Source organism: Zhongshania sp., assembly GCF_029212375.1.
Lineage (GTDB): Bacteria > Pseudomonadota > Gammaproteobacteria > Pseudomonadales > Spongiibacteraceae > Spongiibacter.
Window position 1 is genome coordinate 1 of the sequence record NZ_JARGNU010000011.1, and the last position, 57,671, is coordinate 57,671.

Genomic DNA, 57,671 nt, shown 5'->3' on the forward strand with positions numbered 1-57,671 from the left:
CCCTCACCTCGGTGAAGTCCGCGTCAGCAGTTGAGGAGGCGCATTATAGAGATGCCAGCTTGGGAGTCAACACACTTCGCAAAAGAATTTGAAATACTTGTATAGCCGCTTATTAAACGAGCAAGCTGACTACTTATCACTCAAAAATCCAACATTAGCGGTCATTAAACAAACAAAGGGAAACCACGTAAGCTAGTAAATCGAACAGAGTATTTCACGAGAGTAGTCGCGAACAAGCCCGTCCACCCAATGAACAAACTTCTGATCTTGAAATTTTTTGCAAAAAAAACCACCTGAAGGTGGTTTTTTGTCGTCACAACCCTTTTATAAATTAATCAAAAGGGTGACGCAGCACAATTGTCTCTACACGATCTGGGCCAGTTGAAATAATATCAATCGGCACGCCAACAATTTCTTCTATGCGACGAATATACGCCCGCGCTTTTTCTGGCAGCTCTGCAAGCGACTTAGCACCGACAGTAGACTCCGACCAACCAGGCATGTCTTCATATATAGGCGTGATAGTGTCGTAATCTTCGCAGTCGAAGGGTGCAGCAATCGATTCACCGGCGGGATTTTTATAATCCACACACATGCGAATGGTTTCGAGGCCGTCCAACACGTCCAATTTAGTCAAGCACAAGCCGGTCACGCTATTAATACGCACAGCTTGGCGCAAGGCCACACCATCGAACCAGCCGCAGCGACGAGCACGCCCTGTTGTTGCACCAAACTCATGACCCTTCTTGGCTAGGTAAGCACCAACATCATCGAACAGCTCAGTCGGGAACGGACCACTACCAACACGCGTGGTGTAAGCCTTGGTAATACCTAACACATAGTCCAGATACAGGGGACCAAAGCCACTTCCTGTTGCCGTACCACCTGCGGTGGTGTTGGACGAGGTTACATAAGGGTAGGTGCCGTGATCGATATCTAACAGCGAGCCTTGCGCGCCCTCAAATAAGATATTAGCGCCATCTGCACGGTACTTATGTAACGCACTAGTAACATCAGTAACCATAGACCGCATTTCTTCGGCCATGCGCAAGGCATCGTCGAGGGTTTTTTGGTAATCAACCGCAGCTACTTTATAGTATTCGGTCAGCATAAAGTTATGGTATTCCATAACCTCTTTTAGCTTCACTGCAAAGCGTTCGGCATTATACAAGTCGCCCAAGCGCAAACCGCGACGCGCCACTTTGTCTTCGTAAGCGGGGCCGATACCGCGCCCAGTGGTACCTATTTTTGCTTCACCACGCGCAGCTTCACGCGCCAAATCGAGGGCAACGTGGTAAGGCAGAATCAAAGGGCAAGCAGGGCTCAAGCGCAGACGCTCACGCACTGGCACACCCTTCGCCTCTAGCTCAGCCATTTCTTTTAAAAGTGCATCCGGCGCTAAAACCACACCATTGCCGATTAGGCAAGTTACACCCTCGCGCAGGATACCTGACGGAATCAAGTGCAATACTGTTTTTTCACCACCGATAACCAAGGTATGACCAGCATTGTGGCCACCCTGAAAACGCGCGACAGCTGCCGCTTGATCAGTAAGCAAATCAACGATTTTGCCCTTGCCTTCGTCGCCCCACTGGGTGCCAAGCACCACTACATTCTTGCTCATATCCGTTTCTCTGGATAAAGGTTAGTCAACTGACCCACAGTGCGCAGGCCTAATCTCGCAATGGTGTAAGACACCACTGTCCTTCGTGTTTGCCAACCAACCGGTCACATGTCGTATCGACATCTTGACCCGGCAGGCCGCAAATCACCCGCTCACCCGCATCCCGCAGAGACTGAACAAACAGCCACTGCTGAGGATCCGGGTCATAGGGTGCAAACACTGCCGACGGCTCTTTCACCGGCGACAACAATTCTAACAATGCTTTAAGATCTATACTAAAACCGGTAGCCGGACGAGCGCGACCAAATAGCACGCCAATGTCGTCGTAACGACCACCTAAGGCCAGCGCCTGACCGTGCTCGCGCACCAGAGCAGAAAACACCACACCAGTGTGATAGTGGAGCCCGCGCAGCTCAGCCAAATCAAAGTAAAACTTGATATCAGCAATACGCAGCGCTAAAGCGCCCGTCAATTCTTCTAAGCTTGCAATAGCCGCAATCGCCTCGGGAATATCAGCGAACAATTCTCGGCCCCGACTCAGCACATCTACACCGCCGTGCAACTCATTCAATTCCAGCAGCTGTTTGGCAACATTCGCTGAGACCGGCAGCGCTGCAACAAACAGCTTTAATTCAGTCTTTGCCTTGCGCTGCAAAATATCAAAATAGCGCGCTTCTTGCTCGGCATTTAATCCTACAGCTTTAACCACTGCACGGTAGATACCAACGTGACCGGTATCTAAGGTAATGCCATCTAAACCTGCAACTCGCAAGGTTTCGAGCATTAGGCAAATAATTTCTAAATCGCTAGCCGGACTATTATCGCCGTATAGCTCGGCGCCTAACTGAATAGGCGATCGCGATGCCAGCGGCTGTTTCGGCTTGCTGTGCAAGACGCTACCGGCATAACACAGCCGGACCGGGCCTTCGCGACCCAGGCTATGGGCATCTATTCGGGCAGCCTGCGGCGTTATGTCGGCGCGCAAACCCATCATTCGACCGGTTAATTGGTCGGTCACCCGAAAGGTGAGCAAATCAATATCACTACCCAAGCCCACCAACAGTGATTCGGTGTATTCCAACATCGGTGGAATAATTAACTCGTAACCCCAGCGCTTATACAAATCTAAAAGCTGCCGGCGCAGAGCTTCAACCTGAGCCGCTTGAGCGGGCAAGAGTTCCTCTACACCATCTGGAAGTAACCAACGATCTACCGAAGTCATACGTATTTTTTGCTCTCTTTCTCTGCCATCAGACGCTAGCGCAACAAGCTTAATAAAATTAGCCCCGCCAACATACTCACTAAACCGGCAATACGCACAGATCGACTGTTCATATCCGCCATCCGGTATGCCAACAAACGCCAGCGCTCGGGGCTGAGGAAAGGCAGCAAACCTTCAATAATAAGCACCAGACTGAGAGCCACTGACAGTTCCTGCCACATGCGCTTTGCCTGCTACAAACATAAAAAATCCGCGCTGACCGAGGGGGTTTAGGCCTCGGAACAACCCGGATGTGTGAATGATACCACACTCCCCGCCACAGCGAGGAGCGAAACAAGGCTTACTGCTTACTGCCGCCCTGTTTCAGGTAACGAAAGAATTCACTCTTACTGTCAACCACCAATAGGTCGCCTTTATTGCTAAAGGAAGACTGGTAGGCGCTGAGACTGCGCAAGAAAGCGTAGAATTCTGGGTCGCGGTTATAAGCGGCCGCATAAGTGTGCGCAGCTTCGGCATCACCTTCACCGCGCAGAATTTCAGAGTCACGATAGGCGTTGGCGCCAATAACGGTGCGCTGCCGGTCTGCCGTGGCGCGAATTTTTTCCGCCAACTCGCGACCAGTAGAACGATGTTCACGCGCTTCTCGCTCACGCTCCGACTTCATTCGATCAAACACCGACTGACTCACCTGCGACGGTAGATCGATGCGCTTAACCCGCACATCGACCAACTGAATACCAAACTCAGTGGTCGTAATCTGATTCAAGTCACGGGTTAGATCTGTCATCAACAGATCCCGCTCACCCGACACCACATCGTGAAAGGTGCGTTCGCCAAACTTATTACGCAAACCGGTATTAATCCGCTGAGCCAACAAACCGTCGGCGCGCGCTTCCTCACCATTAGTCGCAGTGTAATACTTCTGGGTATCGATCACTTTCCATTTGGCGTAAAAATCGACATCTAAAGGCTTCTTCTCAATGGTCAAAAACCGCTGAGTTGGCGCATCCAAGGTGATAATACGGCGTTCAAATTTACGCACCATATGCACAAATGGCGTTTTTATGTGGAGGCCCACACTAATATCGGGATCAACAACTTCACCAAACTTCAGCAACACCCCACGCTCTGTTTCACGCACAATATAGAGCGCATTGAAGGCCAGCACGATAAACCCAAGCAGAACTACAACAATCGTAAAATTACGTCCGCCCATGTTAGCGACCCTCCCTACGCGTACCTTGAGTATCACGGCGCAACTGCTCGATCACTTTGTCGGTCAACTCCCGCACGTCCGGCTCCGACGCCGCTTGCCGCGTTACCGCCGCCTTATCCATTAATTTATCCAGTGGCAGATACATCATATTATTACCACCCTCTACATCTACCATCACCTTGGTGGCATCGCTGTACATCGCTTCTAAAGCGTCGATATACAAACGCTCGCGAGTCACCTTCGGCGCCTTGCGATACTCGTCGTAAAGGTTAACAAAGCGCTGCGCTTCACCTTCGGCTCTGGCTAACACTTGTTCTTTATAGGCTTGCGCTTCTTCGAGCTGACGCTGAGCCGCACCGCGGGCTTCAGGAATAATGCCATTAGCATAAGCCTCGGCCTCATTTTTTAAACGCTCGCGATCTTCTTTGGCGCGAGTTACGTCATCGAAGGCATCCTGCACCTGCGATGGCGCCTGCGCATCTTCAATATTGACCTTGGCAACCAAAATACCGCTCTGGTAGGTATCCAAATAACCCTGAAGGCGCTCTTGGGTGTCGATCGCTATTTGCTCACGCCCCTCAGTAATCACCTGATCCATTTTCGAGCTACCCACTACGTGGCGCAAAGAGCTCTCCAATGCATGCTCTAAGCTCAGCTCAGGGCTTTTCACTTTAAGAAGAAAGTTAGCTGGGTCCGACACGGTGTACTGCACCGACAAAGCGACATCAACGATATTCTCGTCTTCGGTCAGCATCTGTCCACGACTCGCAATACCGCGCACTTTGGTCACATTGATTTTATTTACTTCGTCCATCAACGGCGGATTCCAACGCAAACCGGGCATCACTGTTTCATGGTAAACCCCAAGGCGCAGCACCACGGCGCGCTCCTGCTGGTCAACTTGGTAAAAACCAAACAAGCCCCATACGACCAAAGCCAACACTGCAACAACACCTAAGGCGCTCGCGCTAAGGTTAAAATCGCCGCTACTGCCGCTGCCTTTTTTGCCGCCGCCAAAAATACTGTTCAGCTTGTCCTGCAGCTTTTTCAGAGCCTCGTCTAAATCTGGCGGTCCTTGGTTATTGCCACCCCAAGGATCATTGTCTTTACCGCCACCCGGTTCATTCCAGGCCATAGCCCTCTCCTATCAATTATCGTTGTGGTTCGCTATTTTTATGCCGCAGCCAACTTGTGCTGCGGAACGCCCGCGACATCACGATTTTGTCCGGCGGGCAGTCTAGCAGAATTCTTCCTTTGTGCTAACCGGACGACTAGAGTCCAGCGACGCTTCTGTAACTGACTCGCCAGCGAGTATTCGCTGCCAATCAGCCTCTGGAAGCCGCACTTTTAAGCGCTGAGAACCGTCTTCATTCATCTCTTCGACCAATACTGCGTCGAGATTAAATAAGCGTGCGCGTAAACGCCCTTGCGCTGCAGTTAAGGTAATACTGGTTTCACAAATTTCATTACCGAGCAATTCACTCAAGGCTTGGTAGAACAGATTTAAGCCTTGGTCGTCCCGCGCCGACAACCACACCCGCACTGGCAAACCAGAATCGTCACGTTCAATACGTGGCTCACCGCCAATGAGGTCAGTTTTATTGTAAACCTCAAGAATGGGGATATCCGCCGCGCCAATTTCGGCGAGCACGTTCATCACCTGTTTCATATTGTCTTGGCGCTCTGGGTCGGCGCAATCTACAACATGGATTAATAAGTCGGCGATTACAGCCTCTTCTAAAGTCGCCCGAAACGCTTCAACCAACTTATGTGGCAGGTGGCGAATAAAACCAACGGTATCCGCCAAGATAACTGGCCCAACATCGTCTACCGTAATCCGGCGCACAGTAGGATCCAAGGTCGCAAACAACTGATCGGCAGCATAGACACTGGAGGTCGTTAACACATTAAACAGTGTCGACTTCCCAGCATTGGTGTAACCCACCAATGACAGAGCCGGAATCTCAGCTCGCCGCCGCGCTCGCCGCGCCTGCTCACGCTGGCGCCGCACTTTTTGCAAGCGCGACTGAATGGCGGTAATTCGCGCCCGCAGCAAGCGGCGGTCGGTCTCTAACTGGCTCTCGCCAGGACCGCGCAAACCAATGCCGCCTTTTTGGCGCTCGAGGTGAGTCCAGCCCCGCACCAGACGCGTCGACATATGCTGCAGCTGAGCTAGCTCAACCTGCAATTTGCCTTCGTGGGTGTGGGCGCGCTGCGCAAAAATATCGAGAATCAGACCGGTACGATCAAGCACGCGACATTGTAATTCGCGTTCGATATTGCGCTCTTGGCTTGGTGACAAGGAATGATTGAAGAGCACCAGCTCGCCCTTATTGGCGATCAGTGCTTCACGAATCTCTTCGAGCTTTCCGGTGCCCACAAATAAGCGCGCATCCGGACGTTTACGAGACCCAGTAATAAATGCAACTGGGTCGCCTCCTGCGGAGGTGACCAGCTGCACAAACTCATTGGAGTCTTCGCGCTCGTCTTCACTGTGAAAATCCAGGTGCACCAGTATTGCGCGTTCACCAGAATTAGGTCTTTCAAATAGCAAGGACGAACCTCAAATCAACAAATCGCCGTTATTATGCGTCTTCTTGTTCTTCGTCGTCTTCTGGCGGATGCGCCATTGGCAAACGAACAACACGCGACGGAACCACGGTAGAAATGGCGTGTTTATAGACCATTTGACTAACCGTATTTTTTAGCAGCACCACAAACTGGTCGAAAGACTCAATTTGGCCCTGCAATTTAATGCCGTTAACCAGATAGATAGAAACCGGAATGCGCTCCTTGCGAAGAATATTCAGGTAAGGGTCTTGTAAGGTATGCCCTTTTGACATGGTGGACCTCCTGTATGCCCAAATCGGGCGTTGATAAAACGTATCAAAAAGCAGTATTAGGATCGCAAACCCAACAACAAGCTCGCAAAAAGACTGGGTAGTCTCCAGTATACCTAAGTTATCGCAATTCGGCAGTGCCAGAATGCGCTAACACGGAATTTAGTTGCAAATCAACATTGCCACCAGTCTCTAGCCATTGCAAATCTGGCCAGCCGCGCAGCCACGTTAACTGCCGCTTGGCCAATTGCCGCGTGGCAATCAAGGCCCGCTCAAAGGCCTCATCAAGAGGATAATCGCCGCGCAAATACTCCCACACCTGCCGGTAACCCACCGCGCGAATCGCGGGGAGGTCAGCATGAAGATCACCCCGCGCCATCAAGGCCGCTACTTCCTCAACAAAACCTTGGGCAAACATCTGCCGTAGGCGCTGCTCAATTCGCTGATGTAAAACACTGCGCTCCGGCGGTGCAATGGCAAACTGACACACCCGATACGGCAAAACCTGCTCAGCTTGCTGAGCCTGCCACTCGGTCATGGTGACACCACTTATGCGATAAACTTCTAGAGCTCGGGACAAACGCTGGGAGTGGTTTGGATGTATCCGCGCCGCCGAAGCTTCATCCACCTCAGCCAGCAAGGCATGAACCGCGGGCCAACCTTCGGCCTCGGCTATGGTATTAATCTCCGCCCGCACCTGCTGATCGGCGGGCGGCATATCCGCCAAACCTTCCAGTAAGGCCTTGTAGTACAACATAGTGCCGCCAACCAAAACCGGAATCCGCCCCGCCGCCGCGCTCTTGGCCATAGCCGCCAGTGCGTCTCGGCGAAAATTCGCCGCGGAATAGGCCTCACTTGGGTCGCAAATATCAATCAATTGATGAGGATAGCGTGCTAGAGTTTCAGCATCCGGCTTGGCGCTGCCAATATCCAAGCCGCGATAAACTAGGGCAGAGTCAACACTAATCAAATCACAGGGCAGCCGCTCACTCAGTGCCAAGGCTAGATCAGTTTTACCTGCGGCAGTCGGGCCCATCAAAAAAATGGCGCGTGGTAAGGCCTTAGTGCAATCGTTCACCGGATCAGCGGCCACGTAAAAACCACTTATCAAGCTCGGCAAGACCAACCTGCACCCACGTCGGCCGACCGTGATTGCACTGCCCGCTGCGCTCGGTTGCCTCCATATCCCGCAACAAACCATTCATTTCGGGCAAAGTAAGACGGCGATTGGCGCGCACCGAACCGTGGCAGGCCATGGTCGATAAAATTTCATTGATGTGAGCCTGTATGCGATCAGTACTGCCAAACTCCAACAAATCCGACAGCACGTCTCTGACCAGCTGCTCCACGGAGGTATCGGCCAGAATCGTCGGCAATTCCCGCACAATAATCGATTCGGCGGCGGCGCGCTCAATGCGCATACCCAGCTCGGCAAAGACCTCAGCATGCTGCTCAGCACAATCGGCCTCGCGCTCACTCACCGCCAAATTCATAGGCACCAGCAAGGGCTGACTGCGAATTCCCTCACCTTCACGAGCGTTTTTCATCCGCTCGTAGGTTATGCGTTCGTGGGCGGCGTGCATATCGACCAAGACCATACCCTGCTGATTTTCAGCCAAGATATAAATGCCTTTCAGCTGGGCAAGGGCATAGCCGAGGGGTGGCGCGGTACTGTCGTCTGCCGGTGCAACACTGTTTGGCCCCGCCTGCAAGCGCTGATAATTTGCCCGCTGATCTGCCACCCCCGCGTTAGAAGGAGGAGTATATGACGAGCTGTACTGGGGCTGAAATGATGTCGGCGCCGCATTAAATGCACCCGCACTTGGCCCCGCCAAAGAGGCCGACCCCGCCTCGCCCAAGGGCATAGCCGCTTGGGTTTCCGGCATCGCCATTAGCGATTCGCCGCCATCCGCTGCAATCGCAGCCTGCTGGGGCACGGTGTCTGGCCGCACATCAGCGAGTACTTTGTGCAAAGTGCGGAATATAAAGTCGTGCACCGTGCGGCCGTCGCGAAAACGCACTTCGTGCTTGGTCGGATGCACATTTACATCCACCGCCGCGGGCGCCAACTCCAGATACAATACAAAGGCGGGATGGCGACCATGAAAAAGCACATCGCGGTAAGCTTGGCGAACCGCGTGCACCACCAAGCGGTCGCGCACATAGCGGCCATTCACGTAAAAATGTTGCAGATCAGCCTGACTGCGTGAAAAACTCGGCAGCGCCACCCAGCCCCACAACCGCAGGCCCACCGCCTCGCGATCAATATACAAGGCCTGTTCCATAAAGGCCGGCCCGCACACAGACGCCAAGCGCCGCTCTTGCTCAAGCTGGTTGTCGGCAGGCTTTAAACTGTGCACTGCGCGGCCATTGTGACGCAGGGAAAAGCCAACATCGTAACGGCTCAAGGCCTGACGCTTGACCACTTCTTCAAGATGATTAAATTCGGTTTTCTCAGTACGTAAAAACTTGCGCCGCGCAGGGGTATTAAAAAACAAATCCCGTACTTCTACAGTCGTACCCCGCGGATGCCCCACTGGCGCCAGCACAGTTTCCATATCTCGGCCCTCACTGCGCGCCGACCAGCCAGACGTCGCACCCTCTTGGGCTGTGCTCAAACACAAGCGCGACACCGAGCTGATACTGGCCAAAGCCTCACCGCGAAAACCGAGACTGGCAACCGATTCCAAATCTTCCAGCACCGAAATTTTACTGGTGGCGTGACGGCTGAGCGCAAGAGGCAAATCCTCTTCGGCAATACCCTGGCCGTCATCGCGAACCCGAATTAATTTAACGCCGCCCTCTTCAATATCCAATTCAATCCGGCGGGCGCCAGCATCGAGGCTATTTTCGAGAAGCTCTTTAACTACCGACGCGGGGCGTTCAACTACTTCCCCCGCGGCAATTTGGTTGGCCAAACGGGGATCTAATAAACGAATTTTAGTCATTATGAGGCGGGAATCTGTATTTTTTGACCGACGCGGATACTACTCCCCGACAGTTGATTATGGCGCTGGAGGTCGTCAAGAGGCACATTATAGCGCTGGGCAATACCAGATAACGTGTCACCGCGTGCAATAGTATATTCACGAGCACCAGAAGCAATACGCTGACCACCAGAAACAACACGCTGGCCACTAGGAGTGTCACCGCGCTTGAGTGCGGCAAAATAGGTGTCTGGCGGCGGGCTCTCTCTAAAATAGCGGTCGATACCTTCAAAAATCGCCAAGGCCATATTGCTTTGGTAGCTACTACTTTTGAGTTTATTTGCCTCGCCGGGGTTAGAAATAAAACCGGTCTCAACTAATAGCGACGGAATATCGGGTGATTTCAGCACTGCAAACCCCGCTTGCTCTACCCGCTTACTATGCAGCCGCGAGATTTTAGACATTTCACTCAGAAGCTGGGCGCCCACACTAAGACTCGCATCGAGGCTGGCGGTCATCGACAGATCGGTTAATACCCCCGCCAATACTTGATCTTTATCTGACAGACTCACACCGCCCACCAAATCCGCGTCGTTTTCACGCTGAGCCAAAATCCGCGCCGAGGCACTGGTCGCGCCGCGTTTCGATAAAGCGTACACCGAGCTGCCATTGGCTTGAGGGTGGGTGAACGCATCAGCATGTATAGACACAAAAAAATCGGCTTGGGCCTTGCGGGCAAGATCTCGCCGCTTAGCCAAGCCCACGTAATAATCGCCGTTGCGAATCATCACTACGCGGTAACCTTTCTTGCGTTCAAAGCGCTCTTTAAGGCGCGAGGCAATCTGAAAAACAACATCTTTTTCCCTAACGCGCCCAGGACCAATCGCGCCAGGGTCTTCACCGCCGTGACCGGCATCGATGGCAATAACCACATCGCGCTGCGAGCTAGTTTCAACGCTTTTAATCACTTGGGCTTCAATAGATTCGCCCTTGTCTAAAAAGTCCACCACTAGACGGTCGTGCAAATCGCCACTCGCGGCTAATAAAAAGCTGCGCACTTGCACCTCAGCACTCAGGTCAAACACAATGCGTAGAGCGCCGCCAGGCTTGTCGGCATGACGTAAACCCGTCACTGGGCTGTTAGCAAACTGTAAACTTTTAGTGTCTGCGCCCAGCGTGGTGTTTTGAATGTCAATAACAAGGCGACTGGGATTGCTAAGGGTAATTAATTCATGACTGACCGGCCCACTAAGATCAAAAACCACGCGGCTGTGATCGGGCGCTCGCCAAAATCGAACGTCGCGAATTTCGGCCGCCTGAGCGGCAGCGGCTAAACAAAGTAGGCAAGTCAGGACAACACTGTTAATCCGTTTCATATTCGCTCAATTGCGCCAAGATTTGCTGCCCGCGTGGCGTAGCACCACTCGCGACAAGGAGGCGACCCGCTCCCTGCACCTCAATGCTAACCATTATATCTGCCAATGGCAAAACACCTGCGCCACGCTCAGGCCATTCGACCAAGCATACCGCGTCGCCATCGAAATAGTCGCGAATCCCCATATACTCCAACTCTTCCGGATCGCCAAGACGATACAAGTCGAAATGATACACACTGACCCCAGCCGCCTCATAGGGTTCAACAATGGTATAGGTAGGGCTCTTTACCGCGCCCACATGCCCAAAAGCCTGCAATACGCCTCGGCAAAACGTGGTTTTACCCGCGCCAAGCTGACCACCGAGATACACCACAGCCCCGCCCTGCAAAGCCTTGCCCAACCACATACCTGCCGCGACTGTGTCGGACTCGCCATCAAGATAACGCTGCATAGCCGTTTATTACACCTCGTAACTGATCAATTACATCGCTGGCCAACATGCCGCGCTCGCCCGCCTCAGCGGCAATATCCGCTGCCTCAGCGTGTACCGCAACACCAAGACAAATCGCACGCTGCGGGGATAAACCTTGGGCCACTAAACTGCCAATCACCCCCGACAGCACATCGCCCATGCCGCCGCTCGCCATACCAGGATTACCCCCACTGCACAGATACAGCGCGGCATCAGTCGCGACAACGGTACCAGCACCCTTCAACAGCACGCTTGCAGCAAAGCGCTCAGCCAGCATACGCGCCGCAGCGAACCGGTCAGTCTGCAGGCTAGCAGTGCTGCACGCCAGCAACCGCGCCGCCTCGCCAGGATGGGGTGTGAGTATACGTGGCCCGTCGTGAGAAAGCAGGAGCTGGGGTTCGCTGGCAATTAAATTTAAAGCGTCGGCATCAAACAGCGTTGGCTTATTGGCCGCCAACGCCGCCACTAATAACTCCTTTCCCCACGCCTGCTGCCCCAAGCCCGGCCCAACCACCACTACGCTAGCCTTGGCTAAAAGTGGCTGTAACTCATTAGCACTACTAACACCATGTGCCATTAATTCTGGCCGCGCGGCTACTAACGCCGCGATATGTTCAGGACGCGTGGCGCACGACACCAAGCCCGCACCACTGCGCGCAGCGGCGCTAGCAGCCAATAGCGCCGCCCCCGCCATGCCATAATCGCCACCCACCACCAGCACATGACCGGCCAAGCCTTTGTGCGCATTGCGGGGTCTTGGCCCCCACTGCGCCAACATCGCCGGCAAATTCAAATGACTAACCGCACCATCAAGCTGCGCCGCCGCCAGTGTAGTGTACACATCTCTGGGCACCGCTAAATCGGCAAAACTGAGTTCGCCCACACAGTCGAGGGCATCTAGGGTGAACAAGCCGCGCTTTAAACCTATAAAACTTATGGTTTGGCTGGCCCTGACCGCAAGCCCCAGTATTCGACCAGTATCACTGCACAGGCCAGAGGGCGTATCAATGGCCAGTACTGGAACGTTGGTGGTATTGATGGCTTGAATCGCCAAGCCGTATTGCTCGCGCACCACACCACGCAAGCCAATGCCGAGCATGGCATCCACCGCCACGCTATTTTCAGCAGGCAGCTCACCTCGCCACGGCGTCACCGCCACCCCCGCACGCTGCGCCCACTGCCATGCTAAGGCAGCATCACCGCTAAGCGACTCCGGCGGCGCCAGCGCCCACACCCGCACCGGCAAACCCGCCTCAGCGGCCAAAGCCGCAAGCACATAACCGTCGCCACCGTTATTGCCGCCACCACAAAACACCTCGATAGGCGAATGATCTGGCCAGCACTGCTGCACAAGATCAAAAGCGGCCTGCCCAGCGCGGCGCATCAATTCAAAGCCCGCTATGCCACTAGCAATTGCTAAACGATCTAACTCCCGAACCTGCGCAGCGGTGTACAGTAGCTGCTCTGGGGCGACGGCCTTTCTTGGCGATAATTGTGGCTGCGGCATACCATGACGTCCCGAATACGTAAAATACCTCTTTATCATAGCGCAAGCGGGCACCGGCAGTCCGACACTGCGTGCCGGCTGCCCTAGATCACGCCTAGCTTATTACCGCGGGCTGTCGACGATACTGTTAAGCGAATCCCGAATGGCCAACTCCTTTATCGCCACTTTTTTGAATAAACCAGCGGCGGCCTGTTGGGCCACGTACTCACCCAATTGATCTTGGGAAACCGCCTGTTCTGCCGCAGCTTGTTCGCTAGCAGCCGCTGTGGGATCTAGCACTGCACCGGTTTTTTGCTGAGCGTCCAGCAAATCGCCATACAATCGAATAGCGCCATTGACCGCCAAACTTTCCTTCACTGCTGGCAACAGAGCCAGCTGCACCGCCGAGCCACCCTCGGCCATCAACAGCTCGGTGGCCGCGCTCTGAGGAGAATTCAACAGTTTTTGCAGGGTATCGGCATCCATATTGGCCACAATGTTTTTCAGAACCGGCCCAGCGACAGGAATCGCGTTTTCGGCCGCGCGGTTCATCAGGGTTTCCAGTAACGCCGCTTGCGGGTTGTCATGAAAATCCCGCGCCACATCTATCACCAAGCCCAAGGGCGGCGGCAGCAGAATTCGCACGATGGGATCATCCAAGAAGCCACCTTTAACCGCCAGCTGCCTCGCCACCAAATCAATCGCTGAGCTTAATTTTTGAGCAAATTGATTAGCCAGCATTTGCTGAAACTTGGCCTGAGCAGCCATAGACATATTTTCGAACATTGACGCACAGCCAGACGTCAGGAGCATTACCAACACAAGGGCAATTACACGCAATTATTAAATACCTGATAGTGAAAACACGAAGGGTTTGCCTAATCGGCGGCACGTTCTAACACATAGATCCAACGTCCCCGTAGGACCACGAATGAAAGCCCCGCTCCTTGGCGAAGGTTCACGGTTTTCAATGAATCCAAAACCCGCGCCCCATTGACCGCGACTATTGATTCTAGTTCGCAGACGAGGCCGGCGGCATTCTAAATTCCACCGACTACCATAGTTTTACGCACCTAAAAATGCCGGCAACATACGGCGACTTCCCAAATGTGTAAAATACCTGTCTACCGTAGCGCGCAAGCAAGCACTGGCAATCTAATGACCCAAACCTCCTCCGAACTCGACCTACTAGCACAACAAATTAAAGACTGGGGCCGCGAGTTCGGTTTTGCCCATATTGGTATTAGCCCCGCCAGCAATGAGGCCCATGCCCAGCGCCTGCGGGAGTGGCTCGACAAACAATATCATGGCGACATGACTTATATGGCCGAGCGCGAGGGCCTGCGCGCCGCACCCGCCGAGCTACACACGGGGACTATAAGGGTGATTAGCGCCCGCATGGATTACCTGCCCAACGCCGAGAATATGAACACAGTACTCGGCAAGCCAGACAAGGCCTATATCTCCCGCTACGCGCTGGGCCGCGACTACCACAAGCTCATTCGCAAACGCCTGAGCCAACTCGCCGAAAAAATTAGCGGCATCGCTGGCGGGCAGCACCGCGCCTTTGTCGACAGCGCCCCCGTTTTGGAGCGGGGCTTTGCCGAGCAAGCGGGCCTGGGTTGGATTGGCAAAAACAGCATGCTGATCAATAGCAAAGCTGGGTCATGGTTTTTCTTAGGCGAAATTTATACTGATCTGCCGCTACCCATCGATCCGCCCCAAGAAACCGGACATTGCGGCAGTTGCCGCGCCTGCCTAGACGACTGTCCTACCGGCGCCATTGTGGCGCCCTACCAAGTTGATGCTAGGCGCTGCATTTCTTACTTAACAATTGAATTGAAAACCAGTATTCCGGTGGAGCTGCGACCACTGATGGGCAACAGAGTATTTGGCTGCGACGACTGCCAGCTGGTATGCCCGTGGAATAAATTTGCGCAAAACACCGCCGAAAAGGATTTTTCGCCCCGCCACCAGCTGGACAATAGCGACTTAATTGAACTGTTTTTATGGGATGAGAAAACCTTCTTAAAAAACACCGAAGGCTCCGCCATTCGCCGTATTGGTTACCAGCGCTGGCTGCGTAACCTAGCGGTAGGCTTAGGAAACGCTCCTGCTAGCAAGGCTGCAATTAACGCCCTTGAGCAACAGAGATCAAATGCCGAGAGCATCGCGCTTGAGCATATCGATTGGGCATTGGAACAATTAAAGGAAAAAGCAGCGCCATAATCAGCGCTGCTATTTCATCAGACGGCGGAGCTTTCTTAGCGCCTTCCGCCTCCCATCAAGCGTTTAGCGGCTCTTAAAAAGGCCGCGAATAATTCAACATCACACTCTCACGCCCTTCGCCCTCATCATTGTAATTCAGGTTCAGCGCCACCCTCGCTTTATCCACACTCAGCGCCGCGCCCAAGCTTACATCAGCAAAGCTGTCACCGTCGTTTTGGTAGCTCGGCAGACGATAGCTGGTATAGCCAAGATTAGTATTACGAATTTCAATAGTCTCGTTCGCATCCTCTTCTTCAGAGACCGCAAAGGCTTCGGCATACAAACTAAAGTTCTCGCTCAGCGCCGCATTGGCAAGCATACCAAGACGGAATTGGCGGCTTGCACGGCTCTGCTCACCCCACTGGTAATTAGACACCGCACCACCAGATTCGGTATAGCCGTCCACCTTGCTATTTAACCAGCGCAAGCCAAGCGCCGGCGCCAAACTTACGGTTTGCGAAGACAGCATGTTATAGGCGAGCTGGCCATCTAAATGCCAGCCGTGACCATCCGCCCCGCCAGCAGCCGTCAAATTCTGACTACCAAGGCTAAATTTACGATCAATGTCGCTGTAGTCCACCACATTCAGACCAACACTGCCTTCAGCAAGCCAGCGATCCTCGCGGTAATTGACCAAGCCACTGAAACCAACACTGGTCGCCGCAATTTCACTGCCATCGGTATTTAACTCATGATCGGCCATACTGATCGCCGCCCCCAAACTCAAGCCTGGTGACACCGCGCGACTAAGACCCAAGGTTAAATGTTTAGACTCCTGATCACCGCCCGTTGGTTCATCACCTGTTGCGCCGCTGGCGCTAATAAACAGGCGATCACCGTCAGCTAACCAGCGATTTTCGCGCATTACCTGAACCAAGCTTTGCTGCTGAGTGCGCGCAATACCCAAGCCCAAGCTAGGCACCTGACCAACAACCTGAGGCGCCGTTACTACGTCAATCAAATAATCACCGGTAATTTCGCCAAGTTTTGCCGTTGGGTGCACGCCATCGTTAAATAGCAATTTGCTGGGGTCTGCCGTTGGCTGACTGATGCCGTAAACAGGATGTTCAATGCAGGCATTATTGCTTGGGCCGTCATCAAAACACATATAGCGCTGGTCAAAATTCGCCAGCGGACCGAAAGCCGCATTGCTTCCGTTGGCAAAGCCGTAGGCCTCGGCATTATTCGACACATAGGCAATCAAACCAGCAAGATCAACCGGAATAATATTGGCGCCGCTTAAATTCGCGTAGGTTTGCACCGCTTGGTTAAAACCAGCAGCGCCAGTAGACACCGCAGCGGCATAACCTGGTGTTAAGAAGTTCTGCGCCTGCGCGGCAGCGGTTTTACCGAGATCGGGCAAGTTACTGAGCATAATATAACGGCCGCCAGCATTACTCAGCGCCTTCACCGCACCCACCAAGGTTTGTGCCGATGCAATAATGGTCGCCTGACTATTCGCAGTGCCGTTGAGGAAATCGTTGCCGCCGCCGTCAATCAAGATCAAGGCATTGGGGTTAATCCGAGGAAATTCGGTTAAATAAGCCGCTCTCGCCACAGCCCCACCGGCGGGAAGTGCTAAACCAGTGCCGTTAATTGAATTGAGAATATCCGCTGTTTCATAGCCTCCAACCGCATAGCTAGTGCCGCCGCCGACCGCCGAATTAGTTGCCAAACCCAGCGCCTTACCCAAGTGCTGCGGTGCAATTTCGGCGTAGGCACCCGTTGAAAAATTACCGCTGCCGTCGCCGACGCGGTTGGTAAAACGCAAACCTAAATTACCAGAGTCCATCAGGCTGTCGCCGAAAATTAGCAATTCGTCAAAGTAGCTTTGCGCTGAAACTTGGGTACAACACAGCAGGCTTGCTGCGCAGAGTGCGGTCAGTTTTTTCATATTGGTTTCCCCTTCATTGTTTACAAGATAGTTGATATATCTGTTTTCGCTAGTGCGGCATAAAACTTCGCAAAATGCCCAACGAACAAACGTGCAACTACATTATAAAAACAACAAGAAGACCCTATGTTATCAGTGACAACAATAGGGGTTTATACCAACAAGGGCCCACAGCCAACCTAAAACTCTTAGGACATACGAATAAAATGTTCGCGGTAATATTGGAGCTCGGCAATCGAGTCGCGGATATCGTCTAAGGCCAGATGCGCGCCAGACTTCTTTAAGCCCTTCATCAACTCCGGACGCCAGCGCCGCGCCAATTCTTTCACGCTGCTAACGTCGAGATTGCGGTAATGAAAGAAGGCTTCTAGCTCGGGCATTTCTCTGGCCATAAAGCGCCGATCTTGGCAGATGCTATTGCCGCACATTGGCGAAGCACCCTTCTCGACGTGTTTATCAAGAAAGGCGAGGGTCAGGCGCTCGGCCTCTAGCGCGGTAATGCAGGTGTCTTGCACCCGTTTAACCAAGCCCGACTCGCCGTGCTGGCGCGTGTTCCATTCATCCATTGCCGCGAGCACCTCATCGGGCTGATGAATCGCCAGTACTGGACCCTCGGCCAACACATTGAGATCGCTGTCGGTGACCACGGTGGCAATTTCAATAATGTGATCATTGAGGGTGTCTAAGCCAGTCATTTCCAGATCAATCCAAATTAGATTCTGTGCTTTAGCCATGCTGATGCCTCTGCTATATAAAAATGGGTGTATTGAATGCCATCCAAACCGCGCCGCGTCTGCGCTTAAGGCTGTGCAAAACTAGAAATGATGGCGAAACACGCTGCGTCTATCACGCCACAGTGTCGATTATATCAGCTCATGGGTTAAGATGACGCTTCTCCGGCGAATGACGTGTCTATGACCAAACGCAAACTCAGCCGCCAGCAACGCTGGCGGATAGAAAAAGTTCAGGCCGAACGCACCGAGCGCGCAAGCAAACGCGACAGCCGTGCCGACCAAGCCCTAAACGAGGGCGAGCTTGGCCCAGAGCAAAGTGGCCTGATCGTTAGCCATTTTGGCCAGCAGGTCGAGGTCGAGGGTGACGGCGGCCAGCGCCAGCGCTGCCATGTGCGAGCACAGGTTGAGGGTTTAGTCACCGGCGACCGCGTTACATGGCACGAGGGCAAGCCCACCGGCGTCGTGGTCGCCTGCAACGAGCGCCGCAGCCTATTGCAACGGCCCGACAATCACGGCAAGCTCAAACCAGTCGCTGCCAATATCGATCATATCGTGATTGTAATTGCCCCCGAACCCCGCGCCCACGCCAATCTTATTGACCGCTACTTGGTGGCCTCCGAGGCCATAGGCATTCGCCCGATCTTACTACTCAATAAAACTGACTTAGTTAACGAAGAGAACAGCGACTACCTTAACTCCATGCTCGCTCGGTACGAAGAAATTGGCTATCCAGTCACTCGCGCCTCGACGGAATCTGAGCACGGACTCGACGAGCTGAAAGCCACTCTACGCGAGCATATCAGCGTGTTCGTTGGCCAATCTGGGGTGGGCAAATCCTCGCTGGTTAACAGCTTACTGCCTGGCACCGACACCCGTATTGGCGCGCTGTCTGAAGCCACAGCTAAGGGCCGGCACACCACCACGACTGCCAGACTTTACCATTTCCCCGATGGCGGCAGCCTTATCGACTCACCCGGCATCAGGGAATTTGCGCTGTGGAATATGGATCGCGAAAAAGTATTGGCGGGTTTTATCGAGTTCAGACCGTTCTTGGGTCTGTGCCGTTTTCGGGATTGCAAACACGAGCACGAACCGCGCTGCGCACTGCTTGCCGCGGAGGCCGAGGATAAAATTCGCCCCGAGCGCATGGCCAGTTATCGGCAAATTATTGACAGCCTCGGCGCGCAATAATTTACCGCCACTAGTCGCTCCTGTGAGTAAAATCGTATATACAGTGTCGTAATTTTAAGACTCGGCGTTTTGCATCACACTACCGCCGGCGGAAACGGGCCATTTAAATCACATCACACTGGCCTGTACTGCTACAATTCACCAAAAATCAGCGAACACATTACTTATTATGAAAGACTGGCCATTAGTTATAGAGGCGACCCAACTCGCCGACTCACTCCACGAGCCCAATCTGCTTATCTTAGATACCAGCAGCGCCGACAATTACGCCAAGCACCACGTGCCCGGCGCCGTTCACATTGCGCCAGCAGAGCTGCAGTGCGGCATAAAGCCGGCCGCGGGCAAGCTGCCCTCCGTCGAGCAGTTACAGGCGTTATTTTCACGAGTTGGCCTAACGCCAGGCAAGCACGTTATTGTCTATGACGATGAGGGCGGCGGCTGGGCTGGGCGACTAATCTGGACCTTAGACGTAATTGGTCACCGCAATTATTCCTATTTAAACGGCGGCTTGCAGGCCTGGCTCAGTGGCGGCCACCCCAGCGAAGAAGTGGCTAATTTGCCACCACCAAGCGAAATTGACATTATCCTCGACAGCGCCCCGATTGCCGAGATTGAGGATTTTATCAGCCTGCTCGACAACGGCCAGCTGGCAATCTGGGACGCTCGCTCTCCAGAGGAATATCGCGGCGAAAAAGTTCTGGCACAGCGCGGCGGACATATACCCGGCGCAATCAATCTCGATTGGCTAGAACTGATCGATCGCGACAATCACATGCGCCTGAAAGACCTGAAGGCAGTGCAGGCCAAGCTCGATATACTCGGCCTCAGCGCCGACAAAACCATTATCACCCACTGCCAAACCCACCACCGCTCTGGCCTCAGTTACTTAGTGATGAAGATTCTTGGCTACCCTCATATCAAGGGCTATCACGGCTCATGGGGCGAATGGGGAAATCGCGACGACACCCCAATTGAAATCGGCGACCGCCCGCAACCCAGCGCTCAGCAACCCTAAAACGCCACCCAGAAGGAAGGCTCAGTGAACATCGCGTTTATTATTTTGCAGTACCTGCTACCCCAGCACCTGCTGTCTCGGCTTGTTGGCAAATTAGCAGAAACTCAAATACCTTGGCTAAAGGATATGTTGATTAGCCGCTTTATTCGTCAGTACAAGGTCGACATGAGCGAGGCCGCTGACCCCGACTACCGCAATTACAGCAATTTCAACGCCTTTTTTACGCGAGCATTAAAAGAGGGCGCGCGGCCTATTGCGGCAGCACCCCAAGACATTGCCTGCCCCGCCGACGGCGCTATCAGCCAACTGGGCCAGATCATTGATGGGCGAATCTTCCAGGCCAAAGGCCAAGATTACAGCCTGCTGCAATTACTCGGCGGCGATCGCGAGTCTGCCGCGTTATTTGAAGGCGGCAGCTTTGCCACGGTGTATTTGTCACCGCGCGACTATCACCGCGTGCATATGCCGCTCGCGGGCACCCTGCAATCTATGAGCTATATTCCCGGCGCGCTATTTTCGGTAAATACCACCACCGCGGAAAATGTGCAGGCCTTGTTCGCCCGCAACGAGCGCGCAGTGTGCTTGTTTGAGACCGAAGCTGGGCCAATGGCGGTTATCTTAGTTGGCGCCATGATCGTGGCGGGAATTGAAACCGTTTGGGACGGGCAAATTGCACCGCCACCCAGCGGCATTAAAACCACCGACTACCGCAAAGGCGCAAGAGAGATTCATTTAGAGAAAGGCGCCGAAATGGGCCGCTTCAAACTCGGCTCCACCGCCATTGTGTTGTTTGGCAAAGACCGCGCGCAGTGGGCGGAGAAATTTGCAGCGACAACACCTACCCGATTGGGAGAGACTTTGGGCACCCTCAAGTAATTCGGAAAACGCTGAACGGGAGACAAAACTGTATTCAGGCCCTTGCACCTCCCGTAATGCGTCTCCCGAGCAAAGATCACACTCTCTCAAGCGGGAACGCGATCACCTCATCTATTCTCTCAGCACCGCAGGCAATCATTGCCAGCCGATCAAAACCAATCGCCACACCGCTGCACTCCGGCATTTTCGCCATTGCCTTGAGTAAATAGCGATCTACCGGCGGCAAGTCTTGTCCCGCTGCGGCGCGGCGGGAATGATCGTCACTAATGCGCCGCACCAGTTCGCCGGCATCGCGCAGCTCATCATAGCCATTGGCTAACTCCATCCCCGCGTAAAAAGCCTCAAAACGACGTGCTACGCGCTGACCATCGCCATTCACAGCTATTTTTGCCAGGGCCGCCTGCGTTTCGGGAAAGTCATAAACAATACTGATTTGCTTAGGATTCAATGCGGGCTCAACTACCGACGACATCAGCAGCTGTAACCACAGGTCGCGATCGCCGCTGTCAAAGCTGAGATCCAGATGCTCCATTGCACAAACTTTTAGCTGATCTAGACTAGCCGCATGGGGGTTTAATCCGCAATGCAGCTCAAACACCTGCTGATACGTCATCTGCACAACATCCGCATCGCCGACGGCCAACGCAACGACCGCCACGACCTCGTTAATCAAGGCATCAAGGCTCATGTTCGGGCGATACCACTCGAGCATAGTAAACTCTGGATTGTGACGCCGCCCCCGCTCACCGCGTCGAAACGCTTTGCAAATCTGATAAATTGGTCCACTACCGGCCGCCACCAAACGCTTCATGGCAAATTCAGGGGAAGTTTGCAAATACATCTGCCCCTCACCGGACGGTGATTGGGCAGAAACAGCTTCTATATTGGGATCAGTAACGGGCGCAGAGGCGAGCAGCGGGGTCTCAACTTCCAACACCCCGCGCGCCGCAAAAAAACCGCGAATTTGACTAAGAAGCTGGGCGCGACGGCCCAAGGCCGTAAAATCGGCAGTGGGCCGCCACTGGCTCATTTAGCTTTTAACTCGGTTCTGATATTCACCAGTGCGGGTATCGACCTTGATCACTTCGCCTTCGCTGAGGAATAAAGGCACTTTTACCACTGCGCCGGTACTCAGGTAAGCGGGCTTAGTACCGCCTTGCGCAGTATCACCCTTCACACCGGGATCGGTCTCAACGATGGGCAACTCAACAAAATTAGGCGGGGTAACCGAAAGCGGTGCGCCGTTATACAAAGTCACTGTGCACACATCTTGCTCTTTTAACCACTGAGAGGCATCGCCAACCGCTTTAGTGTCGGCTTGAACCTGTTCAAAGGATTCTGGATCCATAAAGTGGTAAAATTCGCCGTCGTTATAGAGATACTCCATACTTTGGTCAATAACGTCGGCGCCTTCCAGTGATTCGCCAGACTTAAAGGTGCGCTCCCACACTCGACCAGAATTGAGATTGCGCAGACGCACTCGGTTAAAGGCCTGACCTTTACCGGGTTTAACAAATTCATTATCTAGAATAGAACAGGGCTCGCCATCGAGCATAACTTTAAGCCCGTTACGAAATTCGTTAGTTGAATAATTGGCCATGATTCTCCTCAGCGGCTATGTTGAAAACCGTAGATTAAAAAGGCAACAATGATACCCCTTATCACCGCAATTTGGCAGACTGAAAGCTGGCAACGGCAAATGCAGCAGATGATTCGCGATCCAGAGCAGCTTTTTAGCCGCCTTGGCTTAGACATTGCCGACCGCCCCGATCTTGCCGCAGCACTCGCACAATTCCCGCTGAGAGTCACCGAAGCCTTTATTGCCAAGATGCAAACTGGTGACTGGAACGACCCGCTGTTACTGCAAGTATTGCCACAAGCGCAGGAAATGACACCCCAAGCCGGATTTATTGACGACCCCCTTGCCGAGCTAGATGCTAACCCCGTGCCTGGCTTAATCCACAAATATCACGGCCGCGTACTACTCATTACCAGCCCCGCCTGCGCCATTCACTGCCGCTACTGCTTTCGCCGCAACTTCCCCTACGGCGACAACAATCCCAGCCAACGAGATTGGCAGCAGGCGCTCGACTATATTGCCGCGCACCCCGAGATCAACGAAGTTATTCTCAGTGGCGGCGACCCCCTCGCCGCGAACGATGATTATTTACACAAATTAATCAGCCGCATTGCCGACATACCCCATGTCGGCACCCTGCGCCTGCACACACGGCTGCCACTCGTATTACCCGCGCGGGTCACCCCAGAGCTAATTTCAACACTATGCAATAATCGCCTGCACACCGTCATGGTGATTCACTGCAATCACGCCAATGAAATTGACGGTGCAACCAGCACCGCCCTTAGTACGCTGCAAAAAGCAGGAATAACACTGTTAAATCAAAGTGTTTTGCTTAAAGGGATTAATGATAATGCCGATATTCTCATTACGTTAAGCCGTCGACTGTTTGACGTTGGCGTTATGCCCTATTATTTACATGTACTGGATAAGGTCAGGGGGGCAAGCCACTTCGATGTGAGCGAACACCATGCAAAAACCCTAATGCGTGAGGTTCTGGCGGGCTTACCAGGTTATTTAGTGCCCCGCTTAGTGAGGGAAGATCCCCACGCAAGCAGCAAACGACCACTTGCGCTATTATGAATTAACGCGTAAAAACATAGACTTAATACACAAACTTAATATATGTGATTTGAGACTGCGGAAAAGATCAGGATATGATGAATAGTAGCTCAAAACTCGCTGTGACCCTACCCAAGTACAATCGCGACACCCACAGCCTGTTTGCACTAAATGCCAACGCGGTAAACACTTGGTTAAGCAGCCTACCGCTCGCAAATCTCGGCGAATCTACCCGCCAGCTGTTTCAAGCGCTGTCAGAGCTTAGTCACGTCTCGTGTAAAGCTAAAGATCGCTATGAAATCCTTGAAAAAATCCGCCCCCAAGTGCACTACGTCACCAAAGGGCTTGCCCAGCACTATTTAAACAAACCCATTATTTTGCCCGACAAAACCCAAAAAATAGTATTACTCGCCGACACCCTTAACACCCAGTTGGCGACAGGGTATTGCCAAGCATTTCAGAGTTTTGAATCTGAAAACCGGCTACTTCGCCCCAAAGAAGCAATGGCTAGCTGCCTGCACCGAGCGCTGACCGAGTACAGCTGCATCTTGCTGCGCAGCTACCAACTTTACCGCAACTGTCACAGCGGTTTTTGGCTAAACCTGCATCGTATTTACCGCTGCGCCAGTGTTATGAAACTCTTCAAAATCAAGGTGAGCGATGCCGTTCACGGCGACGGGGCAGTAGTTCAGGCCTATTTACGGTCGTTAATGATGGCTTGCAGCCGCACGCACCAACTGCCCCAACGCCATATTGAAGATATTTTCAAAGAGCTCAATTTTTGGACTGCATTCATTGACTTGCGCAGCGATCGCTTAGAGAGCTGTGTATTCCTACTCAATCCCGATGAAGACAATCAACCGGTGTACCGCGAACTGATAGCGCGCGCGCCCGCACCTGGTTGGCTGGGTATCGACACCAAGCTCATCTTGGCCCAAGGCGGCGCGCTCTCGCGCAATCCGTCAGTTCGCAAAACCGACCATGTCACCACCCTGCCAAAAACCGTCGTAGACCACCTTTCTATTGCATGGAGTGCCGCCACCGCGCGGGCCGCTGAACGTGTTCCTTGCGACGACCCCGTGCTTATTACCCTTGGTATGAATGCCACTCATTACTATGTGGCCAACCAAGTCGACTTTGAGCAGTTTAAAATAGATCGCGATCAAGCCGAGTCACGCCCCGACCCGTATCTAAAACAAGGTAAAAAACTCAATGATCCATGGAGTGGCAGCGGTGGCTTAGACACCCGCGACGTTGACAACAATACCAAAGAACACCTAGATATCGACTTTGAGCACCAACCCCACCATATCGAGACCATCAGCTATAGCCTGCCCTCAAACGGCAGCGCCAGCCCAGCGCCCGATACTAGCTATCAATATCTACGTTCACGGATTCTCGACACCAGTAGCGCAGGTTACCGGCTGGAATGGCCGGAATCCGCGCAAGCCAGAATCCGCACCGGAGAATTAATTGGTATTAAGGCCAGCGACCACGAAGGTTGGCGTATTGCGGTAGTGCGCTGGTTGCGCAGCGATGACATTCATCAAATTGGCATCGAGACCATCGCCTCTACCGCAACGCCTTATAGTGTGCGCTTAGTCAGTTCCGGACTGGCTGTTCAAGATTATCAACGCGCCATGCTACTGCCTGGCGGTCAATTGGCAAAAGGTCCGCTATTATTGCTATCGAGTGTTACTGGCTTCGCAGAAGGCCAGACAGTCGAATTAGTGCGACCTGGACATGCAATGCGGGTTAAATTAGACGAAAAAATTGAACACTCCAATGCCTTTAAATTATTTACATTCCAAGACATTTCACGCCCCGCATTTAATGATGTGCCGGACGTAGACAAAACCAATAAAGGCGACTTCAATCAGCTTTGGGAAATACTGTAAGGTACGCACACACTCTCACCGCCGCCACCTTAATGAGCCTCTATGAGTAACGACACCGCCATCAATATCCTGCTGTTTTGCCTTGCAGACAATGATGCCGAACAAATAATTACCTGCTGTCGTCGCGCAGGAAGGGTTGCTCATACCCAATCACTGGAAACCGGTGAGCAGTTGAGCAAAGCAGTTACAGGCAAAAGCTGGGACGTACTCATTTTTGACGCCGAACGTGCGCAGCTAGACATAAACCGCTGTGGTCATTTACTGCGCAAACATCAGGCGGATGTTCCGATCATTTATATGGGCGAAGGCGACCCCTTAAACCTGCCCGACGCTGCCGTAGTCGACATCATTAGTAAATACAATATTCCACAGCTGGTAAGCGCCGCATTGCGCGAACAACGCGGCTTAGTCATTCGCCGCAAATTAAAAGCCTGTGAAACGGCCCTCGGTGAAGCCGAACAGCGCAACGCGCTGCTGCTTAGCGACCACCAAGACCCGCTCGCTTACATCACCGACGGCATGGTGATTTATGCCAATCCAGCCTTTTGCGAACGTATGGGCAGGCAAGATTTAGACGGTTTCCCTATTGTTGATCTTATTACCAACAAAGATCAGGACCGCTTTAAAAATGCCCTAAAAAAGCAGCTACTCCACAAAGAACAACAGCGTCTAGAGATTTGCTTCGCCCACAGTGATGCAAGTGAGTATAAAACCCTCATTACCTGCAATAGTGCTACCTACGACGACGAAGCCTGTGTGCAGCTCACCTTGCACGATGACGAAAGCAATCATCAGGTTGGCGGCCTGGATCTCAGCACCCAAATGGCCAGTAAATACCGCTTTCAGGAAATCCTGCAAGAATTCATCGAGAGCGAGCGCAATAGCGACTCTTCCTTATTACTGCTGTCGATTGATCACTTTAGCAAGCTACGCCAAAACTCCAGCTTGATGGATGTTGAGATCTTACTGGCAGCCCTTAGTAAACACGTACGCCACATCATGCCCGCTCAGCATTACGGCCGAGTGGCCGACGATATGATTGCTGCCATCAGCCACCATGTTAGCAGTGACGCTGCGCTGGAAATGGGGTTTGAGCTATGTAAAGCGATTGAAAACGACATTTTTGAAGTCAAAAAAAAGTCCCTGCAATGTTCCGTTAGCGTTGCCATTACACCCATCAATCACCTCACCCCACCCCGTGCCGGTTTGCTTTTAGACACTAGTTTTCATGCGGTGGAGAAAATTTTTATTAGCGGTGGCAATAATGCGGCAATCACCCATTACGAGCGCCAGCAACTAGGCGACCGCGAATCGATGACCTCGGCATTCAGTTCAGCCATGGCCAACAGTCGTCTCACACTGCAGTTCCAGCCCATGATCAATCTTGGCGATGCCGACGGCGACCACTACGAAGCCTCCCTAGAGATAAAAAACTGGGTAGAGGGCGAAGTCACCGCCGGAGAATTGCTTAGAGTTATAGAGCAAGAGCCAGAAAACAATAAACTCGACCACTGGATTGTGGTGGAAGCGACCAAGCAGCTGGCAAAGGAGCGCCAAACGGGGCAAGACCTAAAGCTAATTATTAACCTTAGCGGCAATGTGTTTCACGACCCCGAATTTTGCTCATGGCTAAGCGTTGCCTTTAAAGCTGCGGGGCTACCACCCTCATCGGTCATACTGCAATTTAATGAAGAGAGCATTGCCAACGCATTGAAACCGGCACTAAATTTTGCTCAGCAGCTGCAAAAAATGGGTTCTGCGCTTAGCGTACGCAATTTCGGCCGCGCCAAGAAAGGCAATAAATTCCTATCTCACATTCAGCCCCACCTCGTAAAACCCGGTTTCAGAAAAACCGACACCCCGAGTAATGAAGAGATTAGGGCGATTGTTGAGCAAGCCAGAATACTGAAGAGCCGAGTGCTGATTCCCAATGTTGGCAGCGCGGCCACCCTCGCCATGCTGTGGCAACTGGGCCCCGACTTTATTCAGGGCAGCTATGTGAACGAGCCGATGCCAAGTATGAGCTACGAATTCGCGGCATTTAACTAGCGCACTAATGTAAAAACACTCGCAGGTCTATTGTAAAATGCGGCCCACGAGCGCGAAACATCACCCAGTCAGACGATCACTAATTCCCAATAAATAGAGGATACCGTCCAACCCCAAGGTTGAGATCGACTGCTTTGCATTCTCCCGCACAATGGGCTTAGCCCGAAACGCAATACCCAAACCAGCAATGCTCAGCATAGGAAGATCGTTAGCACCATCGCCTACTGCAATAACCTGCTCCAGATTCAAGCCTTCGCGCTGCGCAATTTCACGCAGTAACTCCGCTTTGCGCTGACCATCAACCACAACACCCTGCACCTCGCCGGTCACTCGTCCATTGCGAATCACCAGTTCATTGGCATACACATAATCGATTCCGAGCTTTTTCTGTAGGTAATGGCCAAAATAAGTGAAGCCCCCCGACAAAATCGCGGTTTTATACCCCAATTGTTTCAGAGTTGACACTAAGCGTTCGGCGCCCTCGGTAATACGCAGGTTTTCGGCAATGCCTTCCAGCACCGATTCATCCAAACCTTTAAGCAGTGCAACCCGCGCCTTAAAGCTTTCGGTAAAATCAATTTCACCACGCATCGCACGCTCGGTAATTTCAGCGACCTGCTCACCTACACCAGCAGCCTTGGCTAACTCATCGATAACTTCGGCCTCGATCAAGGTCGAATCCATGTCGAAGGCAACTAAGCGCCGAGTACGGCGGAACATATTGTCTTCTTGATAGGCAATATCAATATCTAGCTCACTGGCCAAATGCAGTAACTCGCGGCGAAAATCTGAGGCATCTAGCAAATTGCCCCGCACCGACAGCTCCACGCAGGCCTTGGACTGCTGAGCCACGCCCTCGAGAGGCACACGCCCCGACAGCCGATCGATACGGTCGATATTGAGCGCGTAGCGCGACACAATATCAGTAACGCTTGCTATGTGACGGCCGGTGATTTTGCGCGCCAACAAGGTTACGATATGGCGTTGCTTACCCTGCCCTGTTACCCATTGATTGTAACTCTCGGGGCTGACCGGTAAGAATCGTACCTGCATTTGCATTTCGTGGGTGCGAAACAGAATATCTTTGAGAATACTCGCCGCCTCGGCACTGGCTGGCACCTCTACCAATAAGCCCAACGATAAATTATCGTGTATCACCGCTTGACCAATATCGAGGATATTCACCCCGTGGTCAGCTAAAATGCCGGTAATGCTACTGGTCACGCCCGGACGATCATCTCCGGCAATATTGATCAATATGATTTCGTTCACACCACCCCCTACGATAATCGGCGTATTGTAGCGGTTGATGTGATTCCACCCAAGTGCTGCGAGCCTTGATATACTCGCAACTCAAATAAAACCTCTAATTCCGGATGGAATGTTAGCAAATGCTGAAGCTGCTTCTAAAGCTCCCCTTGTCTGCCAAGTGCGGACTGATTACCGCCCTAATCTGTGCGATTGCTGGACTCACGCTATTGCTCACCAGCATGACCGCCAGCAAACAAATACTGCTGGAAACCACCCGCATGATTGGCCAACAATGGACTAATCAGCTGGCCTCCCAAAGCCAACAAGCCTTGTTACGCAACGACAAGGTCAGCCTACAAGCAATTTTGCAGGACTATATCAACAGCCCGCTGATCGTTTACGGCAGCATTGCCAACGCGCGGGAAGAAGCCGTGGCCGAAGCCGGTCACTGGCGCGCCGAAAACCTCAATTACGAAGCGCAGGTAGCGGCAGATGGCCGCCTAGGACTGGTCAAACTGTCCTTGAGCCGCGAACTGATTGGCGACGAGATTCGCGACCTAGGCAAGACCTTGCTAATTCTTACCGGCCTGCTCGCCTGCTTTAGCTACGCTGTTATTGCCGTACCCATGCGTCGCGTCGAAGAGCTATTGGAGCTAGCACGGGCCAGACTCGCACAACCTCTGCGCGATGATGAATGCCAATATCGCGGCAGCGACAGTTTAGGCCGGCTCCTCGAAGAAATTCACAACCCCCAAATACGCCTGAGCCAACTCGGCAAAAACCGCTTTAAAGACTATTACGTGCTGCACTGCCACTGGCAGGCTTACGACTCGCTACACGCGCAAATGGCCCCCGACAGTTTCCGCGAGCATCTGCGCACCAGCTACGCGCGTGGCGAGGCCATCGCTAGGCTCTACCATGCCGACATCGTAGTCCACCGCCACAACGCCATTAGTCTGCGCTTTTTTGAGATTGCCGACACCGACCACCCCCTGTTCCGCGCGTTATGCTGCGCCGAATTATTTCAAAAACTGGACAAAATCCTGCGCAGCCGCGCTGGCATAGCCCATATTTTTGGTGAAGGCGATCACTGGGAGTGCGCGGCAATGGAGTGCGCGGCAATAGATCAACTACACCGCGCCACCGCTGAGGGCAAGGGCACATGGCTAGACACAAACAGTCGCGAACACGAACGAATTGAGGCGTGGGGGGACTTTCGCGGCAATCAAGTCATCGGCATGAAATCGCCGTATAACGACTTACTAGAGCGTCAGCAGACTCAGCTTAAAAAGCTGAGTCTTGAGTCCTTCAAGCAAGACAGCTTACGGCAGCAAGAAGAGCAAACCGACAGCCCTGATTAAACAGGGCTGACGGTTTCTATGGCGTCCACTTTCTGGAAGCCGCGTGGCAGCTTGTGACCGCGGCGACCGCGTTCACCCACATAGTGTTCAAGCTCGGCAAACTTCAGTGACAAGTGGCGCTTACCCGAAATAACTTTCAACACGTCGCGCTCGCCAAACACCGCAATTGCAGTGACGTACTCTTCGCGGCTTGCCAGTCGCGCCGAGGGAATACCGATCATTTTATTACCCTTACCGCGGGGCATAACAGGCAACTCAGCGGCGGGGAAAATCAACATCCGGCCTTCAGTTGTCACCGCCACCACATAGCTATTTTCTAGATTGGCAATCGCGATTGGCGCCAACACTTTAGCGCCATTTGGCAACGTTAAGGCGGCTTTACCGGCCTTGTTTTTGCTCTGTAACTCGGCCAATTTGGCGATAAAGCCATAGCCGGCATCCGAGGCCAATAAATAATGGCCTTCGTCACTGCCCATCATCATGCCCGTAAAGCTAACCCCCGATGGAGGGTTAATTCGCCCAGTTAGCGGTTCGCCCTGCCCCCGCGCAGAAGGCAAAGTATGCGCCGCCACGGTATAGCTGCGGCCGGTACTGTCGAGAATAATCACCGGTTGATTACTTTTGCCCCGCGCCACTAAGTTATAGCGGTCACCCGATTTGTAACTCAAGCTCACAGGGTCAATATCGTGACCTTTACCCGCACGAATCCAGCCCATTTCCGACAAAATGACCGTTACTGGCTCGGCGGCGACAATATCCTCCTCCAAAAACGCCTTGGCCTCGCTGCGTACCACCAAGGGTGAGCGCCGCTCGTCGCCAAACTCTTCGGCCACGGCCAGCAGCTCTTTGCGCACCAAGGTTTTCATGCGGCGGCTAGAGCCGAGGGTTTGCTCCAGTGAATCGCGCTCTTTGGCCAGCTCGTCTTGCTCGCCCCGAATCTTCATTTCTTCGAGTTTGGCCAATTGCCGCAACTTCAACTCTAAAACCGCTTCCGCTTGGGTATCGGTCAAATCAAAGCGCGCCATTAATACGGGCTTGGGCTGTTCCTCTTGGCGAATAATCGCAATCACTTCGTCAATATTAAGAAAGGCAATTAATAAGGCGTCGAGAATATGCAGGCGCCGCAGCACCTTGTCCAAGCGAAATTCAAGGCGTCGACGGGTCGTGTTGGTACGAATTTCCAGCCATTCGTTAAGGATTCGATCGAGGCTTTTCACCTGTGGCCGACCATCGAGGCCGATCATATTCATATTAACTCGGTAGCTGCGCTCCAGATCGGTGGTGGCGAACAAATGATTCATCACCGCCTGCGCATCCACCCGATTTGAGCGGGGAATAATCACCAAGCGCGTGGGGTTTTCGTGATCTGATTCGTCCCGCAAATCCACTACCATAGGCAGCTTCTTGGCCTGCATCTGCTGGGCGATTTGCTCCAGCACCTTGGAACCCGAGGTTTGGTGAGGCAGCGAGGTAATAACAATATCGTCACCCTCTTGCAGCCACAAGGCTCGCATCCGCAGTGAGCCGCGGCCGGTTTCGTAAATTTTGCGCAAGTCTTCCGGCGGCGTAATTATTTCCGCATCGGTCGGGAAATCTGGGCCTTTTACATGCTCGCAAAGTTCTGCCACCGAGGCATTCGGCGCATCCAACAAATGAATACAGGCACTAACGACCTCGCGCAAATTGTGCGGCGGAATATCGGTGGCCATGCCCACGGCGATACCGGTGGTGCCATTGAGCAGTATATTGGGCACCCGCGCCGGCATGGTAGAGGGCTCGTCCATGGCGCCATCAAAATTCGGCACCCAATCCACCGTGCCTTGGCCCAGTTCGCTTAGCAGCACTTCGGCGTATTTGGTCAGTTTAGACTCGGTATAACGCATCGCCGCGAAGGATTTTGGATCATCCGGCGAACCCCAGTTGCCCTGGCCGTCAATGAGTGGGTAGCGGTATGAGAAGTCCTGCGACATCAGCACCATGGCCTCGTAAACCGCGCTGTCGCCATGTGGGTGAAATTTACCGATAACGTCGCCAACGGTACGCGCCGACTTTTTGTACTTGGCGTTGGCTTTTAAACCCAGCTCGCTCATGGCGTACACAATCCGCCGCTGCACCGGCTTTAAGCCATCGGCTATATTCGGCAGCGCGCGGTCGAGAATAACGTACATGGAATAGTCCAAATAAGCCTTCTCGGTGTAGCTCTTCAAGGGCATTTGTTCGACGCCATCGGCGCCAATCACAATAGTTTCTGACATACGGAGATATTCAATCCTTATTTCTGTAATAGTCTAAAGACTAGCGGAATTACGCTGCGTTAGCGACGCAGTGCCCGCGACTACTAATAAACACTATCGCGGCTACGGGTAATTACGAAGGGTTTGTTACCACGCCCCCTCCTATACTGATCCCAAGTTGATCAAAGGAGATCTGAGATGGCCGCCCAAAAAGTAGTTAGATTAGCAGAATATCGTCAAAATACGCAGCAGATGCACATTGACGACATTAGCGCACAGGCCTTTCTGTTTCTACAGGAACAGGCTCAGGAACTCGATCTGCCCATGCGAACCCTGCTTAAAGAGCATTTATTAGGTATTGCCTGCGTGGTTAAGGCCGTAGAGGGCATTGACGAGGCCCAAAACTGGCTTGCTATGATTAGCGACGAAATCAGTTAATAGGCCAGATCAAACACTAGCAAGGGCTAATCATAGCCTTTGCGCTATAGCGGTACCGCGAAACCGTTGGCGGCAGCATATACGCCGCCAACGACCACAGTTCACCAAAATCGCTCAATTAGCACACTTCAACGACCTCTGCTTATTTCTCCGATGACTCGGGAGCGATCTCCGCGGGCCGACAGCAATACTTAAGCAACATAATCAGCCCTACAAATACTAGGCAACAACCAATAGCGGTCAGCAATTCCCTTGGCTCTGGCGAAAAAACAAACAGGTAATCTCGGCCTTTTATCAGCGCCGAAAAACTGGACACACAAAAAGGCATAAGAAATAGCCTAAAATTTTGCCAAGGGTCCGCGCTACCACCAACACTGAGTATCAAACCCAAGCCAATGATCGCACTTATACCGAGGGCGTTTACCCAAATTTTTGGTGACGCGTCAAAACAAAAATACACGTTACTCAGGTACCAAATCAAATAGCACCATAAAATAACCGTACCGCCTTTTGCGTTAACAAAATAATCTCTTAACGCTAGCCCCGTTCTCAGCAAAAAATAGCCCTCGCCTCATTCACGCACACCGACGCTATCGCCGTGCTAACTACCGACAATCTCGATTTCCAAATGTTTTTCTGCTGAAAGAGAGTTGCTGACCAGACAAATCATCTCCGCCTTTTTAAGCAAGGTCTCTGCCTTATCTTTACTGGCGACGTCTTTTAGCTGTAACTTTACCTTGGTATTAATTTTAGTGAAAAGCATAGTTCGTGCCACTTTATCTAACTCGCCTTCTGTATGGCATTGAATAGACTCCCACTCCAACTTGGCAATCTCTGCCACGGTGCGAAAGGACAATACAAAACAATTGGCAGCAGCGGCCATTAACAATTGTTCAGGCGACCACTGATCACCAGGGCCGTCAAACTGTGCTGGCGCGGCAACCACTAGCTCTGGCAAATTCTCGGCATTGCAACGCAGCGTATTCTGCGCAGTCGCATCAACCATAACGGAATAAAAATGGGGTAAATCATGCATAACGGCATCCTTATATAACCAGTTCATATACATCAAAATAAGAGAGATTTATTCAGCCTATACCGCGATGATTAATGCTCCCAAGAATGAATAAAATTTAAGCTTAAATAGGACTAATACACTTAGATCTCGGTTGATTTTAGACCCTAGGCTCACGCACACTGGAGTCAGCAAAACTACCCCAACACGAACATCATTATTTACTCGTACCCTAGGAGTACATGATGATAGACCACTCGCTGGACCTACAACCGATACCGAATATTAAAACGGTTAGTAAAATTCAGGTGAAAGACAAGCGTGTTTAAACAAGGAAAATTTTATGAAGCAATTGTCTCAGTTTGATTCCATTTTTGTCTACAACGAAAGTAACTCCACACCGCTTCATATCAGCCCCATTCTCATTTACGACCCCAGCAGTGCCCCCGATGGCATTGTTCGCTACAAAGACATTTTGGCTAAATTCAACGAGCGCATTCATAAATCACCGGTGTTTCGTCGCAAGCTTGTGCGGGTGCCGTTTAATTTAGATAGTCCGTATTGGGTAGAGGACAAAAACTTCGACCTTGAATTTCATGTTCGCCATATCGCGCTTCCCCAGCCCGGTGACTGGCGCCAGTTTTGTATTTTGCTCGCCCGCTTGCACAGCCGTCCTCTCGATTTAAATCGCCCACCATGGGAGGCCTATATTATTGAGGGCTTAGACAATATCACCGGTTTGCCCTCTGGCTGTTTTGCAATGTACCTAAAGATTCATCATAGCGCGATTGATGGCGCAACGGGCAATCAGATTATAGAAGCCCTACACGACCTCGGCCCCGACAATGTAATCATCAGCGAGCCCGACCAGTGGCGGGGCGAGGACGACCCTAGCCAATTCGCGCTATTAAAAAACGCGTATTTCAATGTTTTTAAATCGCCCAGAAAACTCAGCAAAGCCATTAAGCACGCATTTAAATCACGCAAAGAAGAGCACAAAGGCTATGGCGGAAAAGCATTCACCAGTCACAGCGTTAAAGACCGCACTCGCTTCAACAATGCCGTTACGCCCCACCGCGTTTTTGGCGGCCTGCGGATGGATTTACAAGAGCTAAAATATATTAAAAACACCGTAGGCGAGTGCACCCTAAATGACGTATTACTCAGTATCGTCGGCGGTGCAATGCGCAGCTATCTTGAATCAAAAAATGAGCTACCAACAAACTCCCTAGTCGCTGGCGTCCCCATTAGCACCCGTACCGAAACCAATGCCAACGCAGAGGGTGGCAATGAAGTTGCCGGTATGCGCTTACATTTACGCACCGATATCGCCGACCCTATAGAGCGCCTAAAATTAATTCATAGCGATGCTATGGCCAGCAAAGCGTATGCAAATGCGATTGGCGTTGAGCGAATCTCGACCATTGTAAACTCGATTCCCTCTGGACTCGCCTCACTGGGAATGCGGGTGGCGGCCAGTACCGGTTTAAGCAGCAAAGCACCCGTCTTACACACGATTGTCACCAATGTGCCCGGCCCTGCCTTTCCGATGTATATGTGCGGCGCCAAAGCCATGCTCTGGTTAGGGGCCGGTGCGCCGCTTGATGGCGCTGGATTATTCCACACCGTGAACAGCTATTTTGGCAGCGTTTCACTGACGTTTATTTGTTGCAGAGAGATGCTGCCAGACCCCGACTTTTATCATCAGTGTATCAACACCGCGTTTCGTGACTTACTCAATGCGGCCAAAACGCTAGATCACAACGCGCAATTAGCGAGCGCTAAAACTAGCCGTAGCAGAACGGCAAACAAGACAACAGCACCAAGCAAACCGAGGGCGAGGAAAGTTGTTTCCAAGACCTAACGACATCAACTGACTCACACAACTATTCAATAAGGATTCTATTTTGGCCAGCAATTATTTCAACCTCAAAGGCAAAATTTGTCTTATTACCGGCGCTTCAAGCGGGCTCGGCGTTCATTTCGCCAATGTATTGGCTAGCGAAGGTGTCACCGTTATTCTCGCCGCCCGCCGTGCCGACAAACTCGGCAACGCTGTAGAGAACATTCGCGCCAACGGCGGCAGCGCCTACGCGGTAACAATGGATGTTGCCAATAGCGACAGCGTAACTAAGGCCTTTGCCATTATCAAAGAAGAATACGGCGGCCTCGATATTCTCATCAACAATGCGGGGGTTGCCGACGAGCCAAAGAAATTTCTCGATACCAATGAGCAAGATTGGAGCTGGGTAATGGAAACCAATCTCAGCGGCGCTTGGCGAGTGGCACGCGCGGCAGCGCTACAAATGGTCGAGGCCGGCACCAAAGGCAGCATTATCAATATTGGTTCTATTTACGGGCAGCATACTGGGGTAATGAAAGTTGCCTACAATGTTTCCAAGGCAGGGGTAGTGCAATTAACAAAATCCATGGCCATGGAGCTCTGCAGAGATAACATTAGAGTTAATGCCCTGTGTCCGGGGTGGTTCTTAACGGAAATTAATGACGATTATTTTTCGTCCGAATCAGGCCAGCGCTATATCAAAGGCTTTCCTGCGCGGCGGTTGGGCAACATGGATGACCTTACCGTGCCCTTACTGCTGCTCGCCAGTAATAGCGCAGGGGCGTATATGAATGGCACAAGTATTACAGTAGACGGCGGTCTGGTGGAATCACCCATTTAAGTAGTGCGGCATTTTATACTCTGAGGTTCGCCGCGACATCGCGGTGCGCCACTAAACTTTTATTTAAACAACCAACGATTAAACACGTGGCAGGAACCCTCCATGACCAGTGCCAACCTAGCATCCCGCACCTTTGGCGAACTGATTCGTCACTATGCAACGACTCAAGCAAACCACCCTGCGCTTATATTTAAAGACCGCCACAGCAGTTATAGCGACTTGGAAAAGCAGTGCAATGCTATTGCGAACACCTTGCTTGCAGCCGGCATTAACAAAGGCGACAGAGTGGGGATATTAGCCAAAAACTCGGATCACTATTTGCAACTATTACTCGGCGCCGCACATATTGGCGCCGTAACTGTTGGTCTTAACTGGCGGCTCAACCCAAAAGAATTAAGCTATATTAGCAACGACAGCGAGATGAAGGTCTTGTTTGTTGGCTCCGATTTTACTAATACTGCTGCGGTAATCAAGCAGGCGACGCCCACGTTAAAACACATTATTGTCATAGACTCGATTCACCCAGAGTGGCCAACACTAGCCAATTGGATTGCAAACAGCTCGCGTAGCCAAGCCAATATTAGTGTCGGTGCCGATGACGCCGCCCTACAGTTGTATACCAGCGGCACTACCGGCCACCCTAAGGGCGTGGTCCTTCCCCACCGCGCTTTTTTCGATCCATGGGTCTACCAAAATCACCCAGAGATGGCGTGGAATAACATAACGCCTGACGATGTCTGCTTACTCGCCATGCCATTTTTCCATGTAGGCGGCATTGGTTTAGCCTTTATGGCACTGCGCGGCGGGGCCAGTGCGGTGATTGTTCCTGAGTTTTCGCCCACCGAATTTCTCAACGTCGTACCGGAATATGGTGTTAGCCGTACATTTTTAGTTCCCGCCGCCCTGCGCGCCATTTTACTATTACCCGAAGCAGCCACAGCAGACTGGTCATCGTTGCGGCAAATCATATACGGCGCCGCGCCAATGCCCGAAGCACTGCTACTCGACGCCCTAAGCATTATAAAATGTAACTTTGTGCAAAATTACGGCATGACAGAGCTTTCTGGAACAGTGGTACATTTGCCGCCCGAAGACCACATCCAAGGTAGCAAGCGCTTGCGATCAGCCGGTTTGCCCACCCCCAATACAGCAATAAAAATTATCGACGAGCATGGCCTTGCCGTAGCACAAGGTGAGGTTGGCGAAATATTAATCCGCAGCCCCGCTACCATGCTGGCTTATTGGAAAAACCCCGACGCCACCGCAAAAACCTTGATTAATGGTTACATCCACACCGGTGACGCAGGCTATCAAGACCAAGACGGCTATCTTTATATTTTTGACCGAGTTAAAGATATGATTATTAGCGGCGGTGAAAACATTTACCCAATTGAAGTTGAAAATGCACTTTTCAGCCACCCAGACATCACCGATGTTGCGGTCATAGGTACACCCGATGACAAATGGGGCGAGGCCGTCACCGCTGTTGTGGTATGCAAAGAGAATAGCTTAGTCACTGAACAAGAATTAATTGACTACGCCAAGGCACATATCGCCACCTACAAGTGCCCCAAGAAGATTGTGTTCAGCACGGAGCTACCTCGCAACGCCTCGGGCAAGATACTGAAGCGACAACTTCGCCAACCCTACTGGGAACAGCAAGACAGAAAGATATAAGCCCCAGCCAATCCCATCGGCAGTAGCGGCAACAGACGTCGTTATTGCCGACGCTCAACCAGAAAAATAATTAGTTAAAATACCTTAAGAAGCAGACATTAGCCGCCCATTCCAGTCTATAGTTAGGGAAATACGCTCAAACATCCTAAAATCTGCTTAAAATAAAACCCGATGTGATTTATGCCAGTGCGATTCAAACTATCTCCAGCGCTTACGCTTTTTAGTTTACTTAACATAAGCCTGCTGACGCTTACAATCGGCTGCGCTGCCAATACGCGCGAGCAGCAGCTTGCCCTCAATATTTCCGCGCCAACGGCAGCGGAAGTCACGGCGCTATTACAAGAGGACAACAATGACAATAATCAGACCATCAACATTTCCCCAGAAGAAAACATATTGGCTATTAACGCAGACATGCGCTATTTCGTCGAAGAACACGTGCCCGCCGCACTGAGCCCGCGAGCGCGTTTAAGCTATCTACTCGACAGTATGATACGTCCCTCCCAATTGGGCTTAAGCTACGATCCAGGCATTACCTTAAACGCCACTGAGACGTTTTATGCTCATCGAGGAAACTGCCTGTCCTTAAGCTCACTTTTCATTGCCCTCGCCAGAGAGGCCAACCTAAACGCCTACTACAACGAAGTCACCATCCCCCCAAGTTGGGATATGATTAGCGACAACAGCTTGGTGTTTTACAAACACATCAATGTTCTTGTCGACTTTGGCGACGATGGCCAAGAAGTCGTCGACCTAAGCGTAGACAATTACGAGTACCACTACCCCCAGCAACGCCTTAGCGAACAAGAAGCCGCAGCACAACACTACAACAATCGTGGCGCGGAGTTTTTGAATCAAGGTAAGAACGATGAAGCCATGCGCTACTTTCGGCGAGCGCTGTATTTAAACCCCAATGCGGGTCATATCTGGGGAAATCTCGGCACCTTGCTGCGCAGATATGCGCGTAACGATGACGCCGACATCGCGTTTCGTCAAGCCCTAACACTCAACCCAAACGATCAGGTCGCCATTAGCAATTTAAGTCGCCTCTATCGCGACCTTGGAAAAAACGACCAGGCAACACTGCTTGAAAAAGCATCAGAGGTATTTCGCAAGCAAAACCCATTTTGGCATTACAGCAAGGCAAAATCGGATTTTGAACAAGGTGATTTCAGCAACGCACTCAAATCAATTAATCAGGCCATTGACCTCGATAGCGATGAATACCGATTTTACCAATTTTCTGCATTGGTATTACATCGCCTAGGAGACGTTGAGCGCGCCAAAAAACAGGCCGCCAAAGCGGCAAGGTTAAAATTGAAAAGTAATTAAGGCATAAAAAAGGCGCCCTAAAGGCGCCTAAGTATAGCAATTTTAGCAATCAAAACTGATATTGAACACTTGCACTCAATGACTGCCCAACATCTTCGGAGAACGTCACCACATTATCGCGTTCGATTTTCAAGCTTTCATCAAGAATATTTTTCAACTTAAGCTTAACGATAATCGCTTCGGTAGGATAGTAAGAATACGTAGCATCCAGCGAATTAAACGGCTGCTCGTAAGCGTCTGGCTCACCGTTCCGGCCCGCAAAGTACAATCGTTCACCAAATACATTATATGACAAGGTTGCCGAATGCTGCTCATTTGGTGCGTCATAACCCAGTATTAAGTTTGCTGAATACTTCGATGCCCCAACCAAGTCGCGAGTTGGATTAGTTGGTGCGTCAGCTTTTGAACCTGCAACCAATTCAGTATCAAGCAAGGTTAAGTTGCCCTGCAAGAAGAATGGCATAAGCTTGTTAGAAACATCAGCAAGATCTTTCATAAACTCAAACTCAACCCCAGTAATCGTTGCGCTCTCTGCATTGATAATCTCAACCGCTGTATTGGTATCGCCAGCAGCAGCTTGGAATTGTTCAATGGGGTCAGTAATATCTTTATAGAATAGCGACGCCGTTAAATTATCGCCATTACTAAAAAACCATTCTGCACGCACATCATAATTTTTAAATTGTGCAGGAGTCACATCTGGGTTACCAAATACCAACGCGCCGGTAATTGGGTCGATGTAACTGGCCTTAGATATTTCTCGCAAGTCTGGTCTAACCGTTGTTTCGCTATAGCCGAATCGCAGTTGAAAGTCCTCGGCATAAAAGCCTGGCCGCATATAAGTGGCCGCCAATGATGTATAAGTATCATCGTTAGTGAACACCGCATCTTGCAGTTCTTTGGCTATCGCCTCTTGCCCGCCGGACTCAGACGTAACAACAGGTATGCCGGTAAAATCCAGTGGATCCCACGTTAAGCCAACTTGTTGGTAATCTTCATACCGGAGCCCCGCAACAACACGCCACGTTTCCTGCCAAGTAACATCAAATTTTCCGTAATAAGCGTCAACGCGATTAGCGGCAAGGTAGCTTTCTGAATTACTGCCCGCAACAGCAAGTTGGTAGCCGAGACTTTGATTCAGAATATTTTGGTCGCTATACACCGTCGCCAATGAGCCCGTTAAGGCTTCGTTAGAGGCACTGACACTACCAAGGCCAAATTGGGTTTGCTGGTACGTTCGTACCTTTTGCCAGTATTCAGCGCCACCGGATACTTCAAAAGCAAAATCACGCGTTGAAAACGGCATTTTCACTTCCCAACCGTAACTCTCCACCTGATCTTCAAGCTCGGTAAAGCGATAATCCGCCGACGAACTGTCGCGCACTACACTAGTAACTGACGGTGAACCAAATTGATGATTTGTTTGCACCGACACTTCGTTTGGAATTTCTGTCGTCGATTCGCTATCTGAATAAAACCAATCGAAACCCAAGCCATCTAGCATTGCTAATGAGTCACCGCCAAATAACGCGCGACTGGCCTCGCCTAATTTGTGTTCACCCCGAATTTGGTGAATTTCAAGCTCACGCTGCTCGTAACGAAGCTTAAACACTCGATCAGAATTGGAGCCTACAGAAAACGGCTTATCCAAATCGTATTCGTCTGTTATTGAAACGCGATCGTCGGTGTTACGCAAAAATAAACTTGTGGTTTCAATATAGTGATCTTCGTTTAAGCGCAAGCCAAAACCCAAGTTTGCAGTTAACGACACATTTTGTGTGGTTTCATTTTTGACATCCGCTTCTTCGCTTTCAGTTACCGAGCGGCTCACACTTTTTTTCTTACGCCACTGGGAATCGTAAGCGATACCGGCAAGAAACCCGAACTCAGTTTCCTCACTATCGCCTAGATAAAAGCGATTTCCCAAATTGGCTTCTGCAGAAAAATCGGGATCGCCGCTCACCTCGTAAACATCAATTTTGCGATATAGCTCAGTAGCAAGTTGACGGTTTACCGTTTCGGCATCAGTAATTGTCGCGTTTGGATTGGTTTTGCGCATTTCGGCCAAAATATCATTGCGATCAAAACTACCACCATAGGTTCGCAGCGCCTGTGTCAGTGCAGACGATAATGCGCGGGTGCCATCGTCTTTGCCTAAGGCATCATCGCCACCGCCGCTATAGCTTAAAAAATTGCCATCGGATTCAGTGTTCATGCCACTGCCAATTTCAATATTAAACACAAGATCTGTCGGAATTCCCTTAGTCCGAATATCGACACTGCCACCGCCAAAAGCCGCAGGCATATCCGCCGAGTGCACTTTTTGGACAGCAAGTGAGTCAACTATTGAAGTAGGGAAAATATCTAAGGGAATGACGCTACGCGACAAATCTGGCGAGGGCACCACCGCACCGTTAAGCAAGGTGCTGGAATAGCGCTCGCCAAGCCCGCGAACAAACACATACTTGTCATCCACCAAGGTGACACCTGGCACGCGGCGCAGCGCAGCGGCAACCGTTGAGTCACCAACACGCCCAATTGCATCTGAGCTCAAGAAGTCTATTGCAACTTCCTGCTCTAGCCGCTCCATAACAACATTCTCGGCGCTGCTTTTTAAGCGACCAACGACGACAACCTCTTCTATTGGCTTATTAAGTGCAAAGCCATCAGATCCGGCCTCCTGAGCTACAGCACCTATCGCAAGACTAAGTGCGCTGACTGTAAATGCGGGCAGCACACCTTTTTTGATTACATTCTTTTTCATGAGAAAAGACCCACGTGCATAAATTGATCGGGTTTTAACAGAAAGGGCGCCGTAAGGCGCCCTCTGATTTACGGCTTAAGCTGAACCTGTTGTGTCGCTTATTCGAACCACAGCGGCTCGCCGCGATTTGCAGGGTCAATTCCGTAAGCCCAGCCAGCAGTCCAATCGTCATCCTTCACCACCGCGCCAAAGAACGCACGACCAGCAACAGGCGATACCGTTGGCGCCGCACCGCCCACTTTCATACTCGCTACTGGCAAAGAGTAGAAGCCATCAAGTATGTCTAGATTCGCGTTGCTTGCTGCAGTTGGATCTTCGCCACTCTCCAGCGTGTGCAGGGCCTGACTTTTCAAATTAATAAACTCAAGCTGAGTTTTACCACTTGGCAAATTGTCGCCTTTAGTAAGATCCGAGCACGCTATAATGGATCCCTCAATGACTAAGTCGCCATCGTCCGCCGCTTTCAAGCCCTCAGCACTTTCGATACGTACACAGTAGTTGTAATCGTCATCGCCAGTTAATACATCGCCTTGGTAGGCAGAAGTAATCAGGGCGTTTTGAATTATAGGGAAATGCGCTTCACGAATTCGCATGCCAGCACCTGGATCGTGAGTCCCTAAGCCGGCCGCCGTACCTGCAGGGCCATCATTAGAAGACATGATACAAGTCATGTTTTTAATCGTGGCCCGAGAGTTCAAACCCCGCGCTACAAAATCATCAATGGTGGCCTGATCCTTACTACTGTAGCTACCAATACCGTCAGATTCCACGCAGTGGTTACCATCTGTTTCTGACTGAATAACAAGTGCGTAATCAAAAGTACCGCTGTAACCTTCATCGATATCGATAGAGTCGTCACGAACATACATTGCAATGTAGTGGTTAATATTTACTGCACCGCCGAACATTTCAACGCCATCGTCATAGGTAGAATAGGCTTGCAAGAAATCAACCGTCGTACCTGAACCTACGGCATCGAAAGATATACCGTTTAATTCATTACCTTCTTCAACCTGTGCGCCAGTGTGTTTAACGATGAAGTATTTCAGTGAGCCTGAGCTGTCGGCATTATTAGCACCGCCGTAATGGGTCTGGCCACCACCAGCCTTACCTTCAGCAGCTACATGACAGCCAGATGCAGTTGTCGCCAAATCATTTGTCGCTGGACTACCGGTATAGGCACACTTATTCGTTAAACCAAAACCGTTGATGATCATGCCGCCCCAGGCCTGAACTTCTTCCGCGCCAACAGTGCCATCCACTGCATCGGATACAGAGGTAATAGTAATTGGTGCAGACGCGGTGCCTTCGGCAAAAATTTGAGAGCCGCGGTTGATTACTACGTAGTCATCTGAAGACTGAAAAGCTAGGGTAGTACCTGCTTCTATTTCAATTTTTGAACCGTCGCCACCTTTTGCGATGCCCGCAGCCACAAGGTCGGCATCGCTGCTGTAGTTGCGGCCCACCACTAAACTGTCACGAAAAACGTGAACACCGCCGTTGGCCAATTTGGTAAATACCACTGGAGTAGAAGGACCAATGTCGATGGGGTTAGTCAGGCTAACAAAGTCAGGTCCATATACACAGTTAACACCGCTGTCGGCGCCCTGACGAGTAATTCCACCTGAAGTACTATAGCTCGCGCAGCCGTTGGCAGATGTGCTGCCGCCGTTGCCACCACCGGTACTGGTAGTAGTGCTGTTGTTTTGCGCATTTATATTAATGTCGCCACCACCGCCGCAACCGGCAAGTACCATGGCCGTAGCCATCGTGGTTAATGCAAAGAACTTTTTCATAAGAACTAATCTCCGGAACAGACGCTAAGGTTTTCTAGGATTGTATTAATGGAGAGTATGTTAGGGAGACTTAGTGACAGATATATGAACTGAATATTGCAGTTATGTGACAGTTTAAAAAGTTCAATCTAAAACGGAGAAAAGCTAAGGGAATGTGTGCATCTTATTAACGGTGTTCTAATAAAATAAGCCGTGACAGCTCTCTTCAGAAGTCAGCTGCAGCGGTGATACATTGGGCTTAGTCATTTAGATGGGTAACGAAGCGCTTGCCAAGTACAACAAAATCGTCACTGCAAAGCGTAGCCTAGGCAGCCGTCGCAAAGTGCAGCAACGCTGCTTATAAAAGCTTACTCAGAAAAATCTGGTGTTAGCGAATAGGGCTTTTCCGCTGCCGATTCGTACTCGTCGTATTCATTATTATTCACCGGCGCCGCCACGGGCACCGCTTTATTGCGGTCAAGCGATCTGCTACTTTGCACATTCAGCTGCTTGTCACGTTTGATCGCAGCAACCACGGTATTGCTAACTAGCTCAAAAATATCCTTGCGGTCATCGCGGTCGAACAAGTCGCCTTTTTCCGTGGACCCAATCGTAGCTACCGTCCGCCCGGTGATAAAGTCTTGGAAGGAGATACCCAGCATAATGCGCTCATCACTGCCGCTAACCGACAACTGCACTCCCAATGTGCGCTTTTTTGCTGTGTAGGGCAGGTTTTCAATTTCTTTGGAGCCAACTACCGCCATATTGTAAGCGCCAATCATATTGCCAAATTCAAGGTCCATTCCGTAAATAGCGCTATTAGTATCGCGCTCGATTACAACATAATCGTAATTGCCAAAACTGAATCCATTGGAATACACCACAGTCTCGTTACTTGCACAGGCAAATAAAAACAAAGCTGAAAATATCAGCGGCAGAATGGATTTCATTTTTCGTTCCTTGGCACCCGAATTTGTCACACATCAGTGGCCGTAGTTATCAGCCGACCAATCTCGTTAAATGTAGCCTCTCTCCACAAGCACATAGTATTCCAGCTTGCCGTGTAGCTATCTTATTAAGCGGCGATAAGTCTACTACGATCTCGTATTGTATCGTAGAGCCTCAACTAAATTGGCCACCTTTCCTTGCAGCACAGGCCGCCACCAAGCGGCGCCAGCCAAACAGGTATTTAGCTTAGAATTCAATAAGTTAACCAAACAAAACAACCCCTTAAGCACTGCATAGGTATAAATACAGCATGGAATAATTTTATTCTTCCGCCAATACTGATAAATTAGTCAATAAATATTGAATTAGATGGCCTACGCACAATAAAATTAGGATTTACAGACTATGAGCTCTCCCTACGCCAATTACGACCCAACCAAAGCCATTGTTCAAGCCGACCCCTACCCGTATTACGCCTACCTTCGCGAACACGAACCGGTTAAGTACATCCCTGAAATGAATGCCTATGCCGTTAGCCGCCACAGCGACGTGCAAGCGGTACTGCGTAATCACGAGCAATTCTCGTCAGGCCCTTTAATTCAGCTGGCCTTCGGCGATTTCAACCCTGCGCCCGACTCACCTTACTTGCTGGCGAGCGATCCACCAGACCACACTCGCTTGCGCAATTTAGTGAATAAAGCCTTTTCAAAGCGGATGCTGGACAGCAAACGCACCGAAATTGTCGCGATTGTTAAACAATTGCTCGATGAAGCCTCTGAGAACGAAGAATTTGATGTTATTGAAGAGTTCTCATCACCGCTGCCGGTCCATATCATAGGTCAAATCATGGGCATTGAAACAGAGATGCGCGCAGATTTTCGGCGCTGGTCTAATAATGTCACCGCCGGCGGCAATGCGGCGGCATTAACCGATGCCCAGCGCGCAGAAATGCGCCAAGACACCGAAGATTTCCGAGATTACTTCCTAAAGCGCATAGCCGAAGTTCGGAAAAAGCCCGAAGCCAATCTGATTTCTGACTTGGTGCAGGCCGAGGAAGCAGGCGACAAACTTACTGCTGATGAAGTACTGGCCATGTGCGTGTTGTTGCTGATTGCCGGCAATGAAACCACCACCAGCCTAATCTCTAATGCCATTATTTGCCTGCGGGATTTTCCAGAACAGGAAAAAATCGCCCGCGCCGACCGCTCTCTGGTACCCAATATGACCGAAGAGGTGCTGCGCTACCTGTCACCAATTCAGTTTTTGTTTCGCCAATCGATCTCGGAAACCCAAGTTGCCGGCGTGACGATTCCCAAAGACGCCACCGTGCTGGCCATGTATGCCAGCGCCAACCGCGATGAGTCGGTGTTCAAAAATGCCGATCAACTCGATGTGCGGCGTGAGAACCTGCGTCAGCACACCGCCTTCGGCTGGGGCATTCACATGTGTGTGGGGCGCGCACTAGGCCTGCTCGAAGGCGAACTGGCCTTAAATCATATGTTTGATCGCTTTAAAACTATTGAGATAACCCAGGAAAAAATAGAATGGTGCGACGCGTTTTATTTGCGCGGTCCCAAAAATCTAAAAATTCGCTGCCGCTAGTCAGTATTAGGCCTTAGTAGTAAATATACCGCCAAGGCCTCGCGATCTTCTGCGCTGAGTGGAAAAGCCGGCATCGGCGGTATTGGCGCGCTAAAAAAGCTGGCTAATTCATTTAATTCGTAACGCTCAGCTAAGCCCGACAGGGCTGCACCGCGATGACAGCTACTGCAATTATAGTCATTGAACAGCTGTTCACCGCGACGCCTCAAGTGATCGCGCTGTTCAGGGCTATATGCGCCTAACATCGGATCGCTCTTGCTGCTCCCCTGAGGTTGCTGCGGCAACTCAAGACGCCTGCTACTAACAGCTGTTTTACCTGCCACTACGCGGTATATCGAACCCGAATAGTCATCCGAAATATAGAGGCTGCCATCATTGGCCTCGGCAATATCCACCGGCCGACCTATTAGCCGATCACCCTGTAAAAATCCACTCAAGAAATCCTGTTCAACAATAGTACCGTCGCCCTGCCAGTGCAGCGACACCACTTTATAGCCGTCCGGCTCACTTCTATTCCACGAACCGTGCAGGGCTACTAAGGCTGTGCGCTCGAAACCACCAACCTTGCTATACCGCAAAAAGCGTAAACCCAGCGGCGCATTGTGAGCGCGAAATTCATGGCTCGGCGGTATATTTTTAGCTGTAGCTGCCGCGTTTTTTCCGCCAAAATCAGGGTCCGGCGTACTGGCGTTAACATAGGGCCAGCCGTAAAACCCTCCTTTCTCAATACGATTCAGTTCACAGGGCGGAAAATTGTCGCCCAGTAAATCACGGCCATTATCGGTCGCGTAAAGGGCGTTATTCCACGGCGCCCAGTCCAGCCCAACGCTATTGCGCAGGCCAGTGGCGTAAACCCCAAACTCGCTACCGTCCATGCGAAATCGCATAATGGTCGCCCGGGTGGGATCTTCCTCTTCGCACACATTGCAACTAGAGCCCCCGCTCAAGTACAGCCAGCCGTCATCGCCTACGCGCAGAGTTTTAGTCCAGTGATTACCCTTGTCATCCAAGTCATCAACGATGCGTTGGTAGCTGCCATTGGTTTGTCCTTGGGCGCTATCAAAGGCAATTTTGCCAACCCCGTTAGATTCGGCTATGTACAGCCAGCCCGCAGCAATGTCCAAACCATGGGGTCGCGTTAAACTGCTAAGCAGTACTCGCTGAGCGTCGGGCAAGCCATCGCCATTGCGATCGCGCTCAAGTAAGACTATGTCGCCGCTACGCGGGCGGCTAACAAGTAAATCTCCGGCGTCTGTCACGTGTAAAAAGCGAATTTTACCGAGATCACTGGCGTACAGGCTCACGCTAAAGCCCTCAGCAACCTCGAGCTGCTGCTGAATATCACTTGCATCGGGTGCCTCGCCGCCGTAGCCAAGCACCATATTGAGCACAACTTTCGAGGTAGTTGCCATGCCCGCAGAGCCAAATTGAATCATTACCAAGGGCGTCAACACGATCAGCGCAAGCAGTGCCAACAAGGTGTAGCACAGCCGTTTCAGTATTTTCATTGGGTTTTCGCCTAGATTATTTACCACCAGCAGCCCCACTGGAGCCGGCCCATTATTAAAATTAACGATCTAGCGTACACCACAGCTCGATTCTACGTGCAGACGGCGTTAAACTGGAAATTCACGGTACTTATTAGTTAGCTTGGCCAATGCGGCGCCAGCAACTAAAGATCGCAAACCTAAAATCAATAAACAGAGATGATAAGCCATGATGGATATGGGTAGTAGCAGCGGCGAAAAATGCCCGTTTGAACTAAATTTTAAGCCCGAGACCTTTAAAGCCGGCGACCTAGTCAGTTACCGCGTGTCTGGTACTATGATGGACATGCCCTTTGTTGGCGTTTTAGTTGAGGTTCACGACGATCACGTCATGCTAGCCCACTATGGCGGCGACGATGCAGTAGCAGGTAATATTATGCGCGGCACAAAAACCGACCGCCCTGTTGTTAGCGAAGAAGACGCGCTGCGCTAGTCACAAAATAGCGATAAAAACTGGCGCCTAACAATAACTGCAGGCGCCAGTATGCTACTTACTGGTTAAAGCACTGTCTTCAAAGCGAATTCCCGCCCAACCGCTGCGCATAAAGTTACGAATATTAGCGTGATCTTCCCCGCTGGGGTTCCCCAACACATCCTTGCTGTAATAATCGCCAAAGGCATTTAACGTCGCCTCTTTACTTAGCTGATTTAAAGCTGCAAACGCAAATATTTTACATGAGCCATTATTGCTGCCCGCAGCATTATGCTGCTCGCCATTTTGAAAAGCACTTGGCGTAAAATCATACTCGGCGTCAATAACAGCCATTACGTCGGCGAAATCCACTGGCCGCTCGGCCAAACGATCGATAAGTTCTTGTATTGTCATGCCACACTCCCATTTTAACGCCGAGTATTATAAAGGAATTTTGCTATTAGCATGCTTGCAGCTAAGCCGATATTCCCCTGGCGTCATTCCACTCCAGCGCTTAAAAGCGTGGCTGAAGTTAGCTGCCTCACTATAGCCCAGCTTTTCAGCCAACTGATCGAGCCCTAAGCTATCGTCAGCAAGGTATTGCTGCGCCAAATCTAAACGTAATTGCTGACTTAGCGCGCGATAACTCGCGCCCTCGCGTTGTAATAACCGGCGCAGAGTTCGCTCGGGAATAGCTAAGCGCTGCGCCACCGCGCCAATTCCTTTAAAGGCAGAGTCGGCGATAGCCCGTTGCACGCGATGCGTAAAACTGCGCTCCCCATGCTGACGACTAATGAGCTCGCGACATTGCCTAACACAGGCCGACCACGTCACCGCATTCGCCTGGGGCAGAGTAATCTGCAGTATCTCGCGCGCGAAGTTCACCCGCGTATGACGAGCATTAAATACCACAGGGCAGCCAACGAGCCGTTCAATCTCCTTGGCGTGCGCCGGTTCGGGAATAGCAACATCCAGATGCATAAGCGGTAATTTCTGAGCCGCGGCCTCCGTCGCGACCACCAGCGTGACGATAAGGTCGCGCTCAACCACAAAGTTGCGCACTGCGCCGGCGGGGTAGTTATCGCGCAACGCCAAGCTTGCCGCTGCGCCGTCGACGTTCAGCTCCAAGCCGACAAAGCTGTGAGTCAATTCGATAAATTCTTGAGCCACCTGAAACGCCTGCTGTAAATTCTCACTACAAATAAGCGCCAAACCCCAAATACCAAAAACGCCGAAGTGGTAGCGTCGGCCAACAAGGTAGGCAAGGTCAGGACGCGGGTTCGCCGCGAGCGTTGCCTTAATAAAGGCAATTTCCTGATCTGAACGTATCAGGTAGCCCGGCGTCTCCAGCTCGCGCCGACTCAAGCCCGTTATTGCACTCGCCGCTTCATGATCTAAACCCAGCTCCTCTAGGGTTTGGCACAGAATCAACAAGCCCAGTGCAGGCCGCAACCCAGTAGGGGAAATTGAACTAAAATTGTTATTTTTATCCATAGTGGCCGAAATTAACAATTTCGGCGGTCAGTAGCAACATTTCACTCCTTAATCGCTAAGCGTAGACTAATGAATGAGCCTAACGCCTCTAACGAGACTTGGCGCCGCTAATCAAGACCACATAATAAGGACGATAAACTATGGCAACAACAATATCGCGATTCTCGATTACCGATCTTACTCAGCGTTTTCGCTGGCTGTGGATGATCAATGCCTTTTTTATGCCCTGGCTGGCCCTAATTGGCATTATCCCAGCGATAAAAACCGGTAACAGCGCTTGGCTAGCCTTAGGCTTTGTTATTTTTTATGTCGCGATCCCTATACTCGACTATGTTTCCGGCCAAGACCCCAACAACCATGACGAAGCCGATGTACCCGCATTGGACGCCGACAACTATTTTCGCTGGGCTTTGTTCGTCGCGCTCGCAGGCGTCATAGTGGTTTGGTTTAGTGCTATTGCCTTCGCGTGGTATGCACAACTATCCATTTTAGGTCTAGCGGCGCTGGCCTTATCTTGCATGGGTTTAGGCGGCGCATTTTTAAATCTTGGCCACGAATTAGGCCATAAGAAAAATCGGCCAGAACGCTGGGCGGCAAGCCTAGCCTTAGGCATTGCGGCACTACCCCATTTTAGTGTTGAACATAATCGCGGCCACCACCGCGATGTCGCCACCCCCCACGACCACGCGTCGTCTCGCCTAGGTGAAAATTTTTACCGTTTTATGTTCAGAGAAATGCCTGGCACATGGCTGCGCGGCTGGCGCCTAGAAGCAGATAGGCTACATGCTAAAGGCCTGTCTTTCTGGTCGACAAAAAACGAGATACTGCCGGGCGCAATAATCACTTTGCTATTTTTTACCCTAGTAGGCGTTCTCTGTGGGCCAACGGTATTGGCGTTTGTGATCATTACCAGCTTACTTGGGCACACCAACTTAACGGCCGCTAACTATGTTGAACACTACGGTTTACTGCGCCAAAAACTCGATAACGGCCGCTATGAAACACCGCAGCCCCAGCACTCGTGGAACCAGAATTCGCTGATCTCAAACCTCATTACCTTTCAGCTACAGCGCCATTCCGACCATCACGCCCACCCCAGTCGTCGCTACCAATGTTTGCGGCACTTCGATGACGTTCCACAGCTCCCAGCCGGCTATTACGCAATGTTCCTACTCGCGTATATTCCGCCGCTGTGGTTTAAGGTGATGGATAAAAAAGTACTCAATTGGGCGGCTAACGATATCGACCGAATCAATGTATTGGCGGGTAAACGCGAGCACTACCAAACCAAAATCGCGGCTGACGCATATAGCTCAATTACATAATCACAAAAAAATGTGGCGGCCAAAGCAGCCGCCACATTCATCGTCGTATCTTAATCATCGCTAGTATTAATGCCCTTGGCTAACTCGCACCCGAGTGTTCCAAGACTGATTATTGTGACGATCATCCCTGCTATATTTATTGCCTTTATGGTCGTCGCGGCTGTATCTATCGTGCTTATCGTACTGTTTGGCGTATTTGTTGCCATGCTTGCCGCTGTGCTTCTGCTCTACGTATTTGTGATGCTTACCGTAGGATGAAGAGTAGCGATCGCGTTGATATTGATAATTCACATGGCCGTCGTGACGGCGGTCATTACCGCGATACTCTACATGGTGTCCACAATGGCGATCGTGAACATGGGCATGCTGCTGTTTGTACCTCTTATCCGATTTATGAGAGTCGTGGGCCGCATACAAAACCGCTGCACCAATCAATACCGCAACGGCTGCGTCTGCGTTGTCTGCATGGGCTTGCTTTGGAGCAAGTGCCACAGCCAAGGCTAACAATGCCGTCAGCATCATATTTCGAAGCAAGCGGGGGTTTTCTAAACTAAGAGCTGTTGTCTTTGTCATCATCAGTTCCTCCTGAATGTGCTTGTACATTATCAGGACTTAGCTGAACGAAGGCTGAAGACAATCGAGAAATGAATTGGCTGGCACAAATACCCATTTATTCGCCCCAGCCCCACCGAGCCTATTTAACTTGGAGTGAAATCAGCTGCTCTGGGAGTTGCAGCGTGTGAGTGCCTGTAAGCGCGCTTGGGTAAAGCCTGCCAGGGAAAAACTATCACCCGTTTGCTTAAAGTATTTGGCCAGCTCCACCGAGGGCATTAGCACATTCACCGAGCTTGCATGGCTCATTAACGCTAATAATTCTGGGTTAGCAAAGGAATGACCAAAAATTACCTGATGCATATTTCCCGCCATTGGCTTTATCGATACGACCTCGAGCGGAATATCCATTGGCACACCGTCAAAGTCGGCTGCCAGCGAGATTTTTTGCCCAGCAAGCGCCCAAACATTGGCACTATCGCTCGCCCAGCTAATGTATAGTTCGTCATTGCTACACGTATTACTGTGTTTCACTAAACCAAACTGATTGGACTCTGCCTGTTGGCCATTCACGGTATAGCCGGTAGATTTGGAAATCGCCTCAAAAGCCCAGTTAGTTCCGGTAGTTGCATGCGCACTAAGAGATAGTAATGTTGACGCAATTCCCGCTGTTAGCACTGTACGAATAGTCATTAATTTCACCTTTTAAGCAGCCTTGTATTTTGGGTATTAACCAGTACATTGGGCAACTTATTCGGTATTTAAACTATACGTAGTCTTCACACCTGTGATACTTATCACAAATCTAACCAATACATTCAGTTGCAAAAATTCGTTTCCCGACATTTTCAGGCAGTGAATTTTTCGTTAGAAAAAATAGAAATGAGCAAAATTCGAAAATTTACGCCGCTTTCGGCTGGCTAGCGGCGGGCAGGGTCAATCAGAATCCAGCAGTGAGGTCTCACGCCCACCAATAGCAGGCCCCATCGTTGGCTCATGTTTAGCACCGCGCAACAGAAAGATCTCAACACGCCGATTGCGCGCCCGCCCCTCTGCACTGCTATTTTCAGCAAGCGGACGGGTTGCTGCATGCGCCATTATACGAAATCGCTCGTTTGGCTGCCCACTGGCCTCAATAATGCCTCGCAATACCGTGGTCGCGCGCGCAGAGGACAAGTCCCAATTAGAGAAGTAACGGTCGGTATGAATTGGCACGTCGTCGGTATGCCCCGCAACCACAATTTGGCCGTCAATTTCATTTAATAGAGAACCCATCTTAGCCAAGACAGGTTCAAAACCCGGCGACAAATCAGCGCTACCCGACGGAAAAGAGCCACGTTCGCGAATACGGATGATGATAACCCGTTCACCATCGTCAACAACCTCCACCAAGCCTTCGGCTATTTCCACCGCGAGATGGGCTTTTACTTTCTCTAAATCGTCATTAAGGGCCTCGTCGGCCTCCACTTGCACAAAATCGCGCATTTCGCGTACCGCTTCTTGGCGTACTTGATTCTCAACAGTGGGCTTGGGTTGGCCGGGGCTAAACTCCCTAGCGATCATGCTAGTGCCTATTGGCGGCTTAAATGCGGGGATCTCACGCTGAACGCCGAAGGCATCCTTCATTGATCCCGACAACTCCTTAAACTTTTGCTTATCCATTTCGGAGAAGGAAAACAACAGCACAAAGAAAGCCAGCAGCAGTGACATTAAATCAGCAAAGGTAAGCACCCACGCTGGCGCGCCAGCGGCCTGTTTTTTTACCGGAGCCTCATCCACTTAGGCTTCCTCAGACTTAGGTTCTACTTCGCGCTTATTATCAGGTAGGTATGTTTGCAGCAGTGACTCCAGTACCCGAGGGTTAATCCCCTCTTGAATACCGTCCACGGCCTCTAAAATCAAATGCCGATTACGGCGTTCTTCAGCCGTGCGAAACGCCATTTTTTCGGCCATCGGCAGCGCGACCACATTCGCCAAAACCGCGCCATATAGGGTTGTTAACAAGGCCACGGCCATCGCGGGGCCAAGCGCCTTGGGGTCAGACATATTGGACATCATCTGAACCAAACCAACCAAGGTTCCGATCATGCCCATTGCTGGCGCCGACTCACCAAAGCCCTTAAATACCGCCTCGCCCATTTCATGGCGCTCAATGGTCTGGTTTATTTCCTTATTTAATACGCGACGAACAAACTCAGGGTCGTGACCGTCTATGGCCATCTGCACGCCCTTGTTTAGAAATTCATTACTGATTTCCAAAGACTCCAAACCCAGCAGACCTTCTTTGCGGGCCACCCCCGCCATAGACATACATTCAGCAATAAGATCTTCAGAGCTGGTTGGTTTGTGTACAAATGCCCGCGACGCCACTTTAAAGGCGCCCATCGTTTGGTCTAAGGGAAATTTCACCAAATTCGCCAGCAAGCCGCCACCCACAACAATTAACAGGCTCGGCGTATCAATAAAGCCGCTAGCACTCCCACCCAGCACAATCGCAGTGACGATAACCCCGAGTGCGCCCAACATGCCTAATAACGTTGCTATGTCCAAAGAAAACTCCGCCTATCTCTGTCACTAACTTTGCAAAACGGCTTATCGCCTGCGGCTAACACAGCCGCCATTTCACCCATGCGTACACAAGGTAACGGCAAAGGAGCTTATAACTTTATAGGTGAACATCATGAGATTCCCAATATTATGGCGCACTCGAATGACCTACGCCCTAAAACTAAGGTATTCGCTACAATATCTCGGCGCGCCTTGCGCCGCCATAGCGGATTTCAACGATGCCAAATCTCCACCCGCCTTAGTGCGCCATGTTATGATCTTCGTTAACACCAAAGTATAAGACAAGTATCTATGTTGACCACCCAACAATCCGATTTTGGCCGCGGGCCCGCTATTTGGCAAACCTTTGGCCAAGGCAGTGAACCCCTGCTATTTGCCGCCGCCAACGGCTTTCCAATTGGCAGCTACCAAACCTTTCTCAGCCATTTTAAATACGATTACCGAATCGCTGGGCTAGAAAATCGCGGTATGTGGGGCAACGCTCACCCACCCAGAAACTTTACCTGGCGCGACCATGCCGACGATCTCATTGCCTTTTTAGATCATCAAGCAGACTTTAACAGCCAACCCGTAATTGCCATGGGCCACTCTATTGGCGGCACCGTACTAGCCTTAGCCGCAGTAAAACGCCCAGACTTGTTTAAGGCCGTACTCATGTTTGACCCAGCTACTATTCCTGGCCGATTTTTGCCAATGCTGGCAAGCCTTGCCCCGACCCAAGTAATGGGTCGAACGAACTTGGTTAAACGCACTAAAAATCGCCAGCAGCTGTGGCCGAGTCGCCAAGCGTTTATCGACTACCACCGGCATAAAGCCGCCTACCGCCACTTTTCTGAGCCTGCATTTACAGAATATGCTGAAGCCGGATTAATTGAACAAACCGACGGCCAATTTAAACTGGCTTACAGCAGAGAATGGGAGGCCCATAATTTTCAACATACGTATTCGCCGTGGCAAACGCTGCGGCACATTCAAGTGCCAAGCTTGATCCTGCGTGCAGAACACTCTTATCTGCACAAGCCCAAAGAATTCGAAAGCAGGGTAAAGCGGCTACCCGCCAACGTCAGCCACCAAGTTATTCAAGGCGTTGGCCATATGGCGCTGCAAGAAGATGGCGAACAGGTTGTTAAACTCAGTCGCGACTGGCTGAGCGCAAACAAGCTGCTGGCCGCCTCATAAAATGCGCGTCACTACTCAGCTTTTATTTGGCGCGCTAATGATAAGTCTGCCCTGCTTGTCCCAAGCGGGCCTACCCCAAACGAACTCAGCCCAAGAACACCCAGCTCAAAACACTGGGGAACAGTGGCAAACGCTAAGCTTAGCGGGGCATAAAATGGGCTATCGCCATATCAACCGCGCCCAAAGTAAAAACACCCTATTCACGCGAGACACCGTAGTACTCACTGTTAGCCAACCCGGCGCACCCGACGCTACCACCACAACGGTATTGGAGTATCACGAAAGTCTTGGCGGCCAGCCGATTTCAGCCACCAAGCACCTTAATTCTGGCACCGCTAACCACCAGATGCAGGCAACCGTACACGGCAACATATTGAGCGTTAGGCAGAGTAATGCCACAAAGAATAGCCGCGAATACCCGATCCCCCAGCCGTTTTATTTGCCCGAGGGGCTGCGCCTGGCTCTGCTAAATAGAGCTGAACAAGACAAACCCATTGCCTACTACAGCTGGAACTTTAGCAGCCAGCAATTCGACCACTTTCAATTGCAAATTCAGCCTTACAACTCGCCAGACAAGCCCAGCATTCGCTGGAAAATTCAGCGCCATCAGTTTGGTGATCCCCAGCGCAATACCATATTATTTGCCGATCAATATTTTTATTTCCTAGAGGAGAGAAGCACTAGCGGGGGCGACGACGTCATCATCACTGACTGCAGCCAAGCTTGCGCCCAGGCCTACTTCGAGCCAACAACTCACGTCTATCGACAGCTCATTGCCTCGCCGTACAAAATTACCGACATCGCCCTGCGCGGTAAAATTCGCTACCGCTTACAAGGGCTACCTACCCCACCACCCAGCACTTTTGAGCAAACCGTCAACCCGCTGGCCGACGGCGCAGAAATCCTCGTATGTGATGACTGTGGAACCGAAGCCCAACCCAGCCCAGAAACCCTAGCCACTGCGCTGCAGGCAAGCTACTGGCTGCCCAGTACCGAGCCGGTTTTTCAAACGGTGATTGAGAGCGTACTTACCGATAAAACCATCACTACTGCGGCGCGGATGCGCAGGCTCAGCCGCTTTGTAACCCGGCATATGAGCAGCGAAGCCAGCTACTCTGGCTATGCCACCGCACTCGAAGCCTTTAACAGCAAACAGGGCGACTGCACCGAGCACGCCCTGCTACTGGCAACCTTGGCCCGAACAGCCGGCATTCCCAGCCGCGTGGTATTTGGCTTGGCCTATAACAACGAACGATTTTTAGGACGCAAATATGTGTTTGTTCCCCACGCGTGGGTGCAGGCATGGACAGGAAATAAATGGCAGAGTTTTGACAGTGGCTTGGGTAACTTCACCGCAGGACATATCGCGCTGGGTATTAGCAATGGCGAACAAAGTGAAGTTTTAAAATTGAATGAGCAACTACATCAAATAAAAATTATTTCGGCGGTGCAAATAAAAAGCCGCTAAATACCTTTAGCGGCTTTTAAAAGATGACATACCACTAAAAGCAGTTTTACTCGTAAGCGACAGGCATTTCTTGCAAGCTTTCATCGCCAGCCACATCAATGTCGGCAACAACAATGGTAGCGCTTGAGCGCACTGCACCAACTACGGTTACTTCTTCGATTAATTGCACAGGCTCGTCGGCAAAGACACTCAGCGGCAACGAAAATACAGCGGCCAAAGACAGCGCCAAAACTTGAATAGATTTAACACCAACACGATTAGATAACATACACACTCCGCTTTTTGCAGGCCAATATCGAGATAGAAAAATAAATGT

General features: G+C 51.3%; 49 protein-coding genes. 18 read left to right on the forward strand and 31 right to left on the reverse strand.

All coding sequences use genetic code 11. The features are described 5' to 3' along the window. Positions 1-331 precede the first annotated feature (331 nt). From P1U47_RS12020 to P1U47_RS12080, 13 genes are all read right to left on the reverse strand, one after another. Positions 332-1,624: an adenylosuccinate synthase gene (locus tag P1U47_RS12020; RefSeq protein ID WP_301029209.1), complete on the reverse strand. Its 1,293-nt coding sequence runs from the start codon at positions 1,622-1,624 to the stop codon at positions 332-334. Between the two features lie 49 nt (positions 1,625-1,673). Beyond that, positions 1,674-2,846 carry an ATP phosphoribosyltransferase regulatory subunit gene (locus tag P1U47_RS12025; RefSeq protein ID WP_301029210.1) on the reverse strand — a complete coding sequence of 391 codons (1,173 nt, stop codon included), beginning with the start codon at positions 2,844-2,846 and terminating at the stop codon, positions 1,674-1,676. A 35-nt stretch (positions 2,847-2,881) separates the two neighbouring features. Continuing rightward, positions 2,882-3,049: a DUF2065 domain-containing protein gene (locus P1U47_RS12030; protein WP_366943166.1), complete on the reverse strand. Its 168-nt coding sequence runs from the start codon at positions 3,047-3,049 to the stop codon at positions 2,882-2,884. Positions 3,050-3,186: 137 nt separating this feature from the next. Beyond that, positions 3,187-4,062 (reverse strand): protease modulator HflC, encoded by an 876-nt coding sequence (gene hflC, locus P1U47_RS12035; protein WP_301029212.1) that lies wholly within the window; start codon positions 4,060-4,062, stop codon positions 3,187-3,189. 1 nt (position 4,063) lies between these two features. Continuing rightward, positions 4,064-5,197, reverse strand: a complete 1,134-nt coding sequence (gene hflK / locus P1U47_RS12040) for an FtsH protease activity modulator HflK (RefSeq protein WP_301029214.1) — start codon at positions 5,195-5,197, stop codon at positions 4,064-4,066. 102 nt (positions 5,198-5,299) lie between these two features. Beyond that, a complete protein-coding gene (gene hflX, locus P1U47_RS12045) occupies positions 5,300-6,616 on the reverse strand; it encodes a ribosome rescue GTPase HflX (RefSeq protein ID WP_301029215.1) in 1,317 nt (438 codons plus the stop codon). A gap of 31 nt (positions 6,617-6,647) precedes the next feature. Further along, positions 6,648-6,905, reverse strand: a complete 258-nt coding sequence (gene hfq, locus P1U47_RS12050) for an RNA chaperone Hfq (protein ID WP_008250581.1) — start codon at positions 6,903-6,905, stop codon at positions 6,648-6,650. Between the two features lie 118 nt (positions 6,906-7,023). Further along, positions 7,024-7,938 carry a tRNA (adenosine(37)-N6)-dimethylallyltransferase MiaA gene (gene miaA, locus P1U47_RS12055; RefSeq protein ID WP_301029354.1) on the reverse strand — a complete coding sequence of 305 codons (915 nt, stop codon included), beginning with the start codon at positions 7,936-7,938 and terminating at the stop codon, positions 7,024-7,026. A gap of 46 nt (positions 7,939-7,984) precedes the next feature. Further along, on the reverse strand, positions 7,985-9,850 hold the full coding sequence (mutL, locus tag P1U47_RS12060) for a DNA mismatch repair endonuclease MutL (protein WP_301029216.1): 1,866 nt from the start codon (positions 9,848-9,850) through the stop codon (positions 7,985-7,987). Then, the gene (locus P1U47_RS12065) at positions 9,850-11,205 is read right to left on the reverse strand and encodes an N-acetylmuramoyl-L-alanine amidase (protein WP_301029218.1); all 1,356 of its coding nucleotides are present in this window, start codon (positions 11,203-11,205) and stop codon (positions 9,850-9,852) included. Before P1U47_RS12065 ends, mutL begins: the two co-directional genes overlap by 1 nt. Continuing rightward, the gene (tsaE, locus tag P1U47_RS12070) at positions 11,192-11,656 is read right to left on the reverse strand and encodes a tRNA (adenosine(37)-N6)-threonylcarbamoyltransferase complex ATPase subunit type 1 TsaE (protein WP_301029219.1); all 465 of its coding nucleotides are present in this window, start codon (positions 11,654-11,656) and stop codon (positions 11,192-11,194) included. The genes P1U47_RS12065 and tsaE overlap by 14 nt, the downstream gene beginning before the upstream one ends. Next, entirely contained in the window at positions 11,640-13,184 is a 1,545-nt protein-coding gene (locus P1U47_RS12075; protein ID WP_301029221.1) for an NAD(P)H-hydrate dehydratase, read from the reverse strand. Before P1U47_RS12075 ends, tsaE begins: the two co-directional genes overlap by 17 nt. A 102-nt stretch (positions 13,185-13,286) precedes the next feature. Next, the gene (locus tag P1U47_RS12080) at positions 13,287-13,949 is read right to left on the reverse strand and encodes a DUF4197 domain-containing protein (protein WP_301029223.1); all 663 of its coding nucleotides are present in this window, start codon (positions 13,947-13,949) and stop codon (positions 13,287-13,289) included. Between the two features lie 372 nt (positions 13,950-14,321). On the opposite strand from P1U47_RS12080, the gene queG reads away from it, so the two are divergent. Then, positions 14,322-15,392: a tRNA epoxyqueuosine(34) reductase QueG gene (gene queG / locus P1U47_RS12085; RefSeq protein WP_301029224.1), complete on the forward strand. Its 1,071-nt coding sequence runs from the start codon at positions 14,322-14,324 to the stop codon at positions 15,390-15,392. Between the two features lie 73 nt (positions 15,393-15,465). Here queG and P1U47_RS12090 read toward each other — a convergent pair whose 3' ends face one another. After that, positions 15,466-17,325, reverse strand: a complete 1,860-nt coding sequence (locus P1U47_RS12090) for an autotransporter domain-containing protein (protein WP_301029225.1) — start codon at positions 17,323-17,325, stop codon at positions 15,466-15,468. Positions 17,326-17,513: 188 nt separating this feature from the next. Continuing rightward, positions 17,514-18,059: an oligoribonuclease gene (orn, locus tag P1U47_RS12095; RefSeq protein ID WP_301029226.1), complete on the reverse strand. Its 546-nt coding sequence runs from the start codon at positions 18,057-18,059 to the stop codon at positions 17,514-17,516. Positions 18,060-18,239: 180 nt separating this feature from the next. Between orn and rsgA the strand changes: the two genes are divergently transcribed. The 3 genes from rsgA to asd all read left to right on the forward strand — a co-directional run bounded on the left by rsgA (position 18,240) and on the right by asd (position 21,141). After that, the gene (rsgA, locus tag P1U47_RS12100) at positions 18,240-19,250 is read left to right on the forward strand and encodes a small ribosomal subunit biogenesis GTPase RsgA (RefSeq protein ID WP_301029355.1); all 1,011 of its coding nucleotides are present in this window, start codon (positions 18,240-18,242) and stop codon (positions 19,248-19,250) included. A gap of 169 nt (positions 19,251-19,419) precedes the next feature. Then, on the forward strand, positions 19,420-20,265 hold the full coding sequence (locus P1U47_RS12105; protein ID WP_301029227.1) for a sulfurtransferase: 846 nt from the start codon (positions 19,420-19,422) through the stop codon (positions 20,263-20,265). 24 nt (positions 20,266-20,289) lie between these two features. Next, positions 20,290-21,141, forward strand: coding sequence for an archaetidylserine decarboxylase (gene asd / locus P1U47_RS12110; RefSeq protein WP_301029229.1), 852 nt, complete (start codon positions 20,290-20,292; stop codon positions 21,139-21,141). A 76-nt stretch (positions 21,142-21,217) separates the two neighbouring features. On the opposite strand, the gene epmA is transcribed toward asd, so the two are convergent. Both epmA and efp read right to left on the reverse strand, forming a co-directional pair. Then, positions 21,218-22,171, reverse strand: a complete 954-nt coding sequence (epmA, locus tag P1U47_RS12115; RefSeq protein ID WP_301029230.1) for an EF-P lysine aminoacylase EpmA — start codon at positions 22,169-22,171, stop codon at positions 21,218-21,220. Continuing rightward, positions 22,172-22,741, reverse strand: coding sequence for an elongation factor P (gene efp / locus P1U47_RS12120; RefSeq protein ID WP_301029231.1), 570 nt, complete (start codon positions 22,739-22,741; stop codon positions 22,172-22,174). A 48-nt stretch (positions 22,742-22,789) separates the two neighbouring features. Between efp and epmB the strand changes: the two genes are divergently transcribed. The 3 genes from epmB to P1U47_RS12135 all read left to right on the forward strand — a co-directional run bounded on the left by epmB (position 22,790) and on the right by P1U47_RS12135 (position 27,729). Further along, complete coding sequence (gene epmB / locus P1U47_RS12125) at positions 22,790-23,803, forward strand: EF-P beta-lysylation protein EpmB (RefSeq protein ID WP_301029232.1); 1,014 nt, start codon at positions 22,790-22,792, stop codon at positions 23,801-23,803. Between the two features lie 74 nt (positions 23,804-23,877). Next, entirely contained in the window at positions 23,878-25,680 is a 1,803-nt protein-coding gene (locus P1U47_RS12130; protein WP_301029233.1) for a hypothetical protein, read from the forward strand. A gap of 42 nt (positions 25,681-25,722) precedes the next feature. Further along, on the forward strand, positions 25,723-27,729 hold the full coding sequence (locus P1U47_RS12135; RefSeq protein WP_301029234.1) for an EAL domain-containing protein: 2,007 nt from the start codon (positions 25,723-25,725) through the stop codon (positions 27,727-27,729). Between the two features lie 60 nt (positions 27,730-27,789). Here P1U47_RS12135 and serB read toward each other — a convergent pair whose 3' ends face one another. Beyond that, complete coding sequence (serB, locus tag P1U47_RS12140) at positions 27,790-29,001, reverse strand: phosphoserine phosphatase SerB (RefSeq protein ID WP_301029235.1); 1,212 nt, start codon at positions 28,999-29,001, stop codon at positions 27,790-27,792. A 119-nt stretch (positions 29,002-29,120) separates the two neighbouring features. Here serB and P1U47_RS12145 point away from each other — a divergent pair, with 119 nt between their 5' ends. Next, positions 29,121-30,341: a hypothetical protein gene (locus P1U47_RS12145; RefSeq protein ID WP_301029236.1), complete on the forward strand. Its 1,221-nt coding sequence runs from the start codon at positions 29,121-29,123 to the stop codon at positions 30,339-30,341. Here the strand turns inward: P1U47_RS12145 and parC are convergent. Beyond that, positions 30,338-32,596, reverse strand: coding sequence for a DNA topoisomerase IV subunit A (gene parC, locus P1U47_RS12150; protein ID WP_301029237.1), 2,259 nt, complete (start codon positions 32,594-32,596; stop codon positions 30,338-30,340). The genes P1U47_RS12145 and parC overlap by 4 nt on opposite strands. A 177-nt stretch (positions 32,597-32,773) precedes the next feature. Between parC and P1U47_RS12155 the strand changes: the two genes are divergently transcribed. Further along, on the forward strand, positions 32,774-33,013 hold the full coding sequence (locus tag P1U47_RS12155) for a hypothetical protein (RefSeq protein WP_301029238.1): 240 nt from the start codon (positions 32,774-32,776) through the stop codon (positions 33,011-33,013). A 601-nt stretch (positions 33,014-33,614) separates the two neighbouring features. Here P1U47_RS12155 and P1U47_RS12160 read toward each other — a convergent pair. Then, positions 33,615-34,049, reverse strand: a complete 435-nt coding sequence (locus tag P1U47_RS12160) for an OsmC family protein (RefSeq protein WP_301029239.1) — start codon at positions 34,047-34,049, stop codon at positions 33,615-33,617. 322 nt (positions 34,050-34,371) lie between these two features. Between P1U47_RS12160 and P1U47_RS12165 the strand changes: the two genes are divergently transcribed. The 4 genes from P1U47_RS12165 (at position 34,372) to P1U47_RS12180 (ending at position 39,721) form a co-directional block, all read left to right on the forward strand. After that, positions 34,372-35,892, forward strand: a complete 1,521-nt coding sequence (locus P1U47_RS12165) for a wax ester/triacylglycerol synthase family O-acyltransferase (RefSeq protein ID WP_301029240.1) — start codon at positions 34,372-34,374, stop codon at positions 35,890-35,892. A gap of 43 nt (positions 35,893-35,935) precedes the next feature. After that, the gene (locus tag P1U47_RS12170) at positions 35,936-36,712 is read left to right on the forward strand and encodes an SDR family oxidoreductase (protein WP_301029241.1); all 777 of its coding nucleotides are present in this window, start codon (positions 35,936-35,938) and stop codon (positions 36,710-36,712) included. A 102-nt stretch (positions 36,713-36,814) separates the two neighbouring features. Then, positions 36,815-38,389, forward strand: coding sequence for a long-chain-fatty-acid--CoA ligase (locus P1U47_RS12175; RefSeq protein ID WP_301029242.1), 1,575 nt, complete (start codon positions 36,815-36,817; stop codon positions 38,387-38,389). A 180-nt stretch (positions 38,390-38,569) separates the two neighbouring features. Beyond that, entirely contained in the window at positions 38,570-39,721 is a 1,152-nt protein-coding gene (locus P1U47_RS12180; protein WP_301029243.1) for a tetratricopeptide repeat protein, read from the forward strand. 49 nt (positions 39,722-39,770) lie between these two features. On the opposite strand, the gene P1U47_RS12185 is transcribed toward P1U47_RS12180, so the two are convergent. The 3 genes from P1U47_RS12185 to P1U47_RS12195 form a co-directional block, all read right to left on the reverse strand. After that, a complete protein-coding gene (locus P1U47_RS12185; protein WP_301029244.1) occupies positions 39,771-42,485 on the reverse strand; it encodes a TonB-dependent receptor in 2,715 nt (904 codons plus the stop codon). A gap of 98 nt (positions 42,486-42,583) precedes the next feature. After that, entirely contained in the window at positions 42,584-44,281 is a 1,698-nt protein-coding gene (locus tag P1U47_RS12190) for a serine/threonine protein kinase (protein ID WP_301029245.1), read from the reverse strand. Positions 44,282-44,628: 347 nt separating this feature from the next. Further along, a complete protein-coding gene (locus P1U47_RS12195) occupies positions 44,629-45,210 on the reverse strand; it encodes a hypothetical protein (protein ID WP_301029246.1) in 582 nt (193 codons plus the stop codon). Positions 45,211-45,613: 403 nt separating this feature from the next. Here P1U47_RS12195 and P1U47_RS12200 point away from each other — a divergent pair, with 403 nt between their 5' ends. Beyond that, positions 45,614-46,810, forward strand: a complete 1,197-nt coding sequence (locus tag P1U47_RS12200; protein ID WP_301029247.1) for a cytochrome P450 — start codon at positions 45,614-45,616, stop codon at positions 46,808-46,810. Here P1U47_RS12200 and P1U47_RS12205 read toward each other — a convergent pair. Beyond that, positions 46,807-48,318: a PQQ-dependent sugar dehydrogenase gene (locus P1U47_RS12205; RefSeq protein WP_301029248.1), complete on the reverse strand. Its 1,512-nt coding sequence runs from the start codon at positions 48,316-48,318 to the stop codon at positions 46,807-46,809. The genes P1U47_RS12200 and P1U47_RS12205 overlap by 4 nt on opposite strands. Positions 48,319-48,526: 208 nt before the next feature. Between P1U47_RS12205 and P1U47_RS12210 the strand changes: the two genes are divergently transcribed. Continuing rightward, positions 48,527-48,790, forward strand: a complete 264-nt coding sequence (locus tag P1U47_RS12210; RefSeq protein WP_301029249.1) for a hypothetical protein — start codon at positions 48,527-48,529, stop codon at positions 48,788-48,790. 54 nt (positions 48,791-48,844) lie between these two features. Here P1U47_RS12210 and P1U47_RS12215 read toward each other — a convergent pair whose 3' ends face one another. Beyond that, positions 48,845-49,183 carry a HopJ type III effector protein gene (locus P1U47_RS12215; RefSeq protein ID WP_301029250.1) on the reverse strand — a complete coding sequence of 113 codons (339 nt, stop codon included), beginning with the start codon at positions 49,181-49,183 and terminating at the stop codon, positions 48,845-48,847. A gap of 27 nt (positions 49,184-49,210) precedes the next feature. Continuing rightward, positions 49,211-50,263, reverse strand: coding sequence for an AraC family transcriptional regulator (locus P1U47_RS12220; RefSeq protein WP_301029251.1), 1,053 nt, complete (start codon positions 50,261-50,263; stop codon positions 49,211-49,213). A 140-nt stretch (positions 50,264-50,403) separates the two neighbouring features. Between P1U47_RS12220 and P1U47_RS12225 the strand changes: the two genes are divergently transcribed. After that, positions 50,404-51,588, forward strand: coding sequence for an alkane 1-monooxygenase (locus P1U47_RS12225; RefSeq protein ID WP_301029253.1), 1,185 nt, complete (start codon positions 50,404-50,406; stop codon positions 51,586-51,588). Between the two features lie 66 nt (positions 51,589-51,654). On the opposite strand, the gene P1U47_RS12230 is transcribed toward P1U47_RS12225, so the two are convergent. From P1U47_RS12230 to pomA, 4 genes are all read right to left on the reverse strand, one after another. Further along, the gene (locus P1U47_RS12230; protein WP_301029255.1) at positions 51,655-52,161 is read right to left on the reverse strand and encodes a hypothetical protein; all 507 of its coding nucleotides are present in this window, start codon (positions 52,159-52,161) and stop codon (positions 51,655-51,657) included. A gap of 141 nt (positions 52,162-52,302) precedes the next feature. Next, on the reverse strand, positions 52,303-52,833 hold the full coding sequence (locus tag P1U47_RS12235) for a hypothetical protein (protein ID WP_301029256.1): 531 nt from the start codon (positions 52,831-52,833) through the stop codon (positions 52,303-52,305). Positions 52,834-53,076: 243 nt separating this feature from the next. Then, positions 53,077-53,919, reverse strand: a complete 843-nt coding sequence (locus tag P1U47_RS12240; protein WP_301029257.1) for a flagellar motor protein MotB — start codon at positions 53,917-53,919, stop codon at positions 53,077-53,079. After that, positions 53,920-54,690, reverse strand: a complete 771-nt coding sequence (gene pomA / locus P1U47_RS12245; protein WP_301029258.1) for a flagellar motor protein PomA — start codon at positions 54,688-54,690, stop codon at positions 53,920-53,922. A gap of 309 nt (positions 54,691-54,999) precedes the next feature. On the opposite strand from pomA, the gene P1U47_RS12250 reads away from it, so the two are divergent. Together P1U47_RS12250 and P1U47_RS12255 are read left to right on the forward strand one after the other, a co-directional pair. Then, positions 55,000-55,887, forward strand: coding sequence for an alpha/beta hydrolase (locus P1U47_RS12250; protein WP_301029260.1), 888 nt, complete (start codon positions 55,000-55,002; stop codon positions 55,885-55,887). A 37-nt stretch (positions 55,888-55,924) separates the two neighbouring features. Next, positions 55,925-57,355, forward strand: a complete 1,431-nt coding sequence (locus P1U47_RS12255) for a transglutaminase family protein (RefSeq protein WP_301029261.1) — start codon at positions 55,925-55,927, stop codon at positions 57,353-57,355. A gap of 46 nt (positions 57,356-57,401) precedes the next feature. On the opposite strand, the gene P1U47_RS12260 is transcribed toward P1U47_RS12255, so the two are convergent. Continuing rightward, entirely contained in the window at positions 57,402-57,623 is a 222-nt protein-coding gene (locus P1U47_RS12260) for a hypothetical protein (RefSeq protein WP_301029262.1), read from the reverse strand. Positions 57,624-57,671: the final 48 nt, after the last annotated feature.

Bases quoted from the DNA above. Each gene is read 5' to 3' on its own strand.
- P1U47_RS12025 (WP_301029210.1), bottom strand. From the start codon at position 2,846: ATGACTTCGGTAGATCGTTGGTTACTTCCAGATGGTGTAGAGGAACTC.
- P1U47_RS12080 (WP_301029223.1), bottom strand. From the start codon at position 13,949: ATGTTCGAAAATATGTCTATGGCTGCTCAGGCCAAGTTTCAGCAAATG.
- P1U47_RS12210 (WP_301029249.1), top strand. From the start codon at position 48,527: ATGATGGATATGGGTAGTAGCAGCGGCGAAAAATGCCCGTTTGAACTA.
- rsgA (WP_301029355.1), top strand. From the start codon at position 18,240: ATGACCAAACGCAAACTCAGCCGCCAGCAACGCTGGCGGATAGAAAAA.
- P1U47_RS12180 (WP_301029243.1), top strand. From the start codon at position 38,570: ATGCCAGTGCGATTCAAACTATCTCCAGCGCTTACGCTTTTTAGTTTA.
- tsaE (WP_301029219.1), bottom strand. From the start codon at position 11,656: ATGCAGCGTTATCTTGATGGCGAGTCCGACACAGTCGCGGCAGGTATG.
- P1U47_RS12205 (WP_301029248.1), bottom strand. From the start codon at position 48,318: ATGAAAATACTGAAACGGCTGTGCTACACCTTGTTGGCACTGCTTGCG.
- epmB (WP_301029232.1), top strand. From the start codon at position 22,790: ATGATACCCCTTATCACCGCAATTTGGCAGACTGAAAGCTGGCAACGG.
- P1U47_RS12075 (WP_301029221.1), bottom strand. From the start codon at position 13,184: ATGCCGCAGCCACAATTATCGCCAAGAAAGGCCGTCGCCCCAGAGCAG.
- P1U47_RS12190 (WP_301029245.1), bottom strand. From the start codon at position 44,281: ATGAAAAAGTTCTTTGCATTAACCACGATGGCTACGGCCATGGTACTT.
- P1U47_RS12160 (WP_301029239.1), bottom strand. From the start codon at position 34,049: ATGCATGATTTACCCCATTTTTATTCCGTTATGGTTGATGCGACTGCG.
- P1U47_RS12220 (WP_301029251.1), bottom strand. From the start codon at position 50,263: ATGGATAAAAATAACAATTTTAGTTCAATTTCCCCTACTGGGTTGCGG.
- P1U47_RS12200 (WP_301029247.1), top strand. From the start codon at position 45,614: ATGAGCTCTCCCTACGCCAATTACGACCCAACCAAAGCCATTGTTCAA.
- P1U47_RS12175 (WP_301029242.1), top strand. From the start codon at position 36,815: ATGACCAGTGCCAACCTAGCATCCCGCACCTTTGGCGAACTGATTCGT.
- P1U47_RS12230 (WP_301029255.1), bottom strand. From the start codon at position 52,161: ATGACAAAGACAACAGCTCTTAGTTTAGAAAACCCCCGCTTGCTTCGA.
- hfq (WP_008250581.1), bottom strand. From the start codon at position 6,905: ATGTCAAAAGGGCATACCTTACAAGACCCTTACCTGAATATTCTTCGC.
- P1U47_RS12090 (WP_301029225.1), bottom strand. From the start codon at position 17,325: ATGAAAAAACTGACCGCACTCTGCGCAGCAAGCCTGCTGTGTTGTACC.
- P1U47_RS12020 (WP_301029209.1), bottom strand. From the start codon at position 1,624: ATGAGCAAGAATGTAGTGGTGCTTGGCACCCAGTGGGGCGACGAAGGC.
- P1U47_RS12130 (WP_301029233.1), top strand. From the start codon at position 23,878: ATGATGAATAGTAGCTCAAAACTCGCTGTGACCCTACCCAAGTACAAT.
- P1U47_RS12165 (WP_301029240.1), top strand. From the start codon at position 34,372: ATGAAGCAATTGTCTCAGTTTGATTCCATTTTTGTCTACAACGAAAGT.
- P1U47_RS12195 (WP_301029246.1), bottom strand. From the start codon at position 45,210: ATGAAATCCATTCTGCCGCTGATATTTTCAGCTTTGTTTTTATTTGCC.
- P1U47_RS12260 (WP_301029262.1), bottom strand. From the start codon at position 57,623: ATGTTATCTAATCGTGTTGGTGTTAAATCTATTCAAGTTTTGGCGCTG.
- P1U47_RS12155 (WP_301029238.1), top strand. From the start codon at position 32,774: ATGGCCGCCCAAAAAGTAGTTAGATTAGCAGAATATCGTCAAAATACG.
- miaA (WP_301029354.1), bottom strand. From the start codon at position 7,938: ATGGGCCCGACTGCCGCAGGTAAAACTGATCTAGCCTTGGCACTGAGT.
- P1U47_RS12065 (WP_301029218.1), bottom strand. From the start codon at position 11,205: ATGAAACGGATTAACAGTGTTGTCCTGACTTGCCTACTTTGTTTAGCC.
- P1U47_RS12135 (WP_301029234.1), top strand. From the start codon at position 25,723: ATGAGTAACGACACCGCCATCAATATCCTGCTGTTTTGCCTTGCAGAC.
- P1U47_RS12105 (WP_301029227.1), top strand. From the start codon at position 19,420: ATGAAAGACTGGCCATTAGTTATAGAGGCGACCCAACTCGCCGACTCA.
- efp (WP_301029231.1), bottom strand. From the start codon at position 22,741: ATGGCCAATTATTCAACTAACGAATTTCGTAACGGGCTTAAAGTTATG.
- P1U47_RS12255 (WP_301029261.1), top strand. From the start codon at position 55,925: ATGATAAGTCTGCCCTGCTTGTCCCAAGCGGGCCTACCCCAAACGAAC.
- P1U47_RS12185 (WP_301029244.1), bottom strand. From the start codon at position 42,485: ATGAAAAAGAATGTAATCAAAAAAGGTGTGCTGCCCGCATTTACAGTC.
- hflC (WP_301029212.1), bottom strand. From the start codon at position 4,062: ATGGGCGGACGTAATTTTACGATTGTTGTAGTTCTGCTTGGGTTTATC.
- mutL (WP_301029216.1), bottom strand. From the start codon at position 9,850: ATGACTAAAATTCGTTTATTAGATCCCCGTTTGGCCAACCAAATTGCC.
- parC (WP_301029237.1), bottom strand. From the start codon at position 32,596: ATGTCAGAAACTATTGTGATTGGCGCCGATGGCGTCGAACAAATGCCC.
- orn (WP_301029226.1), bottom strand. From the start codon at position 18,059: ATGGCTAAAGCACAGAATCTAATTTGGATTGATCTGGAAATGACTGGC.
- P1U47_RS12235 (WP_301029256.1), bottom strand. From the start codon at position 52,833: ATGACTATTCGTACAGTGCTAACAGCGGGAATTGCGTCAACATTACTA.
- queG (WP_301029224.1), top strand. From the start codon at position 14,322: ATGACCCAAACCTCCTCCGAACTCGACCTACTAGCACAACAAATTAAA.
- P1U47_RS12145 (WP_301029236.1), top strand. From the start codon at position 29,121: ATGCTGAAGCTGCTTCTAAAGCTCCCCTTGTCTGCCAAGTGCGGACTG.
- P1U47_RS12215 (WP_301029250.1), bottom strand. From the start codon at position 49,183: ATGACAATACAAGAACTTATCGATCGTTTGGCCGAGCGGCCAGTGGAT.
- hflK (WP_301029214.1), bottom strand. From the start codon at position 5,197: ATGGCCTGGAATGAACCGGGTGGCGGTAAAGACAATGATCCTTGGGGT.
- P1U47_RS12225 (WP_301029253.1), top strand. From the start codon at position 50,404: ATGGCAACAACAATATCGCGATTCTCGATTACCGATCTTACTCAGCGT.
- P1U47_RS12250 (WP_301029260.1), top strand. From the start codon at position 55,000: ATGTTGACCACCCAACAATCCGATTTTGGCCGCGGGCCCGCTATTTGG.
- epmA (WP_301029230.1), bottom strand. From the start codon at position 22,171: ATGAGCCAGTGGCGGCCCACTGCCGATTTTACGGCCTTGGGCCGTCGC.